The organism is Rhizobium esperanzae (assembly GCF_014197615.1).
GTDB lineage: Bacteria > Pseudomonadota > Alphaproteobacteria > Rhizobiales > Rhizobiaceae > Rhizobium > Rhizobium esperanzae_A.
The window spans coordinates 55,586-111,716 of the sequence record NZ_JACIFY010000001.1 but is presented as its reverse complement, the minus strand read 5'-3'; the positions used below and the strand labels follow the sequence as shown (position 1 = coordinate 111,716).

55 protein-coding genes (2 of these 55 cut by a window edge) are annotated in these 56,131 nt (G+C 62.0%); 10 read left to right on the top strand and 45 right to left on the bottom strand.

Annotated elements, in window-relative coordinates; translation table 11 throughout:
- A protein-coding gene (gene cysG / locus GGD57_RS00585) for a siroheme synthase CysG (protein ID WP_184466490.1) crosses the window boundary here: on the bottom strand, nt 1-899 show its 5' portion. Its footprint begins 538 nt before the window's first position; the window shows 899 of its 1,437 coding nt (coding positions 1-899); its start codon is at nt 897-899; the stop codon falls past the left edge of the window.
- Nucleotides 883-1,116 carry a hypothetical protein gene (locus GGD57_RS00580; protein WP_184465879.1) on the bottom strand — a complete coding sequence of 78 codons (234 nt, stop codon included), beginning with the start codon at nt 1,114-1,116 and terminating at the stop codon, nt 883-885. Before GGD57_RS00580 ends, cysG begins: the two co-directional genes overlap by 17 nt.
- A gap of 50 nt (nt 1,117-1,166) precedes the next feature.
- Here GGD57_RS00580 and GGD57_RS00575 point away from each other — a divergent pair, with 50 nt between their 5' ends.
- Entirely contained in the window at nt 1,167-1,754 is a 588-nt protein-coding gene (locus GGD57_RS00575) for a deaminase (RefSeq protein ID WP_184465876.1), read from the top strand.
- Between the two features lie 20 nt (nt 1,755-1,774).
- Nucleotides 1,775-2,614 (top strand): nucleoside triphosphate pyrophosphohydrolase, encoded by an 840-nt coding sequence (gene mazG / locus GGD57_RS00570; RefSeq protein WP_184465874.1) that lies wholly within the window; start codon nt 1,775-1,777, stop codon nt 2,612-2,614.
- A 228-nt stretch (nt 2,615-2,842) separates the two neighbouring features.
- Here the strand turns inward: mazG and hflX are convergent, their stop codons facing one another.
- The 9 genes from hflX to dusB all read right to left on the bottom strand — a co-directional run bounded on the left by hflX (nt 2,843) and on the right by dusB (nt 14,614).
- Nucleotides 2,843-4,168, bottom strand: a complete 1,326-nt coding sequence (gene hflX, locus GGD57_RS00565; protein ID WP_184465872.1) for a GTPase HflX — start codon at nt 4,166-4,168, stop codon at nt 2,843-2,845.
- Between the two features lie 77 nt (nt 4,169-4,245).
- Nucleotides 4,246-4,488, bottom strand: a complete 243-nt coding sequence (gene hfq, locus GGD57_RS00560) for an RNA chaperone Hfq (RefSeq protein ID WP_003539403.1) — start codon at nt 4,486-4,488, stop codon at nt 4,246-4,248.
- Nucleotides 4,489-4,599: 111 nt separating this feature from the next.
- Nucleotides 4,600-5,463 carry a D-amino-acid transaminase gene (locus GGD57_RS00555; RefSeq protein WP_184465870.1) on the bottom strand — a complete coding sequence of 288 codons (864 nt, stop codon included), beginning with the start codon at nt 5,461-5,463 and terminating at the stop codon, nt 4,600-4,602.
- 67 nt (nt 5,464-5,530) lie between these two features.
- Nucleotides 5,531-6,895 carry a sigma-54-dependent transcriptional regulator gene (locus GGD57_RS00550; RefSeq protein ID WP_085737186.1) on the bottom strand — a complete coding sequence of 455 codons (1,365 nt, stop codon included), beginning with the start codon at nt 6,893-6,895 and terminating at the stop codon, nt 5,531-5,533.
- The gene (locus GGD57_RS00545) at nt 6,885-9,155 is read right to left on the bottom strand and encodes a sensor histidine kinase NtrY-like (protein WP_184465868.1); all 2,271 of its coding nucleotides are present in this window, start codon (nt 9,153-9,155) and stop codon (nt 6,885-6,887) included. Before GGD57_RS00545 ends, GGD57_RS00550 begins: the two co-directional genes overlap by 11 nt.
- Nucleotides 9,156-9,362: 207 nt before the next feature.
- Complete coding sequence (locus GGD57_RS00540) at nt 9,363-10,352, bottom strand: potassium channel beta subunit family protein (protein WP_184466488.1); 990 nt, start codon at nt 10,350-10,352, stop codon at nt 9,363-9,365.
- Between the two features lie 643 nt (nt 10,353-10,995).
- Nucleotides 10,996-12,447 carry a nitrogen regulation protein NR(I) gene (gene ntrC, locus GGD57_RS00535; RefSeq protein WP_003573318.1) on the bottom strand — a complete coding sequence of 484 codons (1,452 nt, stop codon included), beginning with the start codon at nt 12,445-12,447 and terminating at the stop codon, nt 10,996-10,998.
- The gene (locus tag GGD57_RS00530) at nt 12,444-13,598 is read right to left on the bottom strand and encodes a two-component system sensor histidine kinase NtrB (RefSeq protein WP_184465865.1); all 1,155 of its coding nucleotides are present in this window, start codon (nt 13,596-13,598) and stop codon (nt 12,444-12,446) included. The genes ntrC and GGD57_RS00530 overlap by 4 nt, the downstream gene beginning before the upstream one ends.
- Nucleotides 13,595-14,614, bottom strand: a complete 1,020-nt coding sequence (gene dusB / locus GGD57_RS00525) for a tRNA dihydrouridine synthase DusB (protein ID WP_184465863.1) — start codon at nt 14,612-14,614, stop codon at nt 13,595-13,597. The genes GGD57_RS00530 and dusB overlap by 4 nt, the downstream gene beginning before the upstream one ends.
- Nucleotides 14,615-14,756: 142 nt before the next feature.
- Between dusB and GGD57_RS00520 the strand changes: the two genes are divergently transcribed.
- A complete protein-coding gene (locus GGD57_RS00520) occupies nt 14,757-15,974 on the top strand; it encodes a bifunctional 2-C-methyl-D-erythritol 4-phosphate cytidylyltransferase/2-C-methyl-D-erythritol 2,4-cyclodiphosphate synthase (RefSeq protein WP_184465861.1) in 1,218 nt (405 codons plus the stop codon).
- Nucleotides 15,974-16,474 carry a CinA family protein gene (locus GGD57_RS00515; RefSeq protein WP_184465859.1) on the top strand — a complete coding sequence of 167 codons (501 nt, stop codon included), beginning with the start codon at nt 15,974-15,976 and terminating at the stop codon, nt 16,472-16,474. Before GGD57_RS00520 ends, GGD57_RS00515 begins: the two co-directional genes overlap by 1 nt.
- 20 nt (nt 16,475-16,494) lie before the next feature.
- Here the strand turns inward: GGD57_RS00515 and GGD57_RS00510 are convergent, their stop codons facing one another.
- The 15 genes from GGD57_RS00510 to GGD57_RS00440 all read right to left on the bottom strand — a co-directional run bounded on the left by GGD57_RS00510 (nt 16,495) and on the right by GGD57_RS00440 (nt 29,624).
- Nucleotides 16,495-16,947: a type II toxin-antitoxin system RatA family toxin gene (locus GGD57_RS00510; protein ID WP_184465858.1), complete on the bottom strand. Its 453-nt coding sequence runs from the start codon at nt 16,945-16,947 to the stop codon at nt 16,495-16,497.
- 9 nt (nt 16,948-16,956) lie between these two features.
- On the bottom strand, nt 16,957-17,535 hold the full coding sequence (locus GGD57_RS00505) for an AAA family ATPase (protein ID WP_184466486.1): 579 nt from the start codon (nt 17,533-17,535) through the stop codon (nt 16,957-16,959).
- Nucleotides 17,536-17,721: 186 nt separating this feature from the next.
- Nucleotides 17,722-18,693 carry a lipoyl synthase gene (lipA, locus tag GGD57_RS00500; RefSeq protein ID WP_184465857.1) on the bottom strand — a complete coding sequence of 324 codons (972 nt, stop codon included), beginning with the start codon at nt 18,691-18,693 and terminating at the stop codon, nt 17,722-17,724.
- A gap of 46 nt (nt 18,694-18,739) precedes the next feature.
- A complete protein-coding gene (locus GGD57_RS00495; protein ID WP_126909543.1) occupies nt 18,740-18,988 on the bottom strand; it encodes a GlsB/YeaQ/YmgE family stress response membrane protein in 249 nt (82 codons plus the stop codon).
- A gap of 37 nt (nt 18,989-19,025) precedes the next feature.
- Nucleotides 19,026-19,280 carry a GlsB/YeaQ/YmgE family stress response membrane protein gene (locus GGD57_RS00490; RefSeq protein ID WP_085737168.1) on the bottom strand — a complete coding sequence of 85 codons (255 nt, stop codon included), beginning with the start codon at nt 19,278-19,280 and terminating at the stop codon, nt 19,026-19,028.
- A gap of 75 nt (nt 19,281-19,355) precedes the next feature.
- Complete coding sequence (gene lpdA / locus GGD57_RS00485) at nt 19,356-20,801, bottom strand: dihydrolipoyl dehydrogenase (RefSeq protein WP_184465854.1); 1,446 nt, start codon at nt 20,799-20,801, stop codon at nt 19,356-19,358.
- An 18-nt stretch (nt 20,802-20,819) separates the two neighbouring features.
- Nucleotides 20,820-21,401: a GNAT family N-acetyltransferase gene (locus GGD57_RS00480; RefSeq protein ID WP_184465852.1), complete on the bottom strand. Its 582-nt coding sequence runs from the start codon at nt 21,399-21,401 to the stop codon at nt 20,820-20,822.
- Nucleotides 21,402-22,043, bottom strand: a complete 642-nt coding sequence (locus GGD57_RS00475; RefSeq protein ID WP_184465850.1) for an SGNH/GDSL hydrolase family protein — start codon at nt 22,041-22,043, stop codon at nt 21,402-21,404.
- 19 nt (nt 22,044-22,062) lie between these two features.
- On the bottom strand, nt 22,063-23,409 hold the full coding sequence (locus GGD57_RS00470) for a pyruvate dehydrogenase complex dihydrolipoamide acetyltransferase (protein WP_184465848.1): 1,347 nt from the start codon (nt 23,407-23,409) through the stop codon (nt 22,063-22,065).
- A 15-nt stretch (nt 23,410-23,424) separates the two neighbouring features.
- Complete coding sequence (locus GGD57_RS00465; RefSeq protein WP_184465846.1) at nt 23,425-24,807, bottom strand: pyruvate dehydrogenase complex E1 component subunit beta; 1,383 nt, start codon at nt 24,805-24,807, stop codon at nt 23,425-23,427.
- A gap of 15 nt (nt 24,808-24,822) precedes the next feature.
- Complete coding sequence (gene pdhA / locus GGD57_RS00460) at nt 24,823-25,869, bottom strand: pyruvate dehydrogenase (acetyl-transferring) E1 component subunit alpha (protein ID WP_184465844.1); 1,047 nt, start codon at nt 25,867-25,869, stop codon at nt 24,823-24,825.
- A 144-nt stretch (nt 25,870-26,013) separates the two neighbouring features.
- Entirely contained in the window at nt 26,014-26,334 is a 321-nt protein-coding gene (locus GGD57_RS00455) for an FtsB family cell division protein (RefSeq protein ID WP_011425208.1), read from the bottom strand.
- Between the two features lie 134 nt (nt 26,335-26,468).
- Nucleotides 26,469-27,743, bottom strand: coding sequence for a phosphopyruvate hydratase (gene eno, locus GGD57_RS00450; protein ID WP_085737163.1), 1,275 nt, complete (start codon nt 27,741-27,743; stop codon nt 26,469-26,471).
- A 142-nt stretch (nt 27,744-27,885) separates the two neighbouring features.
- Entirely contained in the window at nt 27,886-28,731 is an 846-nt protein-coding gene (gene kdsA, locus GGD57_RS00445; protein WP_184465842.1) for a 3-deoxy-8-phosphooctulonate synthase, read from the bottom strand.
- A complete protein-coding gene (locus GGD57_RS00440) occupies nt 28,728-29,624 on the bottom strand; it encodes a VOC family protein (RefSeq protein WP_184465840.1) in 897 nt (298 codons plus the stop codon). Before GGD57_RS00440 ends, kdsA begins: the two co-directional genes overlap by 4 nt.
- Nucleotides 29,625-29,820: 196 nt before the next feature.
- On the opposite strand from GGD57_RS00440, the gene lexA reads away from it, so the two are divergent.
- Nucleotides 29,821-30,540, top strand: a complete 720-nt coding sequence (gene lexA, locus GGD57_RS00435; protein WP_029873161.1) for a transcriptional repressor LexA — start codon at nt 29,821-29,823, stop codon at nt 30,538-30,540.
- Here lexA and GGD57_RS00430 read toward each other — a convergent pair.
- Nucleotides 30,521-32,953: a ComEC/Rec2 family competence protein gene (locus GGD57_RS00430; RefSeq protein WP_184465838.1), complete on the bottom strand. Its 2,433-nt coding sequence runs from the start codon at nt 32,951-32,953 to the stop codon at nt 30,521-30,523. The two genes, lexA and GGD57_RS00430, sit on opposite strands and share 20 nt — an antisense overlap.
- Before the next feature lie 290 nt (nt 32,954-33,243).
- Between GGD57_RS00430 and gltA the strand changes: the two genes are divergently transcribed.
- Nucleotides 33,244-34,533: a citrate synthase gene (gene gltA / locus GGD57_RS00425; RefSeq protein ID WP_085737159.1), complete on the top strand. Its 1,290-nt coding sequence runs from the start codon at nt 33,244-33,246 to the stop codon at nt 34,531-34,533.
- 28 nt (nt 34,534-34,561) lie between these two features.
- On the opposite strand, the gene lpxB is transcribed toward gltA, so the two are convergent.
- From lpxB to GGD57_RS00335, 18 genes are all read right to left on the bottom strand, one after another.
- On the bottom strand, nt 34,562-35,731 hold the full coding sequence (gene lpxB, locus GGD57_RS00420; protein WP_184465836.1) for a lipid-A-disaccharide synthase: 1,170 nt from the start codon (nt 35,729-35,731) through the stop codon (nt 34,562-34,564).
- Nucleotides 35,728-36,609: a UDP-2,3-diacylglucosamine diphosphatase LpxI domain-containing protein gene (locus GGD57_RS00415; protein ID WP_184465834.1), complete on the bottom strand. Its 882-nt coding sequence runs from the start codon at nt 36,607-36,609 to the stop codon at nt 35,728-35,730. Before GGD57_RS00415 ends, lpxB begins: the two co-directional genes overlap by 4 nt.
- A gap of 3 nt (nt 36,610-36,612) precedes the next feature.
- Nucleotides 36,613-37,431 (bottom strand): acyl-ACP--UDP-N-acetylglucosamine O-acyltransferase, encoded by an 819-nt coding sequence (gene lpxA, locus GGD57_RS00410; protein WP_097614416.1) that lies wholly within the window; start codon nt 37,429-37,431, stop codon nt 36,613-36,615.
- Nucleotides 37,428-37,895 (bottom strand): 3-hydroxyacyl-ACP dehydratase FabZ, encoded by a 468-nt coding sequence (gene fabZ, locus GGD57_RS00405; RefSeq protein WP_085737155.1) that lies wholly within the window; start codon nt 37,893-37,895, stop codon nt 37,428-37,430. Before fabZ ends, lpxA begins: the two co-directional genes overlap by 4 nt.
- Entirely contained in the window at nt 37,888-38,955 is a 1,068-nt protein-coding gene (lpxD, locus tag GGD57_RS00400) for a UDP-3-O-(3-hydroxymyristoyl)glucosamine N-acyltransferase (protein WP_184465832.1), read from the bottom strand. Before lpxD ends, fabZ begins: the two co-directional genes overlap by 8 nt.
- A gap of 50 nt (nt 38,956-39,005) precedes the next feature.
- Nucleotides 39,006-41,345: an outer membrane protein assembly factor BamA gene (gene bamA, locus GGD57_RS00395; protein WP_184465830.1), complete on the bottom strand. Its 2,340-nt coding sequence runs from the start codon at nt 41,343-41,345 to the stop codon at nt 39,006-39,008.
- 196 nt (nt 41,346-41,541) lie between these two features.
- A complete protein-coding gene (gene rseP, locus GGD57_RS00390; RefSeq protein WP_184465828.1) occupies nt 41,542-42,675 on the bottom strand; it encodes an RIP metalloprotease RseP in 1,134 nt (377 codons plus the stop codon).
- A 28-nt stretch (nt 42,676-42,703) separates the two neighbouring features.
- Nucleotides 42,704-43,534: a phosphatidate cytidylyltransferase gene (locus GGD57_RS00385; protein WP_184465826.1), complete on the bottom strand. Its 831-nt coding sequence runs from the start codon at nt 43,532-43,534 to the stop codon at nt 42,704-42,706.
- On the bottom strand, nt 43,534-44,277 hold the full coding sequence (locus tag GGD57_RS00380; protein WP_184465824.1) for an isoprenyl transferase: 744 nt from the start codon (nt 44,275-44,277) through the stop codon (nt 43,534-43,536). The genes GGD57_RS00385 and GGD57_RS00380 overlap by 1 nt, the downstream gene beginning before the upstream one ends.
- A gap of 37 nt (nt 44,278-44,314) precedes the next feature.
- Entirely contained in the window at nt 44,315-44,875 is a 561-nt protein-coding gene (gene frr, locus GGD57_RS00375) for a ribosome recycling factor (RefSeq protein WP_010066125.1), read from the bottom strand.
- Between the two features lie 163 nt (nt 44,876-45,038).
- Complete coding sequence (gene pyrH, locus GGD57_RS00370; RefSeq protein ID WP_184465822.1) at nt 45,039-45,761, bottom strand: UMP kinase; 723 nt, start codon at nt 45,759-45,761, stop codon at nt 45,039-45,041.
- 95 nt (nt 45,762-45,856) lie between these two features.
- The gene (tsf, locus tag GGD57_RS00365; RefSeq protein WP_184465819.1) at nt 45,857-46,783 is read right to left on the bottom strand and encodes a translation elongation factor Ts; all 927 of its coding nucleotides are present in this window, start codon (nt 46,781-46,783) and stop codon (nt 45,857-45,859) included.
- A gap of 242 nt (nt 46,784-47,025) precedes the next feature.
- Complete coding sequence (gene rpsB, locus GGD57_RS00360) at nt 47,026-47,793, bottom strand: 30S ribosomal protein S2 (RefSeq protein ID WP_003573382.1); 768 nt, start codon at nt 47,791-47,793, stop codon at nt 47,026-47,028.
- Between the two features lie 186 nt (nt 47,794-47,979).
- The gene (locus GGD57_RS00355) at nt 47,980-49,086 is read right to left on the bottom strand and encodes a substrate-binding domain-containing protein (RefSeq protein ID WP_184465817.1); all 1,107 of its coding nucleotides are present in this window, start codon (nt 49,084-49,086) and stop codon (nt 47,980-47,982) included.
- Nucleotides 49,086-49,703, bottom strand: coding sequence for a 5-bromo-4-chloroindolyl phosphate hydrolysis family protein (locus GGD57_RS00350; protein ID WP_184465815.1), 618 nt, complete (start codon nt 49,701-49,703; stop codon nt 49,086-49,088). The genes GGD57_RS00355 and GGD57_RS00350 overlap by 1 nt, the downstream gene beginning before the upstream one ends.
- 7 nt (nt 49,704-49,710) lie before the next feature.
- Nucleotides 49,711-51,279, bottom strand: a complete 1,569-nt coding sequence (locus tag GGD57_RS00345; protein ID WP_184465813.1) for a substrate-binding domain-containing protein — start codon at nt 51,277-51,279, stop codon at nt 49,711-49,713.
- Nucleotides 51,280-51,293: 14 nt separating this feature from the next.
- Nucleotides 51,294-52,370: a toxic anion resistance protein gene (locus GGD57_RS00340; protein ID WP_184465811.1), complete on the bottom strand. Its 1,077-nt coding sequence runs from the start codon at nt 52,368-52,370 to the stop codon at nt 51,294-51,296.
- Nucleotides 52,371-52,567: 197 nt separating this feature from the next.
- Nucleotides 52,568-53,404 (bottom strand): cell envelope integrity EipB family protein, encoded by an 837-nt coding sequence (locus tag GGD57_RS00335; protein ID WP_184465809.1) that lies wholly within the window; start codon nt 53,402-53,404, stop codon nt 52,568-52,570.
- Between the two features lie 136 nt (nt 53,405-53,540).
- Here GGD57_RS00335 and GGD57_RS00330 point away from each other — a divergent pair, with 136 nt between their 5' ends.
- From GGD57_RS00330 to GGD57_RS00315, 4 genes are all read left to right on the top strand, one after another.
- A complete protein-coding gene (locus GGD57_RS00330; RefSeq protein ID WP_184465807.1) occupies nt 53,541-54,011 on the top strand; it encodes a RidA family protein in 471 nt (156 codons plus the stop codon).
- The gene (locus GGD57_RS00325) at nt 54,008-54,724 is read left to right on the top strand and encodes a glycerophosphodiester phosphodiesterase (RefSeq protein ID WP_184465805.1); all 717 of its coding nucleotides are present in this window, start codon (nt 54,008-54,010) and stop codon (nt 54,722-54,724) included. Before GGD57_RS00330 ends, GGD57_RS00325 begins: the two co-directional genes overlap by 4 nt.
- Nucleotides 54,725-54,802: 78 nt before the next feature.
- Nucleotides 54,803-55,993 carry a GNAT family N-acetyltransferase gene (locus tag GGD57_RS00320; protein ID WP_184465803.1) on the top strand — a complete coding sequence of 397 codons (1,191 nt, stop codon included), beginning with the start codon at nt 54,803-54,805 and terminating at the stop codon, nt 55,991-55,993.
- Nucleotides 55,994-56,050: 57 nt separating this feature from the next.
- Nucleotides 56,051-56,131: the 5' end (the start) of an HIT family protein gene (locus tag GGD57_RS00315; protein WP_010068625.1), read on the top strand. Its footprint extends 345 nt past the window's final position; the window shows 81 of its 426 coding nt (coding positions 1-81); its start codon is at nt 56,051-56,053; its stop codon lies off the right edge, out of view.

The following is a 56,131-nucleotide window of genomic DNA, read 5'->3' as shown; positions in this document are numbered from 1 at the left end:
TTGCCCTGGCGGCCGAGATCGACGAGCAGCTCGTTGATCTCTTCCTGGGACTTCGAATGACAGCCCTTGCGCTTGCCGACGGAAAGCCGCTCGGCATCGCGGCGGCCCATATCGACGATCGCTTGCGGTACGAGCGCATCATAGACGATGACGTCGGCTTCCATCATCACGCGCTGGGCGCGCAGCGTCAGCAGATCCTCGGCACCCGGACCGGCCCCGACGAGCCAGACATGGCCGGCGACCCGATCCATGGACTGCAGCAGCCGGTCGGCAGCGTGCTGGGCCTGCGGCAGGTTGCCGTTGGCGACAGCATCGGCGACGGGGCCCGAAAAGAAGCGGCGCCAGAAGACGCGGCGGGAAACACCGCGGGGAACCAGTTGCTCGACCGATTTGCGGTAGCTCGTCGCCAGGCCGGCGAGCCGTCCGAGCGAAGGCGAAAGCAGCTGATCGATCTGCGCACGGATCATCTGGGCCAGAACCGGTCCCGCCCCTTCGGTGCCGATCGCGACAGCGACAGGCGCACGATTGACCAGCGCCGGCGTGAAGAAATCGCAGTAATCGGGCTGATCGACGGCATTGGCCGGAATTCCGGCAGCACGGGCAGCATCGACGATATCGCGGTCGTCGGCGTCATTGCCGGTGGCCGCAAAGACGAGTGCTGCCCCCGCGACCTGCTCGGCGGAAAAGCCCGCGCGCACGGTTTCGATACGGTTGGCGATCAGGAAGGCATGATAGTCGGCTTCCGGCCGGTCGGCATAGGCGACAATCCGCGCCCGCGTGTTGAGCAGCAGCCGCACCTTGGCGAAAGCTTCGTCGCCATTGCCGAAGACAGCCGTCTTCTGGCCTTCCACGCGAAAGAAGGCGGGAAATACCGAAAGCTGTTCAGTCTTGGAAGGCATCATCATTCCACTTCGAAGTTGCCAGAATATGCCCTTGATCGACAAGCGATTGAAGGAACAGAAATTCGAAAGCTCCAGCATGCGCGTATTCTTTTGCTCGCGTCATCAATGATTTGAGAAAAGTCACCCATGCTGACCGAAACAGCACAGGTGAGCGCATTTGCTGCAGCGCACTGTAAAGCCTGTGACAAACGGCGTCCACCGGCGTTTGGCGCATTTCACTCTCGCCGCCAAGACGATAGACTGCGGGGAAAACCGGAGATGCCAATGCCTGACAAGACCATCGCCTCCCGCCTGCTTTCGGTCATGGAAGACGATATCCTGCCGCTGACGGAGCACGGCGTTTCGCTTGGCAACAAGGTGTTCGGTGCGGCGATCCTGCGCAAATCCGATCTTTCGCTGGTCGTCGCGGAGACCAACAACGAACTCGAGAACCCACTCTGGCACGGCGAGGTGCATACGCTGAAGCGGTTCTACGAGCTTGGCGACAAGCCGCAAACCAAGGATCTGATCTTCCTGTCGACGCACGAACCCTGCACCATGTGCATGTCGGCGATCACCTGGGCGGGCTTCGACAATTTCTACTATTTCTTCAGTCACGAGGATTCCCGCGATGCCTTCGCCATTCCGCACGACCTGAAGATCCTGAAGGAGGTCTTCGGGCTTGAACCGGGCGGTTATCGCAGGCAAAACGCCTTCTGGAACAGTTTTGCCATCGCCGATCTCGTCGAGACCGAAGAGGCTTCCCTGAAAACGGCGCTGAAGGCGCAGACCGCCCGCATCAAGGCGCGCTACGACGCGCTGTCTTCCAGCTACCAGTCATCGAAGAGCGCCAACGACATCCCACTCAATTAAGGCCCCTGAACCGAGGCACCATGGAACCTTCCAAAGACATTTCACGGCTGATCGAGATCATGGCGGCGCTGCGCCATCCCGAGACCGGCTGCCCCTGGGACATCGAGCAGAACTTCGAGACGATCAAGCCCTATACGATCGAGGAGGCCTATGAGGTCTCCGACGCGATCGAGCGCGGCGACATGGACGATCTCTGCGATGAGCTCGGCGACCTCTTGCTGCAGGTGGTCTTTCATGCCCGCATGGCCGAGGAGGCCGGCGAATTCTCCTTCGGCGACGTGGTCAACGCCATCACCACCAAGATGATCCGCCGCCACCCGCATGTTTTTGCCCGCTCGGAAGCTGACACGCCCGATGCGGTGAAGATCCAGTGGGACGAGATCAAGCAGGCGGAAAAACGCGAGCGCACCGAGCGCCGGGCGCGGCGGGGGATCACCGAGGATTTCAAGAACGGCTTCCTCGGCTCGGTGCAGCGCAGCTTTCCTGCCCTGACGGAAGCGCTGAAGCTGCAGGAACGCGCCGCCAAGGTCGGCTTCGATTGGTCAGCACCTGAGCCGATCCTCGACAAGATCGAGGAAGAGATCGGCGAATTGCGGGCGGCGCTGAGAGACGGCGACCGGGCGAAGGTCAGCGACGAACTCGGCGATTTGATCTTCGCGGTCGTCAATATCGGCCGGCATGTGAAGGCAGACCCGGAAGATTCACTGCGTGGAACGAATACGAAGTTTCGGCGTCGATTCAATCACATCGAGAATGTTCTTGATGCAGAAGGCGAGACGCTTGAGGATGCGACGCTGGAGCGGATGGAAGAAATCTGGCAGGCGGCCAAGGCGATCGAAAGAGCCCTCGTAGCTGAGTAGGTCAGGCCGAGTTTGGCGAGAAGCCAACCTGGCGGCCTGCCGCGCACAGCGTTGCCACATCTCCCTTCTCCCCAGCGGGGAGAAGATGCCGGCAGGCAGATGAGGGGGTGAGCGACGACAGGAGCGAATGCGCTGAGCGCAAGCGAAGGGCAATGAAGGGTGCGCCGTGCGGCCCCCTCATCCGCCCTACGGGCATCTTCTCCCCGCTGGGGAGAAGAGGGAGCAAGATTACCGCTCCCAATCCTCTTTCGCAGCCTTCGGCCCATTGCCGATACGGCGTTCGAGTTCGGCGGCTTCGGTTTCCGACAGCCGCAGATCGAGCGTGATCGAGCCGTCTTCATTGTCCTCGCGGGCGTCGACGATGGCATGGTCGTAGAGCCAAGGCAGCAGAGCCAGCTTGTCGACGGGAAGGCGGATGGTCGTTTCGGTCACGACGCCCGACAGTCTGCGGCTGATTTCGTCCATCAGCGTGTCGACGCCCTCGCCGCTGACGGCGGAAACCGCCACCACGTTGCTGGCGCCTGATGATTTCTGCACCATGGCGTCGTGCATTTCGGGCTCCAGCCGGTCGATCTTGTTCCAGACCTCGATCAGCCGCTTCTCCGCTTCGGCCTCGTCGATGCCGAGATCACCAAGGATGCGCATCACGTCGGAGCTCTGGGCCTGGTTGTCGGCATCGGACATGTCGCGGACATGCAGGATCAGATCGGCTTCCAGCACCTCCTCCAGCGTCGCGCGGAAGGCGGCGACCAGATGGGTCGGCAGATCGGAGATGAAGCCGACGGTGTCAGACAGGATGACAGTACGGCCATGCGGGAGCTTCATGCGGCGCAGCGTCGGGTCGAGCGTGGCAAAGAGCATGTCTTCGGCCAGCACGCCGGCGCCGGTGATGCGGTTGAACAGCGTCGACTTGCCGGCATTGGTATAGCCGACCAGCGCCACGATCGGGTGCGGCACCTTGCGGCGTTTGGCGCGATGCAGCTGGCGGGTGCGCACGACCTGTTCCAGCTCGCGTTCGAGCTTGATGATGCGGTCCTGCAGCAGCCGCCGGTCGGCTTCGATCTGGGTTTCGCCGGGGCCGCCCATGAAACCGCCGCCGCCGCGCTGGCGTTCAAGGTGGGTCCAGCTGCGGACCAGCCGGCCCTTCTGGTAATTCAGATGGGCGAGATCGACCTGCAGCGTGCCTTCCTTGGTGGAGGCGCGGCGGCCGAAGATTTCGAGGATCAGGCCCGTCCGGTCGATGACCTTGGCGTTCCATTCCTTTTCGAGATTCCGCTGCTGCACCGGCGTCAGCGGATGATCGACGATGACGAGACCGGAATCGCGCTCATTGAGCAGCGCCTTGATCTCCTCGATCTTGCCGGTGCCGAGCAGCGTTGCCGGCCTCGGATCGTTGACCGGCACGATCTGGCCGTTGACGACATCGAGGTCGATCGCCTGGGCAAGGCCCGTCGCCTCTTCGAGCCGGCTTTCCGGCGTGCGGGTCGAGGCCGATTCGGTCTGACCGCCGCGACTGCGCGACTTCAGCACCGGCACGACGACAGTCGCGCGCATGTCGTCCCTGTGCTTGGCGGCCTCAGGGATGATCGAATCGTTCTTGGTATCGCGTGTCGAAATGACGGCTGATCCTGTTAGGACGCTGCTTCTTCGCTCTCGAACATCTGCATGGGCTGGCCCGGCATGATCGTCGAGATCGCATGCTTATACACGAGCTGCGAATGGCCGTCACGGCGAAGAAGAACACAGAAATTGTCAAAAGACGTAACAACGCCCGTGAGTTTCACGCCGTTGATCAAAAAGATTGTCAGGGAAATCTTTTGCTTGCGGACAGTATTGAGAAATAAGTCCTGCAGATTCTGAGAACGTTCCGCCATCGCGCCGCTTCTTTCTTTATTGCCGACCCAATCTGGCCGGTAGACTATCAATCAATCTCTCCATGCAAGACCGGCGGCACCCTCATTCCACCTGTCCAGCAAATCTTGGTATCAAATCGCAATCTTTTCCGCAACGTCGAAAAAGGCCTCGCGGATTTTCTGCGAAACACTGCCGGGATGGCCGTTGGCGATAGCATGGCCGTCGACGGAAACGACCGGAAAACAAATACTTGTGGCTGCGGTCAGGAAGACCTCGCGGGCCGCGAGCATCTCGGAAACCGAGAAGTTTCGCTCGGTGATCTTGAGGCCCAGCTTGGCTGCGACATCGATCAGCGTGGTGCGGGTAATGCCGCGAAGGATGCCGTGTTCGGCCGGGCGGGTCACCAGCATTCCATCGGGATCGACGATCCAGATATTGGTCGCCGCCCCCTCCTTCACCATGCCGTCGACGTCGACATAGATCGCCTCCTGGGCGCCGGCCTCCTTGGCCTGCTGGCGGGCCATGGCATTCGGCAGCAGGCCGACGGATTTGATGTCGACGCGGTCCCAGCGATTGTCGGTAACCGTGATCGCCCGGATGCCGTTGGCGTTCTTGGCGGCGATGATTTTGGGATCGGTGCTCTTGGCGGTGATAACGAGCGACGGCGGCGTGCCCTCGGCCGGGAAGACATGATCGCGCCGCGCGACCCCGCGCGTCACCTGCATGTAGAAGAGCCCGTTGCGGACATGGTTGCGGCGCAGCGTCTGGCGAATGACCTGCGTCAGCGCCGCCCGGCTCATCGGCCAGGCGATGCGAAGTTCACCGAGCGAACGGTCGAGGCGGTTCAGATGGCGGGTGAGATCGACGATATAGCCGTGGCGGACCTCGCAGACCTCATAGACGCCGTCGGCGAACTGGTAACCGCGATCCTCGATATGGACGCTCGCATCGGAATGCTTGACGTAACGGCCATTGACATAGGCAATTCTCGGCATGGGAAACCTGGTCTTCCGGGAGGGCAATATAAGGGCGCGGCGCAGCCTCGGGCCGCGCCGCAAGGGATCAGACGCCGAGCGACTTCAGCTTGCGGTGCAGCGCCGAACGCTCCATGCCGACGAATTCGGCGGTGCGCGAGATATTGCCGCCGAAACGGTTGATCTGGGCGATCAGGTAATCCTTCTCGAACATCTCGCGGGCTTCGCGCAGCGGCAGCGTCATGATGTGATAATCGTTCTTGGCCGACACTTTCGGCAGCATGTCGCCGAGATCGGTCGGCAGCATGTCGGCAGTGATCGGCGCATCCGGCCCGTCGGTGCGGGCAAGGATCATCAGCCGCTCGATGTTGTTGCGCAGCTGGCGGATGTTGCCCGGCCAGTCATGCGCCTGCAGCACCGCCATGGCGTCGTCGCCGATGCGGCGCGGACGAATGCCGGCCTGCTCGGAAATCTGGCGCATCAGCTGATCGACGAGGAAGGGAATATCTTCGCGGCGCTCGGCAAGCTGCGGCACACGCACCGGCACGACGGCGAGGCGATGATAGAGATCCTCGCGGAACCATCCCTCGGTGATGCGGCTTTCGAGATTATAGGCGGTCGAGGAGATGATGCGGACATCGACCTTGACGCGCTTGGAGCCGCCGACGCGCTCGAACTGCTGATCGACCAGCACCCGCAGGATCTTGTTCTGCGTCTCGCGCGGCATCTCGCCGACTTCGTCGAGATAGAGGATGCCGCGATGGGCTTCCTCGAGCGCGCCGATCTTGCGCGCCTGGCCCGGCGTGCCCTCGGTGCCGAACAGCGCCACTTCCATACGATCGGGCGTGATGTTGGCAGCGTTGATCGCCACGAAGGGGCCGTTGGCGCGGGCCGACTTCTTGTGGATCATCCGCGCCACCAGCTCCTTGCCGGAGCCGGAGGCGCCGAGGATCATGATGCGGCTGTTGGTGGGCGCGACCTTCTCGATCGTCTGGCGCAGCTGCGAAACGGCGACCGAGGTGCCGATCAGTTCCAGCGCATCGCCGGTGCGGCGCTTCAGCTCGGAGACCTCGCGCTTCAACTTCGAATTTTCCAGCGCCCGCTCGGCGATCAGGATCAGCCGGTCGGCCTTGAACGGCTTCTCGATGAAATCGAAGGCGCCGCGCTTGATCGCCGAGACGGCGGTCTCGATGTTGCCATGACCTGAGATCATCACCACGGGCAAGTCCGGATGGCGGGTGCGGATCTCGTCGAGCAGCGACAGACCGTCGAGCTTGCTGCCCTGCATCCAGATATCGAGGAAGATCAGCCGCGGCACGCGGTCGGATATCGCCGCCAGCGCACTGTCGCTGTCATGGGCCGTGCGCGTTTCGTGGCCCTCGTCCGAGAGAATGCCGGAAACGATCTCGCGAATATCGTGCTCGTCGTCGACGACAAGAATATCAGAGGCCATAAACGCTTTCCTTGTCATTGGCTGCGGGAGCAGCGGGCGTCGGATCCCGGCGCGGCAGATGCACGCGGATCATGGCCCCTCTTCCCCGGTCAAAATCGGCGGGCGCATCGTGCAGCTCGAGCTGCCCGCCATGTTCCTCGATGATCTTCTTGACGATGGCGAGACCGAGGCCGGTGCCCTTCTCGCGCATCGTCATATAGGGTTCCAGAATGCTGTGGCGGTTCTCCACCGGCAGGCCGCGGCCATTGTCGATGACATCGACGGTGAAGCGGTCGCGGCCGGCATCGAAGGCGGCGCGAACGAGAATCTTGCGTTCGTCGCGTTCGTCGCTCGGAACGGCTTCGATCGCTTCCACGGCATTCTTGATCAGATTTCCGAAAGCCTGGCCGAGCATGCGGCTATCGAACAGGCCCTCCAGCGGCTGCTCGCCGAAATCCTGCGCAAAGTTGACGTGATGATTGCCCATCTCGCGCAGGAAGATCGCGTCGCGCAGGATATCGCGCAGGTCGCTCGGTTCCTTGGTCGGCTTCGGCATGCGGGCGAAGGCGGAGAATTCGTCGACCATGCGGCCGATATCGCCGACCTGGCGGATGATCGTATCGGTGCACTGGTCAAAGACGGTCCGGTCGTCCGGATCGATCTGCTTGCCGTAACGGCGCTGGATGCGCTCGGCGGAAAGCTGGATCGGGGTCAGCGGGTTCTTGATCTCGTGGGCGATGCGCCGTGCGACGTCACCCCAGGCCGTCGAGCGCTGGGCGATGACGAGGTCGGTGATGTCGTCGAGCGTGATCACATAGGATTCGCTCATGTCGCGCACTTCCTCGCGGGTGACCTGCACGCTCAGCGTCCGCACCGTGCCGCCGCGCACCAGCGCGATCTGCTTGCGGAAATCGCCGCGATGGCGCGCCGCAGCTTCAGTCAGGACCTGATCGACCTCAGGGGCGATATCGGCCAGCTGCTTGCCGAGCATCTCGTCGGCCGACAGCGACATCAGCGTCTCGGCCGAACTGTTGACGATGGCGATGCGGCGATCCTGCTCGACGCCGATGACGGCGGCCGTCACGCCCGAAAGCACCGCTTCGATGAAGCGGCGGCGATCGTCGACCTCGTCCTTGGCTTCGAGGATCTCGTCGCGCTGGGTGCGGATTTCCGAAATCATCTTGTTGAAGGTGCGCGACAGATTGGCGACGTCGCCATCGACGGCATGCACCGGCACGACGATATCCATGTTGCCCGATGCAACGCTGTCGGCGGCGGTGATCAGCAGGCGGATCGGCCGGACGATGCGGTCGGCAACGGCAATCGCCGTCCAGATCGCCGCCAGCAGCACGATCAGCGCGAAGCCGATATAGAGCACGGCGAAGGCGACCTGCAGCGAGAAGCGGTTGGCCTCCATCGAGCGGTATTCGGTGGCGTTCTCCTCCATCATCCGCATGGCGCCCATGACCTTGGGATCGACGGCGCGCACCGTATAGAGGAAGGTGCCCTGGATGGCATCGAGCTTGATGATGGCGCCGACGAGGTTGGTGACGCCAGGCGGAATCAGCGTCGGCTGGCCGGCAGCGGCCTTCTCAAGCGCATCCTGCGGGATCGCCGGCAGGGGCTTTTCAGTGGAGATATCGGCCTGGACGATCACCGAGCCGTCGCGCTCGACGAGGAAGGAGCCGAGCAGGCCGCGGCCCCTTGCCTGGCGCGTCATCAGGTCGGCGAAACCCGTTCTGTCGAGGCTGTAGAGCGCGCGGTTGCGCTCCAGATCGTTGGCCATGGAGACCGTCTGCCCCTGCAGATAGCTGGCATTCTCCATCATATAGGCCTGGCCGATATTGCGTGACGAGCTGACGATCGACTGGGTGCGCAGCGCAAACCAGCGGTCGAGACCGGCATTCAACGTGATGCTGGCGAAGATGGCGACGAGAATCGCCGGCGTAATCGCGACGATCGAGAACAGCACGACGATGCGGATATGCAGGCGCGCGGCCGCCCTGCCCCGGGTGCGCGCCTTCAGCAGCCGCGCCACCTCGCGGGCGATCAGCGCCAGCAGTGTGAGGACGAAGAAGGAATTGACGATTACCGAGGTGATGACGACATGCGACGTCGGCGCGATCGGCGTCAGACCGAGCAGCACGAAAAGTGTGGCCGTGGCGCAGAGCAGCGCGCCGCCGGCGAGCACCAGGCCGGGCACGGCGAAAAGGGCGCGGCGATCGGTCACCGTGGTCACCGCCTCGCCCGCCGCTGCCGGCGATACCCCATCCTGCGTCATTCGGCCTCTCTTCAGACGGCGCCCGCCGCCTTCGCCATTCGATCGAAACCAAGCAACGCCGGCCCAGAAAGCCAGCGCTGCAACGGCGCGATCGGGAGCGAAATATCCTAAACCCTTGCGTGACCTTTAAGCAACGCATTGTGGCGAAAATGCAACGCACCCCGTCACATTGTCAAGCCGTGCATGACCTCGGCCCGTCCCACTTTTTTAGAAACGACGCGGTGCCTCCGGTTTGTTTCCGGCAATCAAGTCGATCCGCTCCAGCACCTCCGGCGTCATCTTGTGCCGGTGCGAAAGGGCCGCAAGATTGTCCTGCAGCTGGCTGGCGCGCGACGCGCCGAGAATGACTGTGGAGACGTTACGATTGGCGAGGCACCACAAAAGCGCGAGATGGGTGATCGATATGCCGATCTCGTCGGCGAGCTTTGCAAGTTCGCCAACCTGCTTGAGTTGGGCGCGAGCGGCATCGCTCGACCATCTTTCCTTCAGCCACTCATAGCCCGGCAGATTCATGCGGCTGTCGGCCGGCACGCCGTTATTGTATTTGCCGGTCAGGACACCGGAGGCGAGCGGCGACCAGATCGTGGTGCCGAGGCCGATCAGCTCATAGAGCGGCAAGTAATCGGATTCGACCTTCTGGCGTTCGAAGATGTTGTATTGCGGCTGCTCCATGGTCGGCGGCGTGATGCGCAGATCCCGGGCAACGGCATAGGCTTCTGTCAGCTGCTGCGCCGACCACTCCGATGTTCCCCAGTAGAGCACCTTGCCCTGGGCGACGAGATCGTGCATCGCCCGGACGGTTTCCTCGACCGGCGTGTCGATATCCGGGCGGTGGCAGAAATAAAGGTCAAGGTAGTCGACCTGGAGCCTCTTGAGCGCCGCGTGGCAGGCATCGGTCACATGCTTGCGTGACAGGCCGCGCTGCGTCGGCTTCTGACCGCCCCAGAAGACTTTGCTCGAGACGACGAAGCTGTCGCGGCCCCAGCCAAGTGACTTGAGCGCCTCGCCCATGACGATTTCGGACTTGCCGCTTTCGTAACCTTCGGCATTGTCGAAAAAGTTCACCCCGTTGTCATAGGCGAGCTTCATGAGGTCGACGGCATCGCCGCCGTTGACCTGCTTGCCGAACGTGACCCATGAGCCGAAGGAGAACTCGCTCACCTGCAGGCCCGATTTTCCCAAACGACGATATTCCATCATGCAGCTCCCGAAATTATGAAACTGGGCCGGCCAATCACCGGCGTCGCGCGGTCGATCGACGACCGACTCGCGTAATCTATGGCATGCGTAGGGATATGCGAGGCTTCGCGATCGATTTGCATCGCCTCTTTTGGTAAGAACCGTGCACAATCCAGTGACGCGACCCGCTGATTGGACCGACGTCCTTGCGCTAACGGCTCAGGAAAGAAAAAGGGCGCTCAACGACATCAGCCGGAGCGCCCGTGGCGTGCGATCGACGACGTTTGCGGCGGAGGTCGACGGCAGGCATCTCGACATAGCGAGATTCGGAACGGATTGGCAACACGCGAATGGATCGGGACGCCGCCGACCGCCGATCGAGCCCGAGTCATCCACTTGTTATCCACAGCTTATCCACAGGCGCGGCGGCCACGATTGCAGCAACTTCAATGAGATTCGTCCGGCGGCAAACCGCACCCCAGAGACGCCATGTGACTGTTGAATGACACTGCGCTTTTGTTTGTCCGCCCGCATATAAACCGCGACCCGGCTCGGCTAGATTCAATTCTCTTCCCGACCGTGGCGGCGGACGCCGGGAGGAGGCGGGCGGCGGGCAACATGAGGGCCTGCCGCCCTCTTTTCATCCAGGCGGTGCGGACATTCAGGCAGTCCGGGAACTCCGGTAGACCGAGACACCCAGTTCCCTGATCTTCTTGCGCAAGGTGTTGCGGTTGAGACCGAGAAGATCGGCTGCCTTGATCTGGTTGCCGCGCGTTGCCGTCAGCGCAGCGAGGATCAGCGGATATTCCATTTCCGTCAGCACCCGGTCATAGAGGCCGGGCGGCGGCAGGTTTTCGCCGAAGCCCGAGAAATAGGTGCGCATGTTCTCTTCGACGGCTTGCGCGATCGTCATCGAGCCGCTGCGGATCGGCCCCTTGTCGATCGGGCTGTCGGGCACGTCGGAGCGAAGTTCGGCGTCGATGATCTCGCGGGTGATGACATCCTGCGGATAAAGCGCCATCAGGCGGCGAATGAGGTTTTCCAGCTCGCGGACGTTGCCCGGCCAGGCATAGGCCTTCATCAACTCCAGCGCTTCCTGGTCGAAGCGTTTGGAGCCGAGGCCTTCCTTTTCGGCCTGCTGGATGAAATGGCGCACGAGATCGGGAATATCCTCGGCGCGGTCGCGCAGCGGCGGCAGGCGCAGCGGCACGACGTTGAGGCGGTAGTACAAATCCTCGCGGAAGAGGCCCTGATTGATCGCCTGCTTCAGGTCCTTGTTGGTGGCGGCGACGATGCGCACGTCGGTGCGGATTGGGGTGCGTCCGCCGACGGTGGTGTATTCACCCTGCTGCAGCACACGCAGAAGCCGGGTCTGAGCGTCCATCGGCATGTCGCCGATCTCGTCGAGGAAGAGCGTTCCACCCTCGGCCTGCTCGAAGCGGCCGGTCGAGCGGGTCTGAGCACCGGTGAAGGCGCCCTTCTCATGGCCGAACAGTTCCGATTCGATCAGGTCGCGCGGGATTGCCGCCATGTTGATCGCCACGAAGGGGCCGTTGCGGCGCTTGCCGTAATCATGCAGGGCGCGGGCGACGAGTTCCTTGCCGGTGCCGGATTCGCCGGTGATCATCAGCGTCAGATCCGTCTGCATCAGGCGGGCGAGCACGCGGTAGATTTCCTGCATCGCTGCCGAGCGGCCGACAAGAGGCATGCCGTCCTGCACGTCGTCTTCGAGCTTGGCGGGCTTGCGCTTCGGCTCGGCGAGCGCGCGGCCGATGATGCCGATCAATTCGGTGAGGTCGAAGGGCTTCGGCAGATAGTCGTAGGCGCCCTTCTCGGAGGCCTTGATGGCGGTCATGAAGGTGTTCTGCGCACTCATGACCAGGACCGGCAGTTCGGGGCGCGCCTTCTTGATGCGCGGCAACAGGTCGAAGGCGTTTTCGTCGGGCATCACCACATCGGTGACGACAAGATCGCCCTCACCCGCCGAAATCCAGCGCCAGAGGGTAGCGGCGTTGGAGGTGATGCGAACGTCATAACCGGCGCGGCTCAAAGCCTGGTTGAGCACGGTCCGGATGGCCGCATCATCATCTGCAACGAGGATCGTGGCTGTCATCGAGAAGGTCCTGTCGAGCTTGCGGAAGAGGCGTCTTCGAGCGAGGCGTCCTTCGACGCCGGCATGAGGACGCGGAATGTCGTGCGGCTGTTCTGGCTGTCGCATTCGATGATGCCGCCATGATCGCCGATGATCTTGGCGACCAGCGCCAGGCCGAGGCCGCTGCCGTTCGTCTTGGTGGTGATGAAGGGATCGAAGAGATGCGGCAGCAGATCGGCGGGAACGCCGGGGCCATTGTCGTGGACGCAGAATTCCAGCGGCAGCGAGATTTTTTCACGGGTGCCGGCGACCGAAAGACGGATGCCGGGACGATAGGCCGTGGTCAGCATGATCTCGCCATCCGGCCGGTCACCGACCGCTTCGGCGGCGTTCTTCACCAGATTGAGGAAGACCTGGACGAGCTGGTCGCGATTGGCATAGACGGCCGGCAGCGACGGGTCGTAGCTCTCGGTGACGCGGATGTTGCGGGCAAAACCCGCTTTGGCGACCGCCTTCACATGATCGAGCACGGAATGGATGTTGACCGGCATGCGGTCGACAGGGCGTTCGTCGGAAAAGACTTCCATGCGATCGACCAGCGAGACGATGCGGTCGGTTTCGTCACAGATCAGCCGGGTCAGCGCCCGGTCGTCATCGACCGCCGATTGCTCGAGCAACTGGGCAGCGCCGCGGATGCCGGAGAGCGGGTTCTTGATTTCATGCGCCAGCATCGAGGCGAGACCGGTCACCGAGCGGGCGGCGGCGCGATGCGTCAGCTGCCGGTCGATCTTGTCGGCCATCGAGCGTTCCTGGAAGACGATGACGACAGCGCCGGGCTCGCTGACCACGGGGGCGACATAGAGATCGACGAGCTTGTCCTGGCCGAGACGGGGCGAGCTCAGGTCGACGCGATATTCGTTGACCGGGCCCCTGCGCTCGCGCACCTGATCGATCAGGGCGAGCAGCGGGCTGCCGAAGGGAATGAAGGTCGAGATGCGGTAGCGCGCCAGATGAGAGGCGCTGGCGCCGAAGAAGGCCTCGGCCTCCCAATTGGCGAAAACGACGAAGCCGGATTCGTCGACCATGATGACGGGGTTCTGGATGGCATTGAGCACGGCCATGGCAACGGTTCCGCCGGCCTGATCGGGCGGAGAGATCGTATCCTTCGTCATGCGGCCTCCCGGCTGTCGTCAATCCCGGCCGACAGCGCATCGTAGAGGCGCGCGGTCACCTCGCGCGGATCGCGCGAGGTCATGATGCCGGCCTTTTCTTCGCCGGCGAGATCCGGCGCGAAACGCTGGAGATACCAGCCGAGATGCTTGCGGGCATGGCGGATCGCCACCGCCTCGCCATAGAAATCCAGCATCATCGCGTAATGTTCGACGGCGATATCGGCGATCTCCTGTGATCGTGGCTCGGCGGCGCCTGCTATGACGCCGGCATGCCACGGCCTGCCCTGGCAGCCACGACCGATCATCACGGCATCGGCACCGGAACGACGCAGAATTTCCTGCGCATCTTCCGCGGTCTCGACATCGCCATTGGCGATCAGCGGGATCGAAATCACCTCGCGGACGGGACGGATCGCATCCCAATCGGCGCGGCCTTCGTAGAATTGCATGCGGGTGCGCCCATGGATGGTCACCAGCTGAATACCGGCCGCCTCGGCGCGGCGGGCAATCTCGGGCGCGTTGATCGAATTCTCGTCCCAGCCGAGGCGCATCTTCAGCGTCACCGGAATATCGACGGCCTTGACCGTCGCCTCGATGAGGCCGAGCGCGTGATCGGGATCGCGCATCAGTGCCGAGCCGGAATAACCGCCGATCACCTTCTTGGCGGGGCAGCCCATGTTGATGTCGATGATATCGGCGCCGTGATCGGCAGCGATCTTGGCCGCCTCCGCCATCCAGTGCGCCTCGCGGCCGGCAAGCTGGACCATATGCGGCCGGAAGCCCGCCGCCTTGAGCCGCGACCAGGATTCGGCCGTGTCGTTGACCAGTTCGCGGCTCGCCACCATTTCGGTGACGACGAGGCCGGCGCCGAAGCGCCAGGCGAGCTCGCGGAAAGGCATGTCCGTGACGCCGGACATCGGCGCCAGCACAACACGGTTCCGCACGGATACGTCTCCGATTCGGAAAGGCGCTGCGAGGTCCTTGGAAATCAATTGATTATCTTTCAGGCACACCATGGAACTGCATTATTTTTAGCCATAGATCCATGTCTTGCCAAGGGGGCTCGGCAAAGAATCGATATTTTTCGGGCAGATGCTGGAAAAGGCCAAAGCAAGGGGTTAGAGCACTCCGGTCAATTCCGCATATTTTAGGGGATTTATGCTGCAAATGCCGTCCAAGCAACCGATATCGGCTGGAATTGTCATCGTTGCCGCCGGCCGCGGCGAGCGCGCCGGCGCTTCCAAGGAAGGCCCGAAGCAGTATCGCATGATCGGCGGCAAGCCGGTTATCGTCCATACGCTTGAAAACTTCATGACATGGGGGCCGGCAACTCAGATCGTCGTCGTCATTCACCCCGACGACGAAGCACTGTTTGCCAAGGCCTTCCGCCACATCATTTCGGCAACACCGATCGAAACGGTGCATGGCGGGCCGACCCGGCAGCAATCGGTGCTGGCCGGTCTCCGATATCTCAAGGACAAGCAAATCAGCCATGTGCTGATCCACGATGCCGTGCGGCCGTTCTTCGACCACGTGTTGCTTGACCGCATTGCCGATAGCCTCAGCGACGGCGCGCAGGCCGTGTTGCCGGCAACGCCGGTGACCGATACGCTGAAACGCGCCGACAGCGCCGGCACCGTGCTGACGACGGTTTCACGCGAGCAGCTCTATGCGGCGCAGACGCCGCAATCCTTCGCTTTCGAAACGATTCTCGATGCGCATGAGAAAGCGGCGGCGAGCGGGCGAAGCGATTTCACCGACGACGCCTCGATCGCGGAATGGGCGGGCATTCCGGTGACGATCGTCGAGGGCACGCCCGACAACGTTAAGCTGACTATCAAGAGCGATATCGCCATGGCCGACGACAAACTCTCCGCTTCGCTGCTTCCGGACGTGCGCACCGGCAACGGTTACGACGTGCACCAGCTCGAAGCGGGGGACGGCGTCACCCTCTGCGGCGTGTTCATTCCACATGATCAGAAGCTCAAAGGTCACTCGGATGCCGATGTCGCGCTGCATGCGCTGACCGATGCGCTGCTTGCCACCTGCGGGGCCGGCGATATCGGCGATCATTTCCCGCCCTCCGACCCGCAGTGGAAGGGCGCGGCCTCGAAGATCTTCATCGAGCATGCCGCCCGGATCGTGCGCGAGCATGGCGGTACGATCATGAATGCCGACGTCTCGCTGATCGCCGAGGCGCCGAAGGTCGGACCGCACCGCCAGGCCATGCGGGCGAAGCTGTCCGAATATCTCGGCATCGATATCGAACGCTGCTCGGTCAAGGCGACGACCAATGAGACGATCGGTTTCGTCGGCCGGCGCGAAGGCATTGCGGCGATCGCCACGGCAACCGTCGTCTATCGCGGGAGGAAATGATGAGCCTTTTCCCCCCGGATATAATTTCGGCGGCCGAGGCGATCATCCGCGATTTCACGGCGGCGGGACCGATGGTCTCGACCGCCGAATCCTGCACCGGCGGGCTGATCGCCGGGGCGCTGACCGAGATATCCGGTTCGTCCGCCGTCGTCGACCGCGGCTTTGTCACCTACACGAATACTGCCAAGATCGAACTGCTCGGGGTGCAGGAGCAAACGCTGCTTCAGTTCGGAGCCGTCTCCGAGGAAACCGCCCGGCAGATGGCGTACGGCGCCCTCTTCCGGTCGCGCGCCGCGATCGCCGTTGCCGTCACCGGCATTGCCGGCCCCGGCGGCGGATCGGCGGAGAAACCTGTCGGCCTCGTGCATCTTGCCGCCAAATCGCGCTCCGGCGCGCTCATCCACCGAAAGATGCTCTACGGCGATATCGGCCGCGGCGAAGTTCGGCTGGCGACGGTCCGGACGGCGCTGGAGATGGTGCACTCGCTCTTGGCAGGCTGACGACGCCTGCGGCCGTATCGTCAAGCCGCGGCGTAGATCTTGCCCGCCCTCGTCTCGAAGGCTTCGGTGAACATGCGGAAGGCGCGGTCGAACATCGAGCCCATCAGCGCGCCCAGGATGCGGCTCTTGAACTCGTAGTCGATGAAGAAATCGACGGTGCAGCCGCCGGCCGGCGTCTCGGCGAAATGCCAGCGATTGTCGAGATATTTGAACGGGCCATCGATATATTTGACCTCGATGACATGCTCGGCCCGGTTCAGTAGCACCTGGGTCGTGAAGGTCTCGCGGATCGCCTTGTAACCCACAGTCATATCGGCAACGAGCAGAATCCTGCCATCGCGCTCCTTGCGGCTCCGGATGGCCAGCGCTTCGCAGAGCGGCAGAAATTCCGGATAGCGCTCGACATCGGCAACGAGGTCGAACATCTGATCGGGCGTGTGCGAGACAGGACGGTGCGTTTCGAATTGCGGCATAGGCGGCACTTAAGCGGGCGCGCGGAGAAGATCAAGAAGCTCACGCATCTGGCGGCGGGATTTTAGCTGGAGAATGGGCTTGCCGGGGCCGCGGTCGGCGCTTCCGGCGACATAATCCCGAAGTGCTGAGTCAATCAGTGGCACGGCGTCTCGCTCGAAATTCCAGATATAGACAAGTAAATCCGGCGAGAGGCGCTCAGGGCAGCCGGCGGGCAATTCAGGGCGGTTGCGCCGGAAATAACGAAACGCTCTCGATACGGCGCCGTGCAGGCATGCATATCTTGACGGACGAAGCCAAATGACAGCGTCAGCCCGCGGCAGGCGGATATGGAAGGAATTGAGGCCGGTTCCATCCATGATCCAGCGTTCTTCCGCCACGGCCTCGGCGATAAGCCGGTCGATCTCGTCGCGTGGCCTTTTTCTCCAGCCCGGCAGCCAGTAGAAATCGCCATCCATGGAGAAGTATCGAAGGTCGAGTGCTCGCGAGAGCCGCTTTGCCAACGTGCTCTTTCCGCTGCCGGGGCAACCGATCACCAGGATGCGATCGGCATCGGCCAGCGTCGACTTCAAACCGGCTATGACATTCATTGGCTGCCCAAAGAAAAACCGTGGCAAAATCCACCGCAGTCAGTTTGTTGCCTAACCTCTTCCCCTACTCGGAGTCATCCTCGGCCGTGCGCGCCTTGTACCGAGGATCTGCTGCCCTATCGATCGGTTTCAGATGTTCGGGACAAGCCCGAGCATGACGAAAGAGAGCTTGGCAACACCCAAACCTTACTCAGCGGCCAGCAACAACTTCTTCTCCCGCGCCGCCCGCAACCGGGCAAAATCATCGCCGGCATGGTGAGAAGAACGGGTCAGTGGGCTGGAGGCGACCATCAGGAAGCCCTTGCTGTAGGCGACGGTTTCGTAGGATTTGAACTCGTCCGGGGTGACGAAGCTTTCGACCTTGTGGTGTTTGCGGGTCGGCTGCAGATATTGGCCGATCGTCAGGAAGTCGACATCGGCGGTGCGCAGGTCGTCCATCAACTGCAGAACTTCGTTACGCTCCTCGCCGAGGCCGACCATGATGCCCGACTTGGTGAACATTGTGGGATCGAGTTCCTTCACCCGCTGCAAGAGCCGGATGGAATGGAAATAACGGGCGCCGGGGCGAACGGTCAGGTAGTTGCCGGGAACCGTTTCCATATTGTGGTTGAAGACGTCGGGCTTGGCGGCGACGACGCGCTCCAGGGCACCCGGCTTCTTCAGGAAGTCGGGCGTCAGGATTTCGATCGTCGTTGCCGGCGAAGCGGCACGGATCGCCCAGATCACCTTTTCGAAGTGCTCGGCACCGCCATCTTCGAGATCGTCGCGGTCGACCGAGGTGATGACGACGTGGGAGAGGCCCATCTCCCTGACCGCCTTGGCGACGTTCTCGGGCTCGGCCATATCGAGCGCGTTCGGCTTACCGGTCGCGACATTGCAGAAGGCACAGGCGCGGGTACAGATCTCGCCCATAATCATGAAGGTGGCGTGTTTCTTGTCCCAGCACTCGCCGATATTCGGGCAGCCAGCCTCCTCGCAGACGGTGACGAGCTTGTGCTCCTTCACGATCGCGCGGGTCTCGGCATAACCCTTGGAGGTCGGCGCCTTGACGCGGATCCAGTCCGGCTTGCGCATGACCTCGGTATCGGGCCGATGCGCTTTTTCGGGATGGCGCACGCGCTTGGCATCGGGATTGATCGTGTCGAGGATGGTCACCATTGCAGTTTCAGCTTTCTATCGCCCCTATGCGGCAAATCATCAGAACCTAGCGCCGCACCAGCCGCGCAAGGAATATCAGCAGGCAGGCGCCAAGGAAACCCGTCACGAAATAACCGAGCCGGCCGCCGACCACCGCGACATGAAACTGCGCGAGGATGGCGCTGGCGACGACCGAGCCGACGATGCCGAGCACGATGTTCAGGAAAATCCCGTATCGCGCTTCCATCAGCTTGCCGGCGAGCCAGCCCGCAAATCCGCCGATGATGATTGCCGAAATCCAGCCTACGCCTTCCATGACTGCCTCTACCCTCAACTTAACCTTCTGTTGCGCCTCAAGCGACCGCCCTGGCGATCAGCACCACGACGATGGCGCCGACCGTGGCGTGGATGATCTGCACGACCAGCGCATTTTCAATGCCCAGCGAAATGCCGAGCGCACTGAACAGATAGCCGCCAACGAAGGCGCCGATGATGCCGCTCAGCAGGCATCTTATCAAACCGCCGCCGCCAACGACCAGACTAGCAAGGAAGCCTGCAACCAGGCCGATCAACAAAAATACCAACAACGCTTGCGTCTCCATAGACATGATAATTTCCTTTCGTTTTTTCCACCCGACCGGAGTGGCTTTCCACTCCGGGCAAATGGGCAGCCCCGGAAATTATCAAGCGTTCAGCACGCGGCCATAGGCATCGAGCACCGCTTCCTTCATCGTTTCCGAAACGGTGGGATGCGGGAAGATGGTGTGCATCAATTCTTCCTCGGTCGTTTCCAGGTTCATCGCGACGACGAAGCCCTGGATGAGCTCGGTGACTTCGGCGCCGACCATGTGAGCGCCGAGCAGTTCGCCGGTCTTCTTGTCGAAGATCACCTTCACCATGCCCTGGTCTTCGCCGAGCGCAATCGCCTTGCCGTTCGCCGCAAAGGAGAAGCGGCCGACGCGAATGTCGCGGCCCAGTTCCTTGGCCTTGGCTTCGGTGAGGCCGACGGAAGCGACCTGCGGGTTGCAATAGGTGCAGCCCGGGACCTTGCCCTTGTCGGTCGGATGAACGTTCGGCAGGCCGGCGATCTTCTCGACGCAGACGACACCTTCATGCTCGGCCTTATGCGCCAGCATCGGCGGGCCGGCAACGTCGCCAATCGCATAGATGCCGGCGACATTGGTCTTGCCGTAACCATCGGTAACGACGCAGCCGCGGTCGGTCTTGATGCCGAGTGCCTCGAGGCCGAGGTTCTCGATGTTGCCCTGAACGCCGACAGCCGAAATCATCCGGTCGGCGGTGATCTGCTGCACTTTGCCGTCCGACGTCTCGACATGGGCGGTGATGCTGCCCGCGCCCTTCTCGACTTTGGTCACCTTGGCGCTGGTGAAGATCTTGAGGCCGCGCTTTTCCAGCTGCTTGCGGGCGACGGCGGTGATTTCGGCATCCTCGACCGGCATGATGGTCGGCATGACTTCGACGACCGTGACGTCGACGCCCATCGAGCGGTAGAAGCTGGCGAATTCGATACCGATCGCGCCCGAGCCCATGACGATCAGCGACTTCGGCAGCGCGTCCGGCTTCAGCGCCTCGAAATAGGTCCAGATCAGCTTGCCATCCGGCTCGATGCCGGGCAGCGCGCGCGGACGGGCGCCGGTCGCGATGATGATGTGCTTGGCGCTATAGGTGCCCTCGCCCTTGACATTCTTCGGCAGCGGGTGCTGTGGCTCGACCACCGGCTTCGACGACTTGCCGACGACGATCTCGCCGGGCTTCGTAAGTTTTCCTTCGCCCCAGATGATGTCGATCTTGTTCTTCTTCATCAGGAAGCCGACGCCGGCGTTGAGACGGGCGGAGACGGCGCGCGAGCGGCCGACGACGGCCTTGGCATCCGGCTTGACCGTGCCTTCGAGAACCAGGCCGAAATCCTTGAAGTGATTGGCATGGTCGAGGACCTCGGCCGAACGCAGCAACGCCTTCGTGGGGATGCAGCCCCAGTTCAGGCAGATGCCGCCCATATGCTCGCGCTCGACGATCGCGGTCTTGAGGCCGAGCTGGCTGGCGCGGATGGCGGCGACATAGCCGCCGGGACCGGAGCCGATGATGATGACGTCGTAGGATTCAGCCATGTGTTTCCTGCCCTTTTGTTACGCTGCGCTGCGGGTCATGAGCACCCACGCGTGTCTCTTGCTGTTTTCGAAGAGCGGCACGGCATCGGCACGCGCAGCCTCCAGGAATCCGTTTCTTCCATAAAGCGACAGAGCCGCCTCGTTATCACTTGCGGTGATGAGACTGACCGGGCGGCAATCCGCCCTTTCGATCTGATCGTCCAGCAGCCTGCGCCCGATGCCGATGCCGCGCAGATGGCGGTAAACGCCGAGACTGCCGATGAACCAGCTTCCCACAACCGTTTTCTGCAAGGCGAGCATCGGCGCTGTTGCCGGGATGCTCGCCTCGATATCGCCTATGCCTTCGTCGAGCGCATGGCCGATCGCCACACCGGCGACCTCGCCGTAGGCTTCGGCGATAACGGCATCCCGCCAGCCGCCGACAGCCCCCTCCTCACTCATCTTCAGCCTGCCCCGCTCCAGCGGCGTGTCGCTGACGCCGTTCGCCACATCGGCGAACCAGAGCCAGGAGGCAAAACCGTGCGATGCGATATCCGCCAGGATCGCCAGCTCCGAGGCGTCGCGCCGTGAGGCCTGCCGCAGCGCGATGAAGGCGGCCATTCAGATCCCCAGCATCATCCGCACGATCGATTCCAGCCCGCGCCCGAGCGCCCGCGTGTTCTCCGCATCGAGATGGATGCCATCGATCGGCGTGGTCCTGGCGACGGAATTGCCGTCGAAAAAGCCACAGCCGAGTTCGTCGGCAAGATCACGATAAAGCGTTGCAAGCTTTGCCGATTCCTCGATGCCACCGGGAAAGGATGCGGCGAAGGGCACATTGCCCGTCGCACAGATCGCCGGCGGCGCCACGATCAGGATCTCCGGCCCGTCGAATTCGAAGGGCCAGGCATGATTGCGGATCAGCCGCACCAGGCGGCTGATGCCCTGGCAGGCGGCAAAGGCGGAACCGGCGACCACCGGCTTCATGTCATTGGTGCCGAGCAGCAGGACGACGAGGTCGAGCGGCGCATGCGTCTGCAGGATCGTCGGCAGGACGCGCGCGCCGTTGCGGTCGCAATCGGCGAGATGGTCGTCGAAAGCGGTCGTGCGACCGTTGAGGCCCTCGGCGATGACACGCGCCTCGCTGCCGAGCGCTGACTGCAGCACGCTCGGCCAGCGGTTCTTGTAGTCATGACGGCCGATCGTCTCGGCGTCATAACCCCAGGTCAGCGAGTCGCCATAGCAAAGAACGGTCTTGGTCATTTCCGCCTCCGCCCAGCTATCAGACAAGCATGCCCATCGGGTTCTCGATATAGCCCTTGAAGGCCTGGAGCAGCTCGGCGCCGAGCGCGCCGTCGACGCAGCGATGGTCGGTCGACAGCGTCACCGACATCACGGTGGCGATCGCCATTTCGCCGTTCTTGACGACGACCCGCTGTTCGCCGGCGCCGACCGCGAGGATCGTCGCATGCGGCGGGTTGACGACGGCGGCGAAGTTCTTCACGCCCATCATGCCCATGTTCGAGACCGAGCTGGTGCCGCCCTGATATTCCTCGGGCTTCAGCTTGCGGTCCTTGGCCCGCTTGCCGAGATCGCGCATCTCGTTGGAGATAACAGACAGCGTCTTCTGCTCGGCCTTGCGGATGATCGGCGTGATCAGGCCGCCGGGGATCGAGACGGCAACGCCGACATCGGCGTGCTTGTGCTTGACCATGTTGCTGTCGGTCCAGGAGACGTTTGCATCCGGAACATCGCGCAGCGCCAGCGCCATGGCCTTGATGACCATATCGTTGACCGAAAGCTTGTAGGCCGGGGCATTGTCCTTGCGCGGAGCCGCATCGTTCAGCTGCGCGCGCAGCGCCATCAGAGCATCGAGCTCGCAATCGACGCTGACGTAGAAATGCGGGATCGTCTGCTTGGATTCGACCAGGCGCCGGGCGATCGTCTTGCGCATGCCGTCATGCGGCACGAGCTCGTAGGAACCCGGTTCGAAGAGCTTGAGCACGGCTTCCTCGGAAGCGCCCTTCGGCGCTGCAGCGGCCGGAGCGGAGGCTGCCTGCGGAGCGGAAGCAGCAGCGGCCGGGGCCGGCGCAGCCTTGGCGCCACCGCCGGCAACAGCGGCTTCGACATCGCTCTTGATGACGCGGCCATGCGGGCCGGAGCCTGCGACAGCCGAGAGATCGATACCGGCTTCCTTGGCGAGACGGCGGGCGAGCGGCGAAGAGAAGGTGCGGTTGCCGCCTGCCGAAACCGATGCCGGTGCAGCGGCAGCAGCCGGAGCGGACTCAGCCTTCGCCGGTGCAGCCTCGGCCTTCGGCGCAGGGCCGGCTTCAGCCTTGGCCGGAGCGGCGGAACCGGCACCGCTTGCGGCGGCGGCGACATCCTCGCCATCGGCGGCGAGAACGGCGATCAGCGCGTTGACCTTGACGCCTTCGGTGCCGGCGGCAACGACGAGCTTGGCAACCGTGCCTTCATCGACGGCTTCGACTTCCATCGTCGCCTTGTCGGTCTCGATCTCGGCGATCACATCGCCAGACTTGACCGTGTCGCCTTCCTTCACCAGCCACTTGGCCAGATTGCCTTCTTCCATGGTCGGAGAGAGGGCGGGCATCGTGATATTGATCGGCATCGAAATACCCTCCCCTTATTTGTAGCAAACAGCCTTCACCGCATCGACGACTTCGCCGACGTTCGGAAGCGCCAGCTTTTCGAGATTGGCGGCGTAAGGCATCGGAACGTCCTTGCCCGCGATCGTCAGCACCGGCGCATCGAGATAGTCGAAGGCCTGCTGCATGACGCGGGTGGCGATTTCGGTGCCGACCGACGACTGCGGGTAACCTTCCTCGACGGTGACCAGACGGCCGGTCTTCTTGACCGATTCGATGATGGTCGGCAGATCCATCGGGCGGATGGTGCGAAGGTCGATCAGCTCGACATCGATGCCGATCTTTTCGAGTTCGGCGGCGGCCTTCGTCGCATAGGTCATGCCGATGCCGAAGGAGACGACCGTGACATCCTTGCCCGGGCGGTGGATGCGGGCCTTGCCGATCGGCAGCACGAAATTATCGAGCTTCGGCACGTCGAAGTGCTGGCCGTAGAGAATTTCGTTTTCGAGGAAGATGACCGGGTTCGGATCGCGGATTGCAGCCTTCAGCAGGCCCTTGGCGTCGGATGCCGTGTAGGGCATGACGACCTTGAGGCCGGGGATAGCACTGTACCAGGCGGCGTAATCCTGGCTGTGCTGGGCGCCGACGCGGGCAGCAGCGCCGTTCGGGCCGCGGAAGACGATCGGAGCGCCCATCTGGCCGCCGGACATATAGAGCGTCTTGGCGGCCGAGTTGATGATGTGGTCGATCGCCTGCATGGCAAAGTTGAAGGTCATGAATTCGACGATCGGGCGAAGGCCCGCCATTGCGGCGCCGACGCCGACGCCGGCAAAGCCGTGCTCGGTGATCGGCGTATCGATGACGCGGCGAGCCCCGAATTCCTGCAGCAGGCCCTGGGTGACCTTGTAGGCGCCCTGATATTCGGCGACTTCCTCGCCCATGACGAAGACGTCGTCGCTGGCGCGCATTTCTTCAGCCATGGCGTCGCGCAGCGCTTCGCGCACGGTCATCGACACCATTTCGGTGCCGGCCGGAATTTCCGGGTCGTTCGGAATAACGGCCTTCGGCTCGGCCGGAAGTGGCGCGGAAGCAGAACCGGTATTGGCCGGCTTCTCTTCCTGGGCAACCTGCGGAGCGGCGGCAGCCGGTTTGGCGGCGGATATATCCGAAGCGGATTCGCCGTCCTGCAGCAGCACGGCGATCTTGGTGTTGACCTTGACGCCTTCGGTGCCGGCATCGACGAGCAGCTTGCCGATGATGCCTTCGTCGACGGCTTCGACTTCCATCGTCGCCTTGTCGGTTTCGATTTCGGCGATGACGTCGCCTGAAGTGACCTTGTCACCTTCCTGCTTCAGCCATTTGGACAGCGTGCCTTCTTCCATCGTCGGAGAGAGGGCGGGCATGAGGATATCGATAGGCATGGGTTCCCTCCCCGATTAGAGCAGAATGTCGGTGTAGAGCTCGGATGCATCCGGCTCCGGATCGGCCTGGGCGAAGTCGGCGCTGTCGGCGACGATGTCGCGGACATCCTTGTCGATCGCCTTCAGATCGTCTTCGGAAGCCCAGCCCTTTTCGATGAGGCGTGCCTTCACCTGCTCGATCGGGTCCTGCTCGGAGCGCATCTTCTGCACTTCCTCCTTGGAGCGATACTTCGCCGGGTCGGACATGGAGTGACCGCGATAGCGATAGGTCAGCATTTCCAAGATGATCGGGCCCTTGCCGGAGCGGCAATGTTCGAGCGCCTCGTCGGCCGCGGCCTTGACGGCGCGAACATCCATGCCGTCGACCTGGATGCCGGGGATGCCGAAGCCGGATCCACGCAGCGAGTAGTTCGACTGGGCCGTCGCACGGGCGGTCGAGGTGCCCATGGCGTAGCGGTTGTTCTCGACGATATAGACGATCGGCAGCTTCCAGAGAGCCGCCATATTGAAGCTCTCGTAGACCTGGCCCTGGTTGGCAGCGCCGTCGCCGAAATAGGCGATCGAGACATTGCCGTTGCCGCGGTAGTGGTTTGCAAAGGCAAGACCGGTTCCGAGCGAAACCTGGGCGCCGACGATGCCGTGGCCGCCGTAGAAATGCTTCTCTTTCGAGAACATGTGCATCGAGCCGCCCTTCCCGTGGGAATAGCCGCTGCGGCGGCCGGTCAACTCGGCCATGACGCCGCGGGCTTCCATGCCGGTTGCCAGCATGTGGCCGTGGTCGCGATAGGCTGTGATAACCTGGTCACCGTCCTTCTGCGCCATCTGCATGCCGACGACGACAGCTTCCTGACCGATGTAGAGGTGGCAAAAGCCGCCGATGAAGCCCATACCGTAGAGCTGACCGGCCTTCTCCTCGAAGCGGCGGATCAGCAGCATCTCGCGATAGGCCTTGAGCTCCTCGTCGCGATCGAAGTCGGCGACAGGGCCTCCGTTCGATGCTTTCGCTGCAGGTTTTGCTGATGTTTTCCGGCTGGAAACCGTCGCGGTCTTTCGCGGCGCCATTCAACCCTCCCTATGGTTTGTCGGTTCTCGGTGCCGCGTACCATAGGGAAGAAACATGACCACAGCAATGCCATAATTGCATGGCTCGTATTCGGCACTAAATCATTGGAAATACAATAGAAATTCCAATTAACCGAATTCCGGTTAATTGGAATAATGGTTGAATATGACGATCTCGTCGGCGCGCGACATATTCAGCTGATAGCGCGCCTTTTCATCCAGCATATCCTTGTCGAGCGAACCGTCACTGAGCAGCGCGACCTGATTTTCCAGATGTTCGCGCTTCGCCTTCAAGATCGCAAGCTCTTTTTCACGCGCGACACGCTGATGCTCGAACGTCTCCGTTGCGCGCAGGCCATAATCGCCGTGAATGCAATGATATCCGAAATAGGAAAGGAAGGCGACCGTCATGGCCGGAATGACGAAGCGGCCGAGCTTTCTCTTCTTATGATGCTTTGTCCACATACACGCATGCTCTTGAACGCATTACCAATTCGTTCAGCATAACGCGCAGAGATTAACCGTTCATTGACCGTAACCGCCGGCAAGAAAAAACCCGCGCCGTGAGGCGCGGGTCGAGCAGTGCAAATCGGATCCGATCAACCGCGGATGATCGAGCGGCCGGCATACTGAGCCTGGGGCCCAAGGCCTTCCTCGATGCGGATCAACTGGTTGTACTTTGCAAGGCGGTCGGAACGCGACAGCGAGCCGGTCTTGATCTGACCGCAGTTGGTGGCAACCGCGAGATCGGCGATGGTCGAATCTTCGGTTTCGCCGGAGCGGTGCGACATGACGGCGGTATAGGCTGCCTTGTGCGCCGTGTTGACGGCGTCGAGGGTTTCCGTCAGCGAGCCGATCTGGTTGACCTTGACGAGGATCGAATTGGCGACGCCCATGCGGATACCGTCGCGAAGACGGGCGGAGTTGGTGACGAAGAGATCGTCGCCGACGAGCTGGGTCTTCTTGCCGGTCAGGTCGGTCAGCGTCTTCCAGCCATCCCAATCGTCTTCGGCCATGCCGTCTTCGATCGAGATGATCGGGTACTTGGCGGCGAGTTCGGCGAGATATTCGGCCATGGCGCCCGATTCGAGCGTACGGCCTTCACCTTCGAGAACGTATTTTCCGTCCTTGAAGAATTCCGTCGAGGCGCAATCGAGGCCGAGGTAGATGTCCTCGCCCGGCCGGTAGCCGGCTTTCTCGACCGACTTCATGATGAAGTCGAGGGCTTCCGAAGCGCTCTTCAGGCCCGGTGCGAAACCGCCTTCGTCGCCGACATTGGTGTTGTGGCCCTGGGCGGCCAGTTCCTTGCGGAGCGTATGGAAGACTTCCGAGCCCATGCGCACGGCTTCGGCGATCGTATCGGCGCCGACCGGCAGGATCATGAATTCCTGGAAGTCGATCGGGTTGTCGGCATGGGCACCGCCGTTGATGATGTTCATCATAGGCACCGGCAAAAGGCTTGCGGAAGCGCCGCCGACATAACGGTAGAGCGGCAGGCCAGAGGCCTGGGCAGCAGCCTTGGCGACGGCGAGCGAGACGCCGAGGATGGCGTTGGCACCGAGGCGCGACTTGTTCGGCGTGCCGTCCAGCTCGATCATGATGTTGTCGATCTGGATCTGGTTTTCGGCGTCGATGCCGCCGATCGCATCGAAGATCTCGGTATTGGCGGCATCGACCGCCTTCTGGACGCCCTTGCCGAGGTAGCGCTTGCCGCCGTCGCGCAGCTCGACCGCCTCATGCGCGCCGGTCGAAGCGCCCGAGGGAACGGCCGCGCGGCCCATGCTGCCGTCTTCGAGATAGATATCGACTTCGACGGTGGGGTTGCCACGGCTATCGAGAATCTCGCGGGCGATGATATCGGTGATTGCAGTCATGGGTTCTTCCTGCTCGGTGGGTGATCAATCGTTCGAAGCCTGTCATAATCGAAGGCGTGCAAATTACAATGGCGCAGTTTTCAGCCTTCGAACCAGCGTATCCGATCTCGCCTACAGCACGATCATGTCAGACTGTTGAACGTCAGGCCTTGGCGACCGCATCGAAGGCGAGCAGCTTTTCCAGCAGTCGCGGCATGTCCTTGAGATAGACCATGTTCGGGCCGTCGGACGGCGCGTTGTCCGGGTCCTGGTGGGTTTCAAGGAAGACGCCGGCAATGCCGGTGGCGACCGCGGCGCGCGCGAGCGTTTCGACAAATTCCCGCTGACCGCCGGAAGATTCGCCCTGCCCGCCCGGCTGCGCCACCGAATGGGTCGCATCGAAGATGACGGGCGCGCCCATCGCCGCCATGATCGGCAGCGAACGCATGTCGGAAACCAGCGTGTTATAACCGAAGGAGGCGCCGCGCTCGCACAGGAGAACGTTCGGATTGCCGCTGGCATTGAGTTTCTTCAGGACGTTCTTCATATCCCAGGGCGCGAGGAACTGGCCCTTTTTGACATTGACGACACGGCCGGTCTTGGCGGCGGCGATCAGAAGGTCGGTCTGGCGGCAAAGGAAGGCCGGGATCTGCAGAACATCGACCACCTTTGCGACCTCGGCGCATTGCTCGGCGGTATGGACATCGGTCAGGACAGGAAAACCGAACTCCTTCTTCAGATCGGCAAAGACCTCCATGCCCTTTTCAATCCCGATGCCGCGTTCGGCCGAAAGCGACGTCCGGTTCGCCTTGTCGAAGGAACTCTTGTAGACGAGGCCGATGCCGAGCCTTGCGCAAAGCTCCTTCAGCGTGCCGGCAACCATGAAGGCGTGGTCGCGGCTCTCCATCTGGCAGGGGCCGGCAATCAGCGACAGGCGCCCGCTATTGGAAAAGGTGACCTGGCTCTGGCCTTCGCCCACCTTGACTTCGGAATTCGTATCGGTGCTCATCGTGGTTCCTCGAAGGCGAAGAGCGTGCCCTGGCCGGGCGCGGGCTTCACCAGAATGCGATTGTTCTTGCGCGTGTAGGTCACCCCGTTAGCAGTCAAATGCGCTTCTGTCACGGCAAGATCGGCGACATTGAAGAGGATTGCCCGGCCACGCAGGCCGCGGTCGGCGGATGAGACGGCGATCTCGAAATAGGCCTCAAGCCCTTCCGGCGTCATCAGGCTGATTTTCACATTCGACGCGGCGATATTGACGCCGAAGCCGGTCTTTTCGACGGTCGATTGCGCCGCGGCAAGACCGACGAAGGCGGCGAATGCGCTGGCATCAGGCGCACAAAGCGCGATCTCGGCAATCCCCGTCACGCCATTGGCATGCGTTTCAAGCGTGCCGCGGTCGGCAGGCAGCGGGTTGATACGCTCGACGCTGAAAAGCAAGAAATCCGGCGCGCGCAGATCGGCAGCAAAGGCCAGCTTGAAGCCTGCCACAGTCTCTGAACCATCCGGCATCTTCATCGGCCGGCTGAACTGCAGCACGTCACCGGCGCTCGATCCGCGGCCGACAAAGCTGCGATGGTCGCGGCCGGCGTCGCTGGTGCCGAAAGCCACCGCCGAGAGCCCCTCCTCGCCGCATCGGAAGCGGAAGGCCTGGTTGCGGGCGGTGAAGACATTGCCCTGCCGCGCCGACGCTTCGCTCTCGGCGATACTCGCAACGCCGAGCGGCTCCAGATAGGTCTTGTCGGCGAAGAAGACGCAGGCATTTTCCGTCCCGAAGGGATGGCGCGCATCGGCGGCAACGGTGAAGCCGAGCTTGCCGAGCCTCTCGCGCGCCAGATCGATATTGACGACGGGCAGCACGACGTGATCCAGCGGGTGCGGCTTGGCGAGATGCTCGTTCATCGGTTCCTCTCCCTGAAATGGCAAGAGATGTGCGACAGCGCACTCCCAATTCAAGACCTGCCTGCCAATCCGGCGAATGAAAATAAAAATCTCAACGAGTTGGCGGCAAGTTTTACGGAAATTTAGCTACTTGCGGAACACATATGGAACATATAGTGTCTGTTCTGGATTTGTTTCAATCAGGGGTCTGACGTCGATGCTCACGCGCAAACAACAGGAGCTTCTCCTTTTCATTCACGAGCGCATGAAGGAATCCGGCGTTCCGCCGTCTTTCGACGAAATGAAGGATGCCCTGGATCTTGCCTCGAAATCCGGAATTCATCGGCTGATTACGGCGCTCGAGGAGCGTGGCTTCATTCGCCGCCTACCGAACCGCGCCCGGGCACTCGAAGTCATCAAGCTTCCGGAAGCCTATAGCCCCAGCATCCAGCCCCGACGCGGCTTTTCGCCAAGCGTTATCGAGGGCAGCCTCGGCAAGCCCCAGCCGGTCGCCGCTCCCGCGCCTGCCAAACCCGTCGCCGACAACGGCAACTCGGTCTCCGTGCCGGTCATGGGCCGAATCGCCGCCGGCGTGCCGATCTCGGCGATCCAGAACAACACCCACGACATCGTCGTCCCCGCCGACATGCTCGGCTCCGGTGAACACTACGCGCTGGAGGTCAAGGGCGATTCGATGATCGACGCCGGCATCTTCGACGGCGACACCGTGATCATCCGCAACGGCAGCACCGCAAGTCCCGGCGACATCGTCGTTGCCCTCGTCGATGACGAGGAAGCGACGCTGAAGCGCTTCCGCCGCAAGGGCGCCTCGATCGCGCTGGAAGCCGCCAATCCGGCTTACGAGACCCGGATTTTCGGGCCTGACCGTGTCAAGGTGCAGGGCAAGCTCGTCGGCCTCATTCGCCGCTATCACTGACAGCAGCCGGACCGGATTCGGTAAAACTGTCTTTGCGCCAGTCATAGGCGCGATGGCGCATCCATGGCCGCGACAGCGTCTCGAATGCGGTTGCGACCTCCAGGCCGGCATCGGCGAAGCGTAATTCGACGGAACCTGTCCTGCGCAGCGTCTCGCCGGTGAACAGCGTCCCGCCTGAACGGCAGCTGTTGAAACGCAGGCGGACCGAGGTCACGACGATATCGGCCGTATCGCAGGCCGGACCGAGATAGGCGGCATTGTCGATGACGGTGACGATATGGCCGTTGCCAAGCCTTGATGTGCACCAGGCTTTCTTGACGCAGGAAAAGCGGTTTGCTTCGCCGCCGGCTGCCGCTGCCCGCATCGCCACCTTTGCTTCGTTCTGCTGATCGTGGGAAAGCCTGACGCGGCGGTCTTCTCCTTCCGGCGGGATAGCCGGACCATCCAGCATCTTCGGCGGATCATGCGTCGGCAGGACCAGCGCTCGCTGCCACTGGTCGAAGATGAAATCCGGCGGGTTTTCGCGGTTGGACGCGATTGCCTCAGCCGCGACGACCGCAACCAGACTGCCGTCCTCCGAAATCACCAGATCCGGCGGCCGGGGAGCCGGCAGCAGCAGTACGGTGAATGTCGAGACGGCGACGATGGATGTGCCGGCATGGCGCAGCCGGGTGCGCAGCAGCGTCAGCAGCAGAAAGCCTGCCACCGCCACTGCGAAATACCAGGCGGGCAAGCGGCCGATGCCGATATCGCCGCCCCAGCCGGACACCGTCTTGGCAACCGCAATCACCAGATCGAGGCCGAATCCGACCACCTTCCAGAGCGGAGCGTCCAGTCCGAAAGGCATGAGCAGCATCGCCAGCAGCCCGGCCGGCATGACGATAAAGGAGATGATCGGCATCGTCGCGAGATTTGCCGGCAGGCCGTAAGCCGTCAGGCGATGAAAATGCTCGATCGAAAACAGTGCGGTGGAAAAGCCGCCGATCAGCGAAGTCAGGAAGACGCCGCCGAAGAAGCCGGCGACGGCGACCAGCGGCCTGACGATCGGCAATTTCAGAAAAGCGTTTTCGCGGACGCGCCGGTCCTTCCACAGCTGATAGCCCGACACCAAAGCCAATGTCGCGGCAAAGGACATCTGAAAGCTCGGTCCCAATACTTCCGAGGGTGAAATGGCGATGATGATGAGCGCGGAGAGAACGACATTGCGCAGGCTGATCGACGGCCGATCGAAGAAGACGGCAATCAGCATGATGGCCATCATGATAAAAGCGCGCTCGGCCGAAACCCCGAAACCGGAGATCAGGTAATAGGCGGTGACGGCGATGAGCGCACCGGCGGCGGCGATCTTCTTTGTCGGATAAGCTTGAGCGACGCCGGGAAAGAGGCTGAGCAGCATCCGGAAACCGACGAAGAAGATGCCGGCCGACAGCGCCATGTTGAGGCCCGAGATAGCGACGATATGGGCAAGGCCGGATTGGCGCAGCGCCTCCGTCGTCGTCTTCGAGATGGCGCGCCGTTCATCCGTCACCAGGGCAGCGGCAAAAGCGCCGGTGTCGCCGGGCAGGATCGACCTTATGCGGTCGCCGATGCTGCTGCGCAGCCGGTAGAGCCATTCGAGCAGCCCGTCCGAAATCGACCTAGCCGCCTGCGGGCCTGCCTGCGCGTCGAGTTTCTCCGGCGCACCGTAGAAGAAACCGTTGGCGCCGATGCCGTCGAAATAGGCGCCGAAGGAGAAGTCGTTGAGCGCGGGAAGCGCCGGGCCTGCCGGCGGCGTCAGCCGTGCCCTGCCGGTGATGATGTCGCCGATCTCGAAAGGCGCATCGGCGCCCCGGACGATCGCGGTGATGCGTCCCGGCGGCCGCTTCAACTCCGGCGCCTCGGTGCCGGTGACGGCAAGAATGTAGCGCCAGCGCCCGCGGCCGTCGCCTTCCCGCCGTTCGATCCGGCCGCTCACCGTCGTCGTCACGGATGAATCGAGGATGACGGTCGAAGCCCGCCAGCTTTCGAACTGGGCCGAGAGCATGCCGCCGGCGAAAAGCGCCAGCGTCAGGAATGTTGCGCGCAAGGCCGGCCGGCTGGGACCGGCAAGAAAAACCGCGGCCGCCGGCACCAGCAGGCAGAGCAGCGATGCAGCGAGGGGAAAATCCGATGCGGCAAGAAACCAGAAGGCCGAGCCGGCGCCGAGGAAGACCGGGGAGAACAGCAGCAGGCGGCCATGATCGGCCTCCTCGCCCAGCATGCGGGCTCCGGCACGCAGCGATTGCCAGGCGGCGGCCGGCAGCCGATGGCGCAATGGGGTCTGCGACTGCGTTCTTGCCGGTTGGCTTACCACGGCATGCACGGGAAGACCCGGCGGGTCGGCAAGGCCGCTGCCCGCTTCCGGCCGCAATTCGACTGTCGTCAATTCCTGCATGTGCCGCCCAAGGTCACCCGCACCGGCGGCCAGAATGCAACCTTCAATCAAAACGAGCAAGAATAATCGATTGAAATGTGAGGGAAAATCGAGAGCGCCAAAAGACCAGTCGAATCATTGGCTTCCGCTATGCGTGCGGCTCATCGCTGCAGTGCCTAAAAGGTGATGCCGCAATGCACAAAAAGCCGTCACGGTAACTTGGCATTAGCTTCGCGATCATATAGCTATCGCTGAGGACGCTTAACCCCTATGGCGCTTTTATGGCGCCACCGCCAGTTCGGAGGATCAGCATGACGGATCAAAGCGCAACAATAAAAATCGGTGACAAATCGGTCGACCTCGCCGTCAAAAGCGGCACGATCGGCCCGAGCGTCATCGATATCGGTGCCCTCTACAAGAACACGGCTTCCTTCACCTACGATCCGGGTTTTACGTCGACCGCATCCTGTGAATCGAAAATCACCTACATCGACGGCGACGAAGGCGTGTTGCTGCACCGCGGCTATCCGATCGAGCAGCTGGCCGAGCACGGCGACTTCCTCGAGGTCTGCTACCTGCTTCTCTACGGCGAACTGCCGACCACCGCGCAGAAGAAGGATTTCGATTATCGCGTCACGCACCACACCATGGTGCACGAGCAGATGAGCCGCTTCTTCACCGGCTTCCGCCGCGACGCACATCCGATGGCCGTCATGTGCGGCTGCGTCGGCGCGCTGTCGGCCTTCTATCATGACTCCACCGACATTACCGATCCGCACCAGCGCATGGTCGCCAGCCTGCGCATGATCGCCAAGATGCCGACGCTTGCCGCCATGGCCTACAAGTACCATATCGGCCAGCCCTTCGTTTACCCGAAGAACGATCTCGACTACGCCTCGAACTTCCTGCGCATGTGCTTTGCCGTGCCCTGCGAGGAATATGTGGTCAATCCGGTGCTCGCGCGCGCCATGGACCGCATCTTCATCCTGCATGCCGATCATGAGCAGAACGCTTCGACCTCGACGGTCCGCCTCGCCGGCTCGTCGGGCGCCAATCCGTTCGCCTGCATCGCTGCCGGCATCGCCTGCCTCTGGGGCCCCGCCCATGGCGGCGCCAACGAAGCGGCTCTCAACATGCTGACAGAAATCGGCACCGTTGACCGCATTCCGGAATATGTCGCCCGCGCCAAGGACAAGAACGACCCGTTCCGCCTGATGGGCTTCGGTCACCGCGTCTACAAGAACTACGATCCGCGCGCCAAGATCATGCAGAAGACGACGCATGAAGTGCTCGGCGAACTCGGCATCAAGGACGATCCGCTGCTCGAAGTGGCGATGGAGCTGGAGCGCATCGCGCTCACCGACGAATATTTCATCGAGAAGAAGCTCTATCCGAACATCGACTTCTACTCCGGCATCACGCTGAAGGCGCTGGGCTTCCCCACGACCATGTTCACCGTGCTGTTCGCGCTCGCCCGCACCGTCGGCTGGATCGCCCAGTGGAACGAGATGATCGAAGATCCGGAACAGCGCATCGGCCGTCCGCGCCAGCTCTATGTCGGCGAACCGAAGCGCGATTACGTGCCGGTTTCGAAGCGCTGATCGCTTCGAACTCCAAAAGAAAACCCGGTCAGGAATGGCCGGGTTTTTTATTGGCTAAAGCAGCAAGCACGATCTGCGCCGAATGTTCTCCAGGCGGTATTTCCGTCTGCATTCGCTGCCAGATAAGTTCGTAGCCTTCCTTCATTGCCTTGAGCTGGTAAGTGTCGGCCGACAGCCTTTCCATCCAGCGCGCCAGGCTTGCGCCACGAACGACGTCGTTCAGATATTCCGGCACGACCGCATAATCGGCAATCAGGTTCGGCAGTGCGCCGGTCCAGGTCTTGATGCTCGCCGTCAGCATGCGCATGATCCAGTCGACCTTGTAGGCGGAGACGACGGGAACGTCGGCAAGCGCAAGTTCAAGAATAACCGTTCCGGACGCCGCCATGGCTGCATCGGCCTGCGTGAAGGCTTTCCATTTGGCTTCCGCACCGACAACGATCTCCGGCTGTACCGCCCATTTCGCCGTCATTTCGCCAACAAGTGCTTGCCTGTGCGGCACGGTCGGCAGAATGAAGCGCATCGAGCCGTTGCGGGCGACGAGCTCCTTCGTTGCGGCCTCGAAGTAAGGCAGGAGTTTCTTGATCTCGGAGGCGCGCGATCCGGGAAGAAGCAGGATCGTGCCGTTGCCGGCTTGCCTGCCGGCGCGCAGGTTCCGGGTTTCCAGCAGCGCGGGGTCGGCCGTCAGGCGATGCCCGACATAGGTCGTCGGCGGCCCGCCGAGTGCGCGCATCGTTGCCGGCTCGAAGGGCAGGATGGCGAGCACGTGATCGACATAGGCAAGCATGCGCGTGGCGCGATATTCCTTCCAGGCCCACACACTCGGACAGACATAATTGACGACAGGCAGATCGGGCAGCGCGCTGCGGACCCGCTTTGCAACGCGATGGGTGAAATCCGGGCTGTCGATAATCAGCAGAATGTCGGGCCTTGCAGCGATAATGGCGGCGGTCGTCTGGCGGATCAGCGTATAGAGTCTTGGCAGCCGGCTCAGTACCTGGGTGATGCCCATGATCGAAAGCTCGGAAAAATCGAACAGGGATGTCAAGCCCTCGGCCTGCAGCCCCTCGCCGCCGACGCCGACGAGTTCCACCGGCCCGCCGTGAATTCGCTTCAGGGCGGCGATAAGATCGGCGCCGAGCAGATCCCCCGACACCTCGCCGGCAATGACGGCGATCTTCAGCGGCGTCCCGTTCATTCGAGCCCCCATGCCGGTAACCCCCGATCGATGCCGCAGACAAAAAGCCCGGCCTCATCGGCAACCTTGATGACGGCGGCGCGATCGAGCACCAGCGAGCGGCCCGCCTCGACGGCAATACCGCCGAGACCGGCTCTTTTTGCGTTCAGGATCGTCGAGACGCCGATCGCCGGCAGGTCGGCGCGAATATCCTGTTGCGGCTTGCAGAGCTTGACCAGCGCGCCACGCCGCCGCGGCGAGATACGCCCGGCGGCTCTCAGACCTGCAACACGTTCCAGCATCTCGTCCGTGCCCTCCAGCCCCTCCAGGGCAACGACGCGCCCGCCGATGCTGACGGCGCCCTGCCCGATATCGAGCCTGCCGAGCGTTTCGGCGGCTTCGGCAGCGCGGGCAATATCGCGGCGATCTTCCTCACTGGGCGCGACCGCGCCAAGGGGGCCGATGGAGGCAAGCAGATCAGGAGCGATTTCATGGGCGCCGACGACGCGCCGGCCGTTTCCCTCGATCAGCCGGATCACCATCTGCAGAACCGTGTCGTCGCCGCCGGAGAGCAGCGTGCGGATGGCGGCCGGCACCTTCATCAGGATACGCAGCGTCGGGCGCACCTCGCGCCACTCCGGCCGGCGGCGCACGCTGCCGGACATGACGACGCGGCTGACGCCGTAGCGGTTGAAGAGGCCATCCAGGGCGGCGAAATCACCGATGCCGACGACGGCGTGGTCATAACCTTCCCAGCGCCGGTCGCTTTCATCCTTCAGCGCGACGATGACGGGATTTTCACCCGCCGCGCGCGCAGCTTCGGCGACATAGGAAGGCAGAAGACCACCGCCGGCGATGATCGCCAGCCGGCCCGCAGCGGTGTCGCCTGACAAATCCACGGACTAGCCCTTCTGTCCCCGGGTCGGCGAGGACAAGGCGCGGTCGCTGTCGGCAGCAATGAAATCGAGGATTTGGACCACCTGCTCGCAATCGGCATATTCGTCGCGGATGGCGGCGGCGTTTTCGCGGACGGAGGCGGTGCCTTCGAAGATCGATTTATAGGCGCGGCGCACCCTATGGATGACGGCGCGGTCGACGCCGGCGCGCGTCATGCCGACGACATTGAGGCCGCTCAGCAGCCCGGGATTGCCGTTCAGCATGCCATAGGGAATGACGTCGTAACTCACCGCCGAAAGCCCGCCGACGAAGGCCTGACGGCCGACGCGGGTGAATTGGTGAACGGCCGAGCCGCCGCCCAGGATGACGCGATCCTCGATGACGACGTGGCCGGCAAGCATGACGTTGTTCGACATGATCACGTGGTTGCCGACACGGCAATCATGCGCGACGTGGGAATTGGCAAGAAAGAGGTTGTTGTCGCCGACGATCGTCTGGCCGCCGAAATCGGCCGTGCCGGTGTTCATCGTGACACCTTCGCGGATCGTGCAATTGGCGCCGACTGTCAGCGTCGTTTCCTCGCCGCCGTGATGCACGCTCTGAGGATCACCACCGACGACGGCCATCGGGAAGATGCGCGTGCCCTTGCCGATCACGGTGCGGCCGGTGACGACCGCATGCGCCAGGAGCTCGACATCGGCATGGAGCACGACATGCGGGCCGACATAGCAGAAGGGACCGATTTTGACGCCCTCACCGATAACGGCGCCGTCTTCGACGACAGCCATCGGATGAATATGGGCGCTTTCGGCGATATTGCTCATGCCTGATCCTTACGAACGATCATCGCGCCGATATCGGCCTCGGCGACAAGCGCGCCGTCAACCTTGGCGTCGCAATGGAATTTCCAGATATTGCCGCGCTGCTTGTGCTTCTTGACATGGAATTCGACGCGATCGCCGGGTACGACGGGCTTGCGAAAACGCGCATTCTCGATGGTCATGAAGTAGACGAGGTTGCCGGGCTGGCCTTCCTTCTTGGCACAGATCGCACCGGCGGTCTGCGCCATCCCCTCGATCAACAGAACGCCAGGCATGATCGGCGCCTCCGGAAAATGGCCGGTGAAATGCGGTTCGTTCACCGTGACGTTCTTGATGCCGATCGCGCTGTTGTCGCCGTCGATCTCGATAATCTTGTCGACCATGAGAAACGGATACCGGTGCGGCAGCAGCTTCATGATCTCAATGATGTCAGCCGAAGAAAGCGTTGTCGTGGCTTCCTCAGTCATTTTGCTTGCCTCCAGGGTTCTTTCCGCGCAGCTTGCTTTTCGACACCTGCAGTGCGGCCTCTCTCAGATAGTCTTTTAGCGGCCGTGCCGGGACACCGCCATATTGTCCGCCGGCGGGAAGATCGGTCATGATACCGCTTTTGGCGGCGATCTGCACGCCGTCACCGATCGTCACGTGACCCTTGATCCCGGCCTGGCCGCCGATCTGCACGCCGTTGCCGATCTTCGTGCTGCCGGCGATGCCAACCTGCGAAACGATCGCGCAATGGCGGCCGATCTGAACGTTGTGGCCGATCTGGACCTGGTTGTCGATCTTGGTGCCTTCACCGATGACCGTATCGTCCATGGCGCCGCGATCGACCGTGGTATTGGCGCCGATCTCGACCTTGTCCTGGATGATCACCCGGCCGATCTGGACGATCTTGATCATGCCGCGCGGACCCGGTGCATAACCGAAACCATCCTGGCCGATGCGCACACCATTGTGGATGATGACGCCATTGCCGATCAGCGCGCAGAGAATGCTTGCACCGGCCGCGATCGAACAATCCCGGCCGATCTTGACGCCTGGACCGATAATGCTGTGTGCGCCGATCCGCGTCCCTTCGCCGATCTCGGCGTGCGGGCCGATAACGGCCAGCGGCTCGACGATCACGCCCTTTTCGAGTTTCGCGCTCGGGTCGATCACAGCGCTGGGTGCGATTTCGCTTTCACCCGAAGGAAAAACGACCGGGCGCAAGGCCGCGGGATAAAGCAGACCGCCCGCCATGGCGAAGGCCGCATGCGGATTGGAGGACAGGATGACAGGGATATGCTCAGGGACGAGATCGGCGAGAGCCTTGTCGCATATCACCGCCGAGGCTTCGCATGTCGCCAGTTCATCGCGGTTGCGGCGCGACAGGATATAACAGAGATCGCCCGCCCGCGCCCGGTTGACGGGGGCAACGGACCTGACGACAACATCTGAATGGTCGGAATTGGCGAGTTCCGCCCCAAGAAACTCTGCAAGCTCAGCGAGCTTCAGACCTTCATGGGGCAGAAAAAAAACGTTTTGCTCCATCGGCAATGCTCCAGAACGGAATTGAGTCTTACAGTTCCGGACTGCCGATATCAGAATTGGTTGTTGATGCCAAACTTGAAGTTCTGCGTCTTGTCGAAGTCTTCCTTGAGAACCGGGATCGCGTAATCCAGGCGCAATGAACCGAAGGGAGACTGCCAGACAACACCGACACCGACAGAAGCGCGCAGGGAGGCGTCTTCGCCATCGATGCCGTCGCCCCTCAGGTCAACGTCATTGCCGAACAACGTGCCGGCGTCGGCGAAGACCGCGCCGCGCAGGTTGAAGTCACGCGGGAAGCCCGGCATCGGGAAGGTCGCTTCGGCCGATGCCGTGAAGTAAGTCGTGCCACCCAGCGGATCGTCGTTGGTGCCGGAAACGCGCGGGCCGATACCCTTGTTTTCGAAGCCGCGAATATCGCCGTTGGTCAGGGTGAACTGGTCGAAGACATTCAGATGCTCTCCGAAGCCGACGACATAACCCGCCGAGGCCGAAACCGAGCCGATGATATCGGCGTCGTCGGCGAGCAGGTGGTAGTAACGGGCCTTGCCGTAGATCTTGTAGAACTGCGAGTCGCCGCCGAGACCGGCAATTTCCTGCGTCGCCGTCGCGTAGATGCCTTCGCGCGGCAGGACCGTATCGTCGAGCGTGTTATAGGTCAGCGTCTGCGAGATCGAAGAACGCGTCCAGGGGCTGTCCTCGACGAGGTGCTGATACGGCGCAGACAGATCGGAAAGATCGCTGTTATCAGCGTCGTACTTCATCTGCTTGTAGTTGTAACGGAAGGTCGTCGCCAGATCCTCGGTGATCGGCGCGGTAACGCGCAGGACGACGCTGGTTTCCTGGTAATCGTAGTGATCGTTGCTCGACGTTTCGCTGTGGTTGACGTCGAAGCCTGCCGCCAGGCGGTAACCAAGGAAATAGGGCTCGGTGAAGCTGACGCCGTAGGCGCGCGAACCTTCCTGACCGCCGCCGGCCGAGACGCGGATGTACTGACCGCGGCCGAGGAAGTTCTTTTCTTCGATCGATGCTTCGAGCAGCAGACCGTCGCCGCCGGCAGCATAACCTGCGCCGACGCCGAACGAACCGGTGGACTGATCCTGCACGTCGACGACCACCACGACGCGATCCGGCGAGCTGCCGGGCTGGGTGGAGATGTTGACGGAAGAGAAGTAACCGAGCGCTTCGAGGCGGCGCTTGGCCTTGGTGATCATCTGCTGATTGAAGGCGTCGCCTTCGCTCATGTCGAATTCGCGGCGGATCACGTAGTCGCGCGTGCGGCTGTTGCCACGGATCTCGATGCGCTCGACATAGGCGCGCTCGCCCTGGTCGACCAGGTATTCGACACCGATCGTGTTGTTGTTGAGGTCGCGGTTACCGCGCGGCGTGACGCGCGCAAAGGGATAACCGGCAGATGCCACCTGATCGGAGATCGCCTCGATCGACTTCTGCACTTCCTTGGCGCTGTAGAGGTGACCCTCCTTCGTGCGCACGAGCGGCTGCAACTGCTCCGAGCCGACGCCTTCGACCGTCGACTGGACGGTTACCGGGCCGAAGTCGTAACGCTGGCCTTCCTCGATGTTGAAGGTGAGCGTGTATTTGTTGGTCGCGTCGTCAAAGGTGGCATCGGAAGAGACGATGCGCATGTCGGCGTAGCCGCGATTGTAATAGAACTGACGCAGCGCTTCCTCGTCGGCATGCAGCTTGTCTTCGTTATAGACGTCCTTGCGGGTCAGGAACGACAGGAAGTTCGACCGCTTGGTCTGGATGACGGCAGCCAAGCGGCCGGCGCTGTAGGCATTGTTGCCGACGAAATTGATCGAATCGATCTTGGTGCGGTCGCCTTCGTTGATGACGAAGGCAAGGTTGACGCGGCCTTCGCCGAGCGGCACCACCTGCGTCGTCACCTCGACTTCGCTGCGGCCGGTTGCGGCATAGGCATCCTTGATCGACTGGATGTCGGACTGGATCTGGGTGTCGCTGTAGGGGCCCGCGGCATGCGTCTGGACGATCGTCGCGAGCTTGTCGTCCTTGATCTTGCGGTTGCCGTTGAAGACGACCTGATTGACGAGCTGGGCTTCCTGGACGTTGACGACAAGCGTGCTTCCGGAGACCGAGATCTTGACGTCGGAGAAGTAACCCGTGCCGTAGAGCTGCTTGACCGATTCATCGATATCGGTGTTCGAAAAACTCTTTCCGGGAGCGATGGTGAGGTTCGACCGGACAGCTTCCGCGCCGACGCGGCTTGCGCCGCGCACGTCAATGCGCTGGATGACCGCGGCTTCAGCGGCCGTAGCGGAAACGAACGTCAAAGCACCTGCGCCCGAAGCAACAACACTAGCAGACAGCGCAACCGCCGATACTGCGTTCAAAAACTTTGAACCAGCCTTCATTTCACCTATTACCTTTGTTTCCCTCGTCCCATCCACGGGAGAACCCGATTCCGGTCACGTGTGTCGTTTTACCCGCTTTTGACATACAAGCAAGCGAGGCCGTTAATTTCTGTTTACTTCATTTGCAAGCGTGACCCATTCGCCACTACAGCCTTGAAACATCGTAAATAAATAGTAATTCGCTAGCCTTGCTCGTTTACCCTATCCAGGAGCCAATGTCGTTCCAGGTCGTGAAGACCATCAATGTCAGTATCATCGCCAGGCCGATGCGAAATGCAATTTCCTGGGCCGCAGAGCCCAAGGGTTTGCCCCTCACCGCTTCCACCGCATAGAACATCAGATGGCCGCCATCAAGTACCGGAACCGGCATCAGGTTAAGCAATCCTATCGAAACCGACAGCATGGCGGCAAGCTGCAACACCGCGCCTATACCGAGCGACGCCATCTGGCCCGAAGCTTGCGCCACGCGGATCGGCCCGCCCAGCTGGTCGGCCCGCATCGTTCCGGCGAAGATATTACCGATATATTTGAAGGTGCCGGTGACGATATCCCGCGTCTGGATCACGCCTTCCCGCAGCGCCTGGAGCGGCGTGTAGGTCTGCAGGCGGAAATTGCCGGCCTGCTGGTTGGTGATGATGCCGATCTGGCCCATCTCGATCTTGTTGCCGAACTGGTCCGTCTGGTCTACGCGCTTCGGCACCATCGGCAAATCGAGCTTCTGGCCGGCGCGCTCGATCGTCACGACAATATTCTGGCTCGGGCGGATGCTGACATAACGACGCACGTCGTCGAAGGTCTCGACCTTGTTGCCGTCGATGGCGACCAGGAGATCGCCTGGAAGGACACCGGCGGCGGCAGCCGCACCCTCCGGCGTGACCTCGGCGACGACAGGATCGGCGATGGTGCGGCCATAGACGGAGAAAAGGATGGTGAAGATGGCGATCGCCAGCAGAAAATTGGCGATCGGGCCCGCCGCAACGGTTGCAGCGCGTTTCCACAGTTTGGCGCCGGCAAAGGAGCGCGCCCTGTCCTCCTCGGACATGGCGGCGATCCCCTCGTTGTCGGGCTTGCTCGAGGCATCTTCATCGCCGAAGAAACGGACGTAGCCGCCCAGCGGGACCACCGAAATCTTCCAGCGCGTTCCATGGCGATCCGTGAAGCCGAAGAGCTCCGGGCCGAAGCCGACGGAAAAAGCAAGGATGCGGATACCGCTCCAGCGCCCGACGAGGTAATGACCCATCTCATGCACGAAGACGAGCAACGAGAGCACGAGGATGAAGGTGACGATATTCCCCATCAGGAATGCGTATATACCAGCCATCACGTCCATGAGTTCCTTCCGTCGGGCCGCCGCGTCGTCAGAGACCGAACAATGCCGCACCGAGCGACGTCATTTCGGCTCCCTTTATCAAGGAAAAAGCTCCAGCAAGCAAGAACGCCGAAAAACAGGCAAAAATCAGTCCGTCGACACGGTCCATGACGCCGCCATGGCCTGGAATGAGGCGGCTTGAATCCTTGACGCCGAATTTTCGCTTGATGAAGGATTCGAACAGATCTCCCGACTGGCTGCAAACCGAGAGAACGAGCGCTGCACCAGCGGCAATGATTTCGGCGCCCGGAATGAGAAAGTGGATAAGAACGACGCCGGCTGCGACCGCCGAAACGGCGCCGCCGATGGCGCCCGACCATGTCTTTCCCGGCGAGATCGAGGGGGCGAGCTTCGGTCCGCCAAGCGCCCTGCCGACGAAATAAGCGAGGATGTCGGTTGCCCAGACGACGGCAAAGATGAAGAGCATGGCGTAAAGGCCGGGCTGATCATCGCTTCTGATGGCGGCGAGCGCCAGGCCGGTGGCGCCGGCATAAAACAGCCCGACCGGCAACCAGCGGCTGGTGCCGTGCAGGATGATCAGCGCTATGCCGACGGCCGTGACGCCGACCAGCATGCCGGCGGCAAATTCGAATTGGCCGACAAGCACGAGGGAGGCGATTGCCGCCTGGCCGATCCAGCCAACGGTATTGGAAACCCAATCACGCACGATACCCGTTATCTTGGACCATTCATAATAGATCAACAGGCCGATCACGGCCGCCAGGATGCGGAAGGCAAACCCGCCATACCAGGTGGCGGCAAGAACGATGGCCGCCAGAATAAGTCCTGAAACAATGCGGAGTTTCAATTCCCTCTGCATCAGGTGCCGACCGCGGCTGCCTGCGACGACAGGCCGCCGAAGCGCCGGTCGCGGGAGGCGAATTTCTCGAGCGCCTGGCGGAAGATCTCGGGACTGAAATCCGGCCAGTATTCCGGAAGGAAGATAAATTCCGAATAGGCGGCCTGCCAGAGGAGGAAGTTCGACAGCCGCTCCTCGCCGCTGGTGCGGATGATGAGGTCGGGATCAGGGATGCCTGCCGTGTCGAGACGGGCATCGATCAGCGATGACGTGATGTCCTGCGCCCTCAGGCGGCCGGCCTCGACGTCCTTCGCCAGGCTCACCACAGCGCGGGAAATCTCGTCCCTCGAACCGTAATTGAAGGCGATGACGAGCGTCAGCGCCGTATTGTCCTTGGTCGTTTCCTCCGCCTCGAGCAACAGGCCGAGAATGTCGCTGCGCAGGCTGTGGCGGTCGCCGATCACCTTGATGCGCACATTCTGGCGATGAAGCTCGGCAAGGTCGCGCCGGATGAAAGCCTTGAGCAGACCGAGCAGATCGGAGACTTCGGCCTCCGGCCGACGCCAGTTCTCCGAGGAGAAGGCAAAGAGGGTCAGATATTTTATACCGGCCGCGCCGGCGGCGCGAACTGTCTCGCGGACCGCCTCGACGCCCTTGCGATGGCCCATCGTGCGCGGCAGGCCGCGCTGCTTGGCCCAACGGCCATTGCCGTCCATGATGATGGCAACATGCTCTGGCACAGTCACAAATACAGATTCCGACATTTCCCGTCCGGTCTTTCCAGGCAAAGGCACAGATCCACTAGACCTGCATGATTTCCTTTTCCTTCTCGGCAAGCAAGCGATCGATTTCGGAAATCGTCTCGTCGGTCATCTTCTGTACACGTTCCGACTGCGCCCTGCCCTCGTCCTGGCCGATTACGCCATCCTTTTCGGCTTTCTTAAGGCCGTCCATACCATCGCGGCGAACATGGCGAATCGCGACCTTGCTCTTTTCGGCATAATCATGAGCCACCTTGACGAGCGACTTGCGGCGCTCCTCGTTCAGCTCCGGCAGCGGAATACGCAGGTTCTGGCCGTCGACGATCGGGTTGAGGCCGAGATTGGATTCGCGGATGCCGCGGTCGACGGCGCCGACCATCGACTTGTCCCAGACGGAGACCGACAGCATGCGCGGCTCGGGCACAGTGATGTTGGCGACCTGGTTCAGCGGCATACGCGAACCATAGGCCTCGATCGTGACCGGATCGAGGATGTTGGCCGAAGCACGGCCGGTGCGCAGCGAGGCGATGTCGCTTTTGAATGCGGAAACCGCGCCGTCCATGCGGCGCTTCAGTTCCTTGATATCGATACCTTCACTCATGTCGATGCTCCCGTCCAGAGCATGATGCCGAAAAGTGTCAGCGGTTTTCGGGAAACATCATGCTCTAACTATTTAATGTAGAACATGATTCAGATTTTAGGCCAACCGGCCTAAAATCATCATGTTCCAGGAGGACTGCGCCGGAAAGGCGGCGCAGCTTATATCAGTTGTCGGAGACGATGGTCTTGAGGCCACCACCCGTCAAGATTTCGGTAAAACCGCCCTTCTCGTGGATCGAGAAGACGATGATCGGAATGGAATTCTCTCTGGCGAGCGCGACGGCGGCAACGTCCATCACCGCAAGCCCCCTCTCCAGCACCTCCTGGTGCGTCAGGCGGTCGAAGCGGGTCGCATCGGGATATTTCTTCGGGTCGGCACTGTAGATACCGTCCACCTGCGTACCCTTGAAGATCGCTTGCGCCCCCATTTCGGCAGCGCGCAGGGCGGCGGCCGAATCGGTGGTGAAGAAGGGGTTGCCGGTGCCGCCGGCAAAGATCACCACGCGTCCCATCGACAGATGGTAAAGGGTTGCGCGCTGCGAAAAGCTCTCGCAGATCTCCGGCATGGAGATAGCCGAAAGCACCACCGTATCGATGTTCAGCTTGCGCAGCGAAGTCGCCAGCGCCAGCGCATTGATGATGGTGCCGAGCATGCCCATATGGTCCCCGGTGACCCGGTCGCCGCCCTTGGACGCCACCGCGACACCGCGGAAAATATTGCCGCCGCCGACGACGACGCCGACTTCCACACCCATGTGCCTTGCCTCGGCGATATCGGATGCAATGCGGTCCGCCACCGCGACATCGATGCCGAAGCCCTGGCTACCCATGAGGGCTTCGCCGGAGGCCTTGAGTAGAACGCGTTTATAGACAGGCTCTAAAGACATCTTGGCTCCTCGTAAATTGCCGTGAATGCCCGATACACGAAGGGCATCGCGTTGTCACGCGATGCCCTGGCGTTTTCCCAATTATGGCTGGAAGATCAACCCTTGACGGCAGCCGCAACTTCAGCCGCGAAATCGGTCTCTTCCTTCTCGACGCCTTCGCCGAGCAGGAGACGGGCCATGCCGGCGACTTCGATCGGCGCGCCGACGGCCTTTTCAGCTTCCTTGATGGCGGCTGCAACGGTCAGGTCGGGATTGATGACGAAAGCCTGCGAGAGAAGAGCGACTTCCTCGAAGAACTTGCGCATGCGGCCGTCGACCATCTTCTCGATGATGTTATCCGGCTTGCCGGAAGCGCGCGACTGCTCGATGAAGACGTTGCGCTCGCGCTCGGCGACGGCGGCATCGACTTCTTCCGGGCGGATCGCCAGCGGCGCCGTGGCGGCGATGTGCATGGCGACCTGGCGGCCGATTGCATTCAGGGCTTCCTTGTCGCCGCTCGACTTCAGGGCAACGAGAACGCCGAGCTTGCCGAGGCCGTCGGAAACAGCATTGTGGATATAGGTGGCGACGACGCCGTCCTCGACGGAGAGGGCGACCGACCGGCGGAGATTCATGTTCTCGCCGATGGTTGCGATCGCGTCCTTGATCGTGTCGGAAACCGACTTGCCGGATGCCGGGTAGGCTGCGGCCGCAACAGCGTCGACGGTGCCGCTCGTGGAGACGGCGACCTTGGCGATGCCGCGGACGAGATCCTGGAAGGCATCGTTACGGGCGACGAAGTCGGTTTCGGAATTGACTTCGACGACAACGGCCTTGGTGCCCTGGCTCGAAACGCCGACGAGGCCTTCGGCAGCGGTACGGCCGGACTTCTTGTCGGCCTTGGCAATGCCCTTGGCGCGCAGCCAGTCGATCGCCGCTTCCATGTCGCCGCCGGTTTCAGCAAGAGCCTTCTTGCAGTCCATCATGCCTGCGCCGGTCTTTTCGCGCAGTTCCTTCACCATTGCAGCCGTAATCTCGCTCATTAGCTTCCTCTTGTCGGTTTATACGGTGGACCGCAAAGCGCGGCTCGGCACCGGATTGAGGCACGAAATGTACCTGTATGTATGACAGCGTGATGAAGACGCGTCATAACGAAACTTGATCTGGCGAAGCGCCTGACGCCTTCGCCCTGAAACAGGCAAGGCCGCCGAACTTCGATGAGTCGCGAGCGGCCTTTCCCCAGTCTCTGTAAGCTTTGGCGGAGCTTTCGATCCGCCCGCTTTCATCAGCCTTCGGCTGCTTCCTCGAGAGCCGGCTCGACCGGAACTTCGGAGGATGCGCCGAGATCGCGGCCGGAAGAGCTCTGCTGACGCGCGATGCCGTCGATGGCGGCGCGGGAGATCAGCTCGCAGTAAAGAGCGATGGCGCGCGATGCGTCGTCGTTACCCGGGATCGGATAGTCGATCAGGTCCGGATCGCAGTTCGAATCGATGATGGCAACGACCGGGATGCCGAGGCGCTTGGCTTCGTCGATCGCGATCTTTTCCTTGTTGGTGTCGATGATGAACATCAGGTCCGGCGTGCCGCCCATATCGCGGATACCGCCGAGAGCCTTGTCGAGCTTTTCGCGCTCGCGCTCGAGGTTCAGGCGTTCCTTCTTGGTGAAGCCCTGGGCTTCGCCGTTGAGGATCTCATCGAGCTTGCGCAGGCGCTGGATCGAGTTGGAGATCGTCTTCCAGTTCGTCATCATGCCGCCGAGCCAGCGCGAGTTGACGTAGTACTGGGCCGAGCGCTTGGCGCTGTCGGCAATGATCTCAGACGCCTGGCGCTTGGTGCCGACGAAGAGAACACGGCCGCCGCGGGCAACGGTGTCGCTGACGACCTGAAGGGCGCGCGACAGCATCGGAACGGTCTGGGCCAGATCGATGATGTGGATGTTGTTGCGATCGCCGAAGATATACGGCTTCATCTTCGGGTTCCAGCGGTGCGTCTGGTGGCCGAAGTGGACGCCTGCTTCGAGAAGCTGGCGCATAGAGAAATCGGGCAATGCCATGCCTTTTTATCCTTTTCCGGTTGAACCTCCGCAAGGCGAACAGCATCCTCTTCGAGAATGCCACCGGGCGGAACAATCCGGATTTCTCCCGGACAATCCCATGCCTTACGTGTGGAATGGTGGTGCCCTTACATTCGATTTGGCGCAAAAGCAAGGCTTATGCCAAAAAATCCGACGTCATTCGCCTCAGCCTGCCAACATCGACAGCAGCGACAGCATAACGCCGGCGTCGGGCATCGGCAGGACGGCATCGACCTCGGCCGGCAACAGGCCGGATACGGCGCCATCCGCATTGCCGCTGACGGCCCCCAGCGGACCGCGGAACCCGTGCCTCGTCCAGGCGAGTTCCTGCAGCCTCGGGCTCGCCAGCGCCTCGATCAGCCTGTTGGCGCTCTCGTCGACGGCGATCAGCGGGTGTGCGGAATAGACGGTCGGACGCGGATAGAGCACCACCGGCTTTGCGCCCGCACTCGCCTTGATGCGGTCCCAGCGCGTGGGATCGGCGAGGATCCATTCGACCAGCTGATTCTCATAGCCGACGATCATCGGCTCGCCGCCAAGGCCGCCGGCCAGATACTGGTCGAACAGCTTGCCCGACGATGGCGACTTGAAGCCCATGTTGCGGAAGATCGGCTGCACCTTGCCGCCGAAGGTCGCAAGATCGCCTGCCGTCGCCACATTGCCGCTGAAAAGGCTGAGCACCAGCCCTGCGAACATGAAGCCGGAATTGGAGCGGTTGGGATCGGTCGAGACGATCCGGGCGCGGCCATAGAGCGAATTGACACCGAGTTTCGACCAGTCGGCGCCGGCAAGGATCGCATCGAGCAGCGCCTTGAGGTCAAGCTGATAATGGCCTTCGCCGGTCATCGTCACCAATCCGGCTTTCATCAGTCCGTCGACCACGGGCTGCCAGGAATAGACGACGATCGGCGTATTCAGCACGACGCGGTCGTTGCGGATGCCGATGCCGTTCTGCCTGGCGAGATCGACCATGATCGAGGAGGACGGCCAGAGAAATTGCGGATGCTGCGACAGCAACGCCTGTTCGCGCACCATCTCGACGGAGCCGGCGACGCGGCTGTCCAAAGTCAATCCGTAGGCGCCGAGCGCCTTGATAACGTCCGGGTCGGCGAGAAAAGGCTCTTTCTCACCGCCGACGAAGCCGAACAGTGTCGTACGGGTGCCGAGCAGACCCTGCAATTCCGGCCGATCCCGGACAGCGAAATAACCGCCGGTGCCGACGACACCGGCTCCGAGCAGTCCCACTCCAAAGGCGCGACGAGAAAGGGCCATCAGCGTCCGATATCCTCTTTGAGCGATGCCTGAATGAGGCGCAGATCGGTGTCGAGCGTGCCGAGCGCCTCGTCGACCAGACTGTCGGCATAATGGACGAAGGCTTCTTCGAGCTTGACCAGCACGGTGCGGACCTCCTCCAACTGCCTGGGGTCGGGGACGCGTTTGGCCTCGATGACGGCAAAACCTTCCGCCACCTCGGCCGCACGCGGCAAATAATAAGAGAGGAACCGCCGCACGGCATTGGCGCTCTCCGGCTTGGCCTCGACCTTGCGAAAGACATCGGCGGCGATTTCGGCAAGATGACGGACTGCGGTTGCCATCTTCCGATCGCTGATCCTGTCGGCGGCTGCCTCCAGCCTCTCAGCAGAGGGAATGGCGGCTTCCAGCAGGTCGCGGGCAAAGGCGATGCGCCCGCTGCCGATGCTTTTGATATCGAGCCCTTCGAACAACCGGCGTGGCGCCAACAGAATGACGAGGCCGGCAAAGACCAGAAGGGCGATGATGGCAGCGATCCGGAAGGGCATGCCGGCGACAAGGCTCAAGAGCGGCACGGTGACGGCCGCCGCCAGTCCCGCCACGATCCAGTTGCCGTCATTGCCGAGCCAGTTGCGCATGCCCGTCCTAATTATAGCCGCGCGCGGTGCGGAAGGCGGTCGCGAGATCCGAACCGCCGTCGAACACGCGCGCCGAAGTCAGCTTGGCGAGGCTGTCAAGCTGGGTCTTGTCGGCATCGCCGAATGTGATGCCGAAGATCGGCACATGCGGCTCGGTCGCGTTCCAATCGCTCATGAAGGCCTGGCTTCGATCGTCGGACTTGCCGTCGGTCATGATGACGATGGCAGGCAGGTAGGTCGAGAGCCTGTCGGTTCCGGCGATCTGCTGCAGAGCCCGTTCGGCGCAGGCATACATATCCGTGCCGCCGCCGGCCCTTTGCAGCGAAATCTCGTTCAGCAGCCCTTCCTGCTCCAGCGGATTTCCGCTTGCCATGAAGGTGTTGCGCACGCTGCCGTCGAAGGGAATGATGATGATCCGGTCGGCGGGCGACCATTGCACCAGCACCTTGCTCGCCTCATCAGGTGTCAGCAGAAAACGCATCGCCTTTTGCAGCTGGTCCTCGCCCTTGCCCTGCATCGAACCGGAAAAATCCAGGCAGAGCGCCGTCAGCGAGGGTTTGCGCAGTGCGGCCTGATAAAGGGTGAGCGCCTGGCGGATGACGCCCGGCTCCGGCATGCGGATCGCCGTCACCAGCCGGGTCGGATCGAAATTCCACCCCGGCTCCGGCTTTGCGGCAATGCCGGTCAGCGGGATCCTCCGACCGGTATCGGCGATGCGCTGCTGCACGGGAGCCGAACGAAGATAGGCGAGCAGATCGTTGAAGAACGTCTGGACTTCGGGTCCACGGCCATGATCGACAAAGCCGAGCGGCGAATCCGCCATGGCTACGCCATCGGCCGGATAGACCGCGTAAAGCGGCTCCTGCGACAGGGCGGCCAGCTTGTCGTTGGTCTCCTTCAGCACCGCCTCGTAGTTCCACATGGCGTCATAGAGCGTGCCCTTGCCGGCGGAATCGACATAGAGATCGGCAAGCCAGCCGGAAGAGCCGGAAGAACGCACCACTCCTGAAAGCAGCGAGCGGACGCTCTCCTGAACGTTTTTGTCGTCGAGATCGCCGGGTTCGATCACCGGCTTGTTGCCGAGCGCGCTCGACAGCATGGCGAGATAGGCGCTGGCGCCCGAGTTGGATTGCGTCGCCGAGGTCATCAGGAATTTCAGCGATCCGTTTTCGACGGCGGCGAGAATGTCCTTCATGAACACGTCCCTGCCGATCCAGCCGAGCTGCTCAGCCTTCGACTTGCGCACGCCGAGAACCACCGGCGTCTGCGCGATCGAGGTCAGGCTCTTGACCCGGCGTTTGGTGTCGAACATGTCGACCCAGACGCTAGAGGCCGGCCAGACAGCATCTTGCTCGACACCTTCATCGCGCTGCAGCGCCAGGCCGATATCGAGCGTGCCTTCGTATTTGAAGGTGCAGGTCGCATTCTTCTCTTTGCAGAATTCCTCGACGATCGGCTGCAGAACAATATTCTCCGATCCCGAGACGATCGAGAACTCCGGCCCCCGGCCGAAGGGATTGCAGCCGGCAAGGGGCAGCGCGGCAAGAAGCGCCAGGCCTGAAAGCAGTGCTCGCATCGTCATCCTGCCGATCACGCCCCGGTCATCGCCTTTTTGAGTTCGATCGTCATCTGCTCCATCTGCTGCTCGGCGAGCCCCCGCTTGCGGCGCCCCTCCTCCTGCACCTGCAGCACGCGGGATATCGTATCGATCAGATCCCTGTTTGCCTTGGCGAGCGTATCGATATCGACGATGCCGCGCTGCGACTGCTGCTCGATCGATATCGCCTGGTCCTTCATCATCTCCGATGCCTGGCGGATCATGTCATTGGTGGCGTCGGTCACCACCTTCTGCAGCTCGAGCGCCGATTTCTGCCGCGTCAGCCCGAGCAGGATCACCATCTTCTGCTTCCAGGCCGGCACCGTCAGTGCCGAAGTCGCCTGCAGGTTCTCGATCAGTGTTTCGTCGCCCGCCTGGACGATTCGGATCTGCGGCAATTGCTGAATGCCGAGCTGGCGGGCCTGCTGCAGGTAGAAGACCCGCTTTTCCAGCCGGTCGAGCGCCTGCAGGCTGTCCTGATAGGTCTGCGCCTCCAGCATGCCGCCGCCGGGGCCGGTCGCAGCCGCCTCGGCTTGCGCCTTCAGCTTCGGCAGCTCGACGCTGCGAAACCGCTCGGCAAACGTCTTGCCGGCCTGCACATAGGCCTCGAGCCGCATGATCGACTGCCGGGTTTCCTCATGCAGGTCGTCGAGCAGCGCGATGTCGCGCCTCAGCGTATCCTTGTGACGGTCGAGTTCCAGGCCGATCCGGTCGATCTGGCCGGCCACGTCCTCGAACTCCGCCTTGAACCGTTCGAGCCGGGCCTTGGCGGAGAGAAATATGCGGCTGAGAAAACCCTTATCCTTCAATGACGCCGGATCGAGGCTCTTCGACTTGAGGATGATGTCGGTCAACAGCCGGCCGACTTCACCGAGATCCTTGTTGCGGACCTCGCGCAGGATCCGGTCGGCATAATCGCTGACCGATTGCTGGGCACGGTCGCCATAGACCGAGATGCCGGCGCGGTCGGAGATATCGATGCTATCGGAAATGCGGGCAATTTCCGCCGGGTCGGCGGCGACAACCGGCAGGGCGGCGTTTTGGACAGTCGCGAGATCGGTATCGGCCATCGGGCTTTCCAGGCTTGCGGGGCATAATCGTCTGGAAGCCCATCTTCGCAATAAACGGGCCCCATCGCGATGGACTGGCCGCTAGGATCGCACCGACACAAAGAACAGGACGACAAAAGGCGACTCAATCATCGCTAGTCGCCGCACAATAGTGAAATTTATGATACAGTTTTATGACAGTCGAAAACCCCGAACGCCTACTTGCAAACCTCGGCGTTGTGATCGAGCAGTTCCAGCTTGGCGAGCTTGCCGGTGAGGACGAAATCGCCGTAATCCATCGTCAGGTCGCGAGTGATGCCGTTCTCATAGAGCTTGAAGGACATGCGGTAGACCGGCAGGGCATCCGATTTCGCATTCTCGTTGAAATAGGCGATCGTCACCGGCCAGAAGGCCGTTTTTGAGAAAGCGCCGGCATTGCCGGCATCGGCCTCGTCGGCAACCGGCGTCTGCTGCTTGCCGACGATCGTCGTCGTCACCAGCGATTTGTCGCCGTCGTCAGAGCCGTCGAAGACGCGGGCCTCGAAGAAGCGCTTGCCGTCCTTGGCGTTCTGGATCACGTCGAGCATATGTTCCGTGGGAAAACGGCTTTCGGCCAGCTGCAGTTCGCGGCTCGACGGCTGTTTGAGATCGACCTTGACGCCATCCGGCTGATCCTGAGCCGCACCGTTGACCTCCTTGTCGAGCTGATCATCGGTGAAGGATTTTGTGTCGAAGGTGAACTTGCCGTCCTTGAGATTCTCGAAGGTCTTCGTCTGCTGGTCGCTGACACGTACGCTGTCGCCGGTGTCGATCTGCGTCACGAAGCGGAAATTGGTGGTGAAGCCCTGGCAATAGCTGCCGTCGAACTCATAGACCATGCGGCCGTACATGCCGGCGATGCCGGAGCGGTCCGAGGCGTCCTTCAGTTCCAGATCGTAGACCGCGCGATGTGCGACGAGGCCGGTCGCGATCGCAGCGCTTACCGCGGGCGCAGCCGCCCATGCATTGGCGGAAACGCTGGCGAGAAGCAAAGCGACAAGACCTGATCGGAACATTCATTAACTCCTGTTGGACTCGGCCGCGATGTTATAATAACGCTTTCGGCCAAATCGAGGCTCGAAACTGTCATATTAAAGATTCCAGTCTTGATGCATAATTTTTGAAGAATTGACAACAAAAGCGGAGACGAAAATGTCCGATGAAATTGCATCACGCCTGACTGAGATGGGGATAACCCTGCCCGAAGCCGCAGCACCTGCTGCAAATTACGTTCCCTACGTCATCAGCGGCAATCTTCTCTATATCTCCGGCCAGTTGCCGCTCGAAGGCGGCAAGATCGCCGTGTCGGGCCATCTCGGCAAGACCGTCGACGTGGCAAGCGGCCAGCGCGGCGCCGAACTCTGCGCCATCAACATCCTTGCCCAGGCGAAGGCGGCTCTTGGCGGCGATCTCGGCCGTATCCGGCGCGTCATCAAGCTGAATGGCTTCGTCGCCTCGGCGCCCGACTTCGTCGAGCAGCATCTCGTCATCAACGGCGCTTCGAACCTGATTGCCGGCGTGCTCGGCGAGGCCGGCAAACATGCACGTGCCGCCGTCGGCATGGCCGCCCTGCCGCTGAATGCCGCGGTCGAAATCGATGCTATCATGGAAATCGCAGAATGACCAATGCAGCCTGGATCAGGGACCTGCCGGTCGCCCATCGCGGCTATCACGACCTCAACCGAGACGTCTGGGAAAACACGCTTTCGGCCTTTTCGCGCGCCGTCGAAGCCGGTTTTGCGATCGAATGCGATCTGCATTACGCCTCCGACGGCGTACCGGTCGTCTTTCACGACGAGGACCTGCAGCGCCTGTGCAATCTCAACGGCGATGTACGCGAGCGCACCTCCAGGGAACTCGGACTGATCGCAATCGGCGGCACGAGCGACAAGGTGCCGACGCTGCGTCAGCTTCTCGATCTCGTCCAGGGCAAGGTGCCGCTGGTACTGGAGCTCAAGGGTCGCGAGACCGATGACGAAGGTTTTGCCGAAGCCGTTCTCGAAGTGCTCGAAGGCTATCAGGGCAAGGTTGCGCTGATGAGCTTCGACCACTGGCTGCTGCGCGATCTGAAGGCGCTTGGCTCACCCTACCCGCTCGGGCTGACCGCCGAGGGCAGCACACCGGAGGCGTTCGCGACGCATGCGGATGCGATGGGGATCGGTCTCGATTTCATCTCCTACTATTATGACGACCTGCCGAACGCCTTCATCACCGGCGAACGCGAAAAGGGCATTCCCGTCATTACCTGGACGGTGCGGGACGAAGAGGCGCGCCGGCGAACCTTCGCCAATGCAGATCAGATGACCTTCGAAGGTTTCGACCCGCGTGCGGTTTGACGCTCGCTTTTTGGCCAAGATCATGCGCAGACTGAAACAAAGCCGAGACCATCCTCCCACAGGCTTCGCATCTGCCGCATGACCGAAGAACTATCCATTCGCGTAGAACGCTCCTTCACCGCGATTTCCCCGGAGAGCTGGTCCAGGCTTTCCGGGGCGTCGAAGAGTGGCACCACGCTTGCCTATAACCCCTTCGTTTCGCATGCCTTTTTGTCGTCGCTGGAGGAATCCGGTTCGGCCAGCGCCGAGACCGGCTGGCTCGGCCACCACCTGCTGCTCGAGACCGATCGAGGCGAACTGATCGGCGCCCTGCCCGGCTATCTCAAGAACCACAGCCAGGGCGAATATGTCTTCGACCATGGCTGGGCCGATGCCTTCGAGCGGGCCGGCGGGCGTTACTACCCCAAACTTCAATGCTCCATTCCGTTCACGCCGGCGACAGGCCCGCGTCTTCTGGTCACTGAGGGGCTGCAGCGGCTGCCGATTCAGAGCGCGATCGCCGAAAGCCTGAAGGAGGTCGTGCGCCGGCTCGGCATCTCGTCTGCCCATATCACCTTCGTGCCGGATGAGGAGATCGGCGTCTTCGAGATGGACGGCTATCTGCACCGCACCGACCAGCAGTTCCATTTCATCAATGACGGCTATGCCAATCACGAGGAATTTCTGGAAACGCTGGCTTCGCGCAAGCGCAAGGCATTGCGAAAGGAGCGCCGCGCCGCGCTCGAAAACGGCATCAGCATCGACTGGCTGACCGGCAGCGACCTGACGGAACGGATCTGGGATCAATTTTTCAAATTCTATATGGATACCGGCGGGCGCAAATGGGGCCGCCCCTACCTCACCCGCAAATTCTACTCGCTGATCGGCGAACGCATGGCCGACGACATCCTGCTGGTCATGGCCAAGCGCGATGGGCGCTATGTCGCCGGTGCGATCAACTTCATCGGCGGCGATACGCTCTACGGCCGTCACTGGGGCTGCATCGAGGATCACCCCTTCCTGCATTTCGAGGTCTGCTATCACCAGGCGATCGACTTTGCGCTTTCGAAAGGGCTGAAACGGGTCGAGGCCGGCGCCCAGGGCGAACACAAGCTCGCCCGCGGCTACCTGCCGGTGACGACGCATTCGGCCCATTACGTCGCCCATGCCGGCCTTCGCCGGGCGATCGGCGATTATCTCGCCCGCGAGCGCGCCGATGTCGAACAGATGAGCGAAGTGCTCACCGAGCACAGTCCGTTCCGCAAGGGCGAGCGCCAGCAGGAGGATTGACGCCGCCCTGCCGGCCGCGCTACCCGATCAACGACTGCATGAAGAGGAGATTTCGCGATGACCAGCGCCTATGACGACAACAACATCTTCGCCAAGATCCTGCGCGGCGAAATCCCTTCGCACCGCATCTACGAGGAC

What these genes read in the sequence shown, in the direction of transcription:
- kdsA (WP_184465842.1), bottom strand. Translation starts at nt 28,731, where the DNA reads ATGAGCACCGATACGAATTCCGAAGTCAAGGTGGGCGAAGGCCAGAGC.
- GGD57_RS00520 (WP_184465861.1), top strand. Translation starts at nt 14,757, where the DNA reads ATGCTGCAAATGCCGTCCAAGCAACCGATATCGGCTGGAATTGTCATC.
- lpxA (WP_097614416.1), bottom strand. Translation starts at nt 37,431, where the DNA reads ATGAGCAATATCGCCGAAAGCGCCCATATTCATCCGATGGCTGTCGTC.
- GGD57_RS00530 (WP_184465865.1), bottom strand. Translation starts at nt 13,598, where the DNA reads ATGACGAAGGATACGATCTCTCCGCCCGATCAGGCCGGCGGAACCGTT.
- GGD57_RS00490 (WP_085737168.1), bottom strand. Translation starts at nt 19,280, where the DNA reads ATGTCTATGGAGACGCAAGCGTTGTTGGTATTTTTGTTGATCGGCCTG.
- GGD57_RS00545 (WP_184465868.1), bottom strand. Translation starts at nt 9,155, where the DNA reads ATGACGCAGGATGGGGTATCGCCGGCAGCGGCGGGCGAGGCGGTGACC.
- eno (WP_085737163.1), bottom strand. Translation starts at nt 27,743, where the DNA reads ATGACTGCAATCACCGATATCATCGCCCGCGAGATTCTCGATAGCCGT.
- GGD57_RS00350 (WP_184465815.1), bottom strand. Translation starts at nt 49,703, where the DNA reads ATGCGCAACTGGCTCGGCAATGACGGCAACTGGATCGTGGCGGGACTG.
- GGD57_RS00335 (WP_184465809.1), bottom strand. Translation starts at nt 53,404, where the DNA reads ATGTTCCGATCAGGTCTTGTCGCTTTGCTTCTCGCCAGCGTTTCCGCC.
- hfq (WP_003539403.1), bottom strand. Translation starts at nt 4,488, where the DNA reads ATGGCGGAACGTTCTCAGAATCTGCAGGACTTATTTCTCAATACTGTC.
- GGD57_RS00480 (WP_184465852.1), bottom strand. Translation starts at nt 21,401, where the DNA reads ATGGCCGCCTTCATCGCGCTGCGGCAGGCCTCACGGCGCGACGCCTCG.
- GGD57_RS00540 (WP_184466488.1), bottom strand. Translation starts at nt 10,352, where the DNA reads ATGGAATATCGTCGTTTGGGAAAATCGGGCCTGCAGGTGAGCGAGTTC.
- GGD57_RS00340 (WP_184465811.1), bottom strand. Translation starts at nt 52,370, where the DNA reads ATGGCCGATACCGATCTCGCGACTGTCCAAAACGCCGCCCTGCCGGTT.
- GGD57_RS00385 (WP_184465826.1), bottom strand. Translation starts at nt 43,534, where the DNA reads ATGCAGAGGGAATTGAAACTCCGCATTGTTTCAGGACTTATTCTGGCG.
- tsf (WP_184465819.1), bottom strand. Translation starts at nt 46,783, where the DNA reads ATGAGCGAGATTACGGCTGCAATGGTGAAGGAACTGCGCGAAAAGACC.
- lpxB (WP_184465836.1), bottom strand. Translation starts at nt 35,731, where the DNA reads ATGAACGGGACGCCGCTGAAGATCGCCGTCATTGCCGGCGAGGTGTCG.
- GGD57_RS00430 (WP_184465838.1), bottom strand. Translation starts at nt 32,953, where the DNA reads ATGCAGGAATTGACGACAGTCGAATTGCGGCCGGAAGCGGGCAGCGGC.
- lipA (WP_184465857.1), bottom strand. Translation starts at nt 18,693, where the DNA reads ATGGTGACCATCCTCGACACGATCAATCCCGATGCCAAGCGCGTGCGC.
- hflX (WP_184465872.1), bottom strand. Translation starts at nt 4,168, where the DNA reads ATGCGCGCGACTGTCGTCGTGCCGGTGCTGAAGTCGCGCAGTCGCGGC.
- dusB (WP_184465863.1), bottom strand. Translation starts at nt 14,614, where the DNA reads ATGGTGTGCCTGAAAGATAATCAATTGATTTCCAAGGACCTCGCAGCG.
- ntrC (WP_003573318.1), bottom strand. Translation starts at nt 12,447, where the DNA reads ATGACAGCCACGATCCTCGTTGCAGATGATGATGCGGCCATCCGGACC.
- gltA (WP_085737159.1), top strand. Translation starts at nt 33,244, where the DNA reads ATGACGGATCAAAGCGCAACAATAAAAATCGGTGACAAATCGGTCGAC.
- pdhA (WP_184465844.1), bottom strand. Translation starts at nt 25,869, where the DNA reads ATGGCGCCGCGAAAGACCGCGACGGTTTCCAGCCGGAAAACATCAGCA.
- GGD57_RS00455 (WP_011425208.1), bottom strand. Translation starts at nt 26,334, where the DNA reads ATGTGGACAAAGCATCATAAGAAGAGAAAGCTCGGCCGCTTCGTCATT.
- GGD57_RS00440 (WP_184465840.1), bottom strand. Translation starts at nt 29,624, where the DNA reads ATGAACGAGCATCTCGCCAAGCCGCACCCGCTGGATCACGTCGTGCTG.
- lexA (WP_029873161.1), top strand. Translation starts at nt 29,821, where the DNA reads ATGCTCACGCGCAAACAACAGGAGCTTCTCCTTTTCATTCACGAGCGC.
- GGD57_RS00380 (WP_184465824.1), bottom strand. Translation starts at nt 44,277, where the DNA reads ATGTCGGAATCTGTATTTGTGACTGTGCCAGAGCATGTTGCCATCATC.
- GGD57_RS00505 (WP_184466486.1), bottom strand. Translation starts at nt 17,535, where the DNA reads ATGAATGTCATAGCCGGTTTGAAGTCGACGCTGGCCGATGCCGATCGC.
- bamA (WP_184465830.1), bottom strand. Translation starts at nt 41,345, where the DNA reads ATGAAGGCTGGTTCAAAGTTTTTGAACGCAGTATCGGCGGTTGCGCTG.
- GGD57_RS00550 (WP_085737186.1), bottom strand. Translation starts at nt 6,895, where the DNA reads ATGGCCTCTGATATTCTTGTCGTCGACGACGAGCACGATATTCGCGAG.
- GGD57_RS00325 (WP_184465805.1), top strand. Translation starts at nt 54,008, where the DNA reads ATGACCAATGCAGCCTGGATCAGGGACCTGCCGGTCGCCCATCGCGGC.
- GGD57_RS00470 (WP_184465848.1), bottom strand. Translation starts at nt 23,409, where the DNA reads ATGCCGATCAATATCACGATGCCCGCCCTCTCTCCGACCATGGAAGAA.
- GGD57_RS00510 (WP_184465858.1), bottom strand. Translation starts at nt 16,947, where the DNA reads ATGCCGCAATTCGAAACGCACCGTCCTGTCTCGCACACGCCCGATCAG.
- GGD57_RS00465 (WP_184465846.1), bottom strand. Translation starts at nt 24,807, where the DNA reads ATGCCTATCGATATCCTCATGCCCGCCCTCTCTCCGACGATGGAAGAA.
- fabZ (WP_085737155.1), bottom strand. Translation starts at nt 37,895, where the DNA reads ATGACTGAGGAAGCCACGACAACGCTTTCTTCGGCTGACATCATTGAG.
- GGD57_RS00355 (WP_184465817.1), bottom strand. Translation starts at nt 49,086, where the DNA reads ATGGCCCTTTCTCGTCGCGCCTTTGGAGTGGGACTGCTCGGAGCCGGT.
- GGD57_RS00555 (WP_184465870.1), bottom strand. Translation starts at nt 5,463, where the DNA reads ATGCCGAGAATTGCCTATGTCAATGGCCGTTACGTCAAGCATTCCGAT.
- lpxD (WP_184465832.1), bottom strand. Translation starts at nt 38,955, where the DNA reads ATGGAGCAAAACGTTTTTTTTCTGCCCCATGAAGGTCTGAAGCTCGCT.
- rpsB (WP_003573382.1), bottom strand. Translation starts at nt 47,793, where the DNA reads ATGGCATTGCCCGATTTCTCTATGCGCCAGCTTCTCGAAGCAGGCGTC.
- GGD57_RS00580 (WP_184465879.1), bottom strand. Translation starts at nt 1,116, where the DNA reads ATGCGCCAAACGCCGGTGGACGCCGTTTGTCACAGGCTTTACAGTGCG.
- mazG (WP_184465874.1), top strand. Translation starts at nt 1,775, where the DNA reads ATGGAACCTTCCAAAGACATTTCACGGCTGATCGAGATCATGGCGGCG.
- GGD57_RS00475 (WP_184465850.1), bottom strand. Translation starts at nt 22,043, where the DNA reads ATGACCAAGACCGTTCTTTGCTATGGCGACTCGCTGACCTGGGGTTAT.
- GGD57_RS00495 (WP_126909543.1), bottom strand. Translation starts at nt 18,988, where the DNA reads ATGGAAGGCGTAGGCTGGATTTCGGCAATCATCATCGGCGGATTTGCG.
- lpdA (WP_184465854.1), bottom strand. Translation starts at nt 20,801, where the DNA reads ATGGCTGAATCCTACGACGTCATCATCATCGGCTCCGGTCCCGGCGGC.
- GGD57_RS00515 (WP_184465859.1), top strand. Translation starts at nt 15,974, where the DNA reads ATGAGCCTTTTCCCCCCGGATATAATTTCGGCGGCCGAGGCGATCATC.
- GGD57_RS00575 (WP_184465876.1), top strand. Translation starts at nt 1,167, where the DNA reads ATGCCTGACAAGACCATCGCCTCCCGCCTGCTTTCGGTCATGGAAGAC.
- pyrH (WP_184465822.1), bottom strand. Translation starts at nt 45,761, where the DNA reads ATGTCTTTAGAGCCTGTCTATAAACGCGTTCTACTCAAGGCCTCCGGC.
- GGD57_RS00320 (WP_184465803.1), top strand. Translation starts at nt 54,803, where the DNA reads ATGACCGAAGAACTATCCATTCGCGTAGAACGCTCCTTCACCGCGATT.
- GGD57_RS00345 (WP_184465813.1), bottom strand. Translation starts at nt 51,279, where the DNA reads ATGCGAGCACTGCTTTCAGGCCTGGCGCTTCTTGCCGCGCTGCCCCTT.
- frr (WP_010066125.1), bottom strand. Translation starts at nt 44,875, where the DNA reads ATGAGTGAAGGTATCGATATCAAGGAACTGAAGCGCCGCATGGACGGC.
- GGD57_RS00330 (WP_184465807.1), top strand. Translation starts at nt 53,541, where the DNA reads ATGTCCGATGAAATTGCATCACGCCTGACTGAGATGGGGATAACCCTG.
- rseP (WP_184465828.1), bottom strand. Translation starts at nt 42,675, where the DNA reads ATGGACGTGATGGCTGGTATATACGCATTCCTGATGGGGAATATCGTC.